The organism is Proteus sp. G3927, from assembly GCF_963894685.1.
GTDB lineage: Bacteria > Pseudomonadota > Gammaproteobacteria > Enterobacterales > Enterobacteriaceae > Proteus > Proteus mirabilis.
In genome coordinates this window covers 1-57671 of record NZ_CAWQGX010000005.1, presented here as the reverse complement: position 1 = coordinate 57671, position 57671 = coordinate 1, and the positions used below count along the sequence as shown (strand labels likewise).

Annotated in this window: 54 protein-coding genes, 1 tRNA gene and 7 pseudogenes (1 of these 62 running past the window's edge); 35 read left to right on the top strand and 27 right to left on the bottom strand. The window is 38.1% G+C overall.

Annotated elements, in window-relative coordinates; translation table 11 throughout:
* From infB to AACV00_RS01135, 7 genes are all read left to right on the top strand, one after another.
* Positions 1-2303 carry the 3' portion of a translation initiation factor IF-2 gene (gene infB, locus AACV00_RS01165; protein WP_004246237.1) on the top strand. Its footprint begins 448 nt before the window's first position, so the window shows 2303 of its 2751 coding nt (coding positions 449-2751); its start codon lies off the left edge, out of view; its stop codon occupies positions 2301-2303.
* A 307-nt stretch (positions 2304-2610) separates the two neighbouring features.
* Entirely contained in the window at positions 2611-3012 is a 402-nt protein-coding gene (rbfA, locus tag AACV00_RS01160; protein WP_004246236.1) for a 30S ribosome-binding factor RbfA, read from the top strand.
* Complete coding sequence (gene truB, locus AACV00_RS01155) at positions 3012-3968, top strand: tRNA pseudouridine(55) synthase TruB (protein ID WP_004249602.1); 957 nt, start codon at positions 3012-3014, stop codon at positions 3966-3968. The genes rbfA and truB overlap by 1 nt, the downstream gene beginning before the upstream one ends.
* A gap of 122 nt (positions 3969-4090) precedes the next feature.
* Positions 4091-4360 carry a 30S ribosomal protein S15 gene (gene rpsO, locus AACV00_RS01150; RefSeq protein WP_004249601.1) on the top strand — a complete coding sequence of 90 codons (270 nt, stop codon included), beginning with the start codon at positions 4091-4093 and terminating at the stop codon, positions 4358-4360.
* A 269-nt stretch (positions 4361-4629) separates the two neighbouring features.
* On the top strand, positions 4630-6759 hold the full coding sequence (gene pnp / locus AACV00_RS01145; RefSeq protein WP_004246234.1) for a polyribonucleotide nucleotidyltransferase: 2130 nt from the start codon (positions 4630-4632) through the stop codon (positions 6757-6759).
* Positions 6760-6873: 114 nt separating this feature from the next.
* A complete protein-coding gene (nlpI, locus tag AACV00_RS01140) occupies positions 6874-7761 on the top strand; it encodes a lipoprotein NlpI (protein WP_004249600.1) in 888 nt (295 codons plus the stop codon).
* Between the two features lie 171 nt (positions 7762-7932).
* Positions 7933-9768, top strand: coding sequence for a DEAD/DEAH family ATP-dependent RNA helicase (locus AACV00_RS01135; protein WP_004246232.1), 1836 nt, complete (start codon positions 7933-7935; stop codon positions 9766-9768).
* Positions 9769-9950: 182 nt separating this feature from the next.
* Here the strand turns inward: AACV00_RS01135 and AACV00_RS01130 are convergent, their stop codons facing one another.
* Positions 9951-10601, bottom strand: coding sequence for a helix-turn-helix transcriptional regulator (locus AACV00_RS01130; RefSeq protein WP_004246231.1), 651 nt, complete (start codon positions 10599-10601; stop codon positions 9951-9953).
* Positions 10602-10787: 186 nt separating this feature from the next.
* On the opposite strand from AACV00_RS01130, the gene AACV00_RS01125 reads away from it, so the two are divergent.
* Genes AACV00_RS01125 through AACV00_RS01115 form a run of 3 tightly spaced genes read left to right on the top strand, consistent with a single transcriptional unit; the run spans position 10788 to position 13423 of the window.
* Entirely contained in the window at positions 10788-11750 is a 963-nt protein-coding gene (locus AACV00_RS01125) for a sugar phosphate isomerase/epimerase family protein (RefSeq protein ID WP_004249599.1), read from the top strand.
* Between the two features lie 36 nt (positions 11751-11786).
* Positions 11787-12164 (top strand): RidA family protein, encoded by a 378-nt coding sequence (locus tag AACV00_RS01120; RefSeq protein WP_004246229.1) that lies wholly within the window; start codon positions 11787-11789, stop codon positions 12162-12164.
* Positions 12165-12175: 11 nt separating this feature from the next.
* A complete protein-coding gene (locus AACV00_RS01115) occupies positions 12176-13423 on the top strand; it encodes an MFS transporter (RefSeq protein WP_004249598.1) in 1248 nt (415 codons plus the stop codon).
* Between the two features lie 56 nt (positions 13424-13479).
* Here AACV00_RS01115 and AACV00_RS01110 read toward each other — a convergent pair whose 3' ends face one another.
* Entirely contained in the window at positions 13480-13686 is a 207-nt protein-coding gene (locus tag AACV00_RS01110; RefSeq protein WP_036919638.1) for a hypothetical protein, read from the bottom strand.
* A 195-nt stretch (positions 13687-13881) separates the two neighbouring features.
* Here AACV00_RS01110 and AACV00_RS01105 point away from each other — a divergent pair, with 195 nt between their 5' ends.
* The gene (locus tag AACV00_RS01105) at positions 13882-14127 is read left to right on the top strand and encodes a hypothetical protein (protein ID WP_004246226.1); all 246 of its coding nucleotides are present in this window, start codon (positions 13882-13884) and stop codon (positions 14125-14127) included.
* Between the two features lie 180 nt (positions 14128-14307).
* On the opposite strand, the gene AACV00_RS01100 is transcribed toward AACV00_RS01105, so the two are convergent.
* Genes AACV00_RS01100 through AACV00_RS01090 form a run of 3 tightly spaced genes read right to left on the bottom strand, consistent with a single transcriptional unit; the run spans position 14308 to position 17127 of the window.
* Positions 14308-14682, bottom strand: a complete 375-nt coding sequence (locus AACV00_RS01100; protein WP_004246224.1) for a YjaA family stress response protein — start codon at positions 14680-14682, stop codon at positions 14308-14310.
* A 22-nt stretch (positions 14683-14704) separates the two neighbouring features.
* A complete protein-coding gene (gene btsR / locus AACV00_RS01095; protein WP_004246223.1) occupies positions 14705-15421 on the bottom strand; it encodes a two-component system response regulator BtsR in 717 nt (238 codons plus the stop codon).
* A gap of 2 nt (positions 15422-15423) precedes the next feature.
* On the bottom strand, positions 15424-17127 hold the full coding sequence (locus AACV00_RS01090; RefSeq protein ID WP_155289700.1) for a sensor histidine kinase: 1704 nt from the start codon (positions 17125-17127) through the stop codon (positions 15424-15426).
* A 235-nt stretch (positions 17128-17362) separates the two neighbouring features.
* Between AACV00_RS01090 and AACV00_RS01085 the strand changes: the two genes are divergently transcribed.
* From AACV00_RS01085 to AACV00_RS01045, 9 genes are all read left to right on the top strand, one after another.
* The gene (locus tag AACV00_RS01085) at positions 17363-18334 is read left to right on the top strand and encodes an HlyD family secretion protein (protein ID WP_004246221.1); all 972 of its coding nucleotides are present in this window, start codon (positions 17363-17365) and stop codon (positions 18332-18334) included.
* Positions 18335-18343: 9 nt separating this feature from the next.
* Positions 18344-19489 (top strand): ABC transporter permease, encoded by a 1146-nt coding sequence (locus tag AACV00_RS01080; RefSeq protein ID WP_004246220.1) that lies wholly within the window; start codon positions 18344-18346, stop codon positions 19487-19489.
* Complete coding sequence (locus AACV00_RS01075; protein ID WP_012368735.1) at positions 19489-20652, top strand: ABC transporter permease; 1164 nt, start codon at positions 19489-19491, stop codon at positions 20650-20652. The genes AACV00_RS01080 and AACV00_RS01075 overlap by 1 nt, the downstream gene beginning before the upstream one ends.
* Positions 20653-21232: 580 nt before the next feature.
* Positions 21233-21799: a type 1 fimbrial major subunit FimA gene (gene fimA / locus AACV00_RS01070; RefSeq protein WP_004246218.1), complete on the top strand. Its 567-nt coding sequence runs from the start codon at positions 21233-21235 to the stop codon at positions 21797-21799.
* 100 nt (positions 21800-21899) lie between these two features.
* The gene (locus AACV00_RS01065; protein ID WP_161680007.1) at positions 21900-22598 is read left to right on the top strand and encodes a fimbria/pilus periplasmic chaperone; all 699 of its coding nucleotides are present in this window, start codon (positions 21900-21902) and stop codon (positions 22596-22598) included.
* Positions 22599-22635: 37 nt separating this feature from the next.
* Positions 22636-25257, top strand: coding sequence for a fimbria/pilus outer membrane usher protein (locus AACV00_RS01060; protein ID WP_161680005.1), 2622 nt, complete (start codon positions 22636-22638; stop codon positions 25255-25257).
* A 3-nt stretch (positions 25258-25260) separates the two neighbouring features.
* The gene (locus tag AACV00_RS01055; protein ID WP_004246215.1) at positions 25261-25803 is read left to right on the top strand and encodes a fimbrial protein; all 543 of its coding nucleotides are present in this window, start codon (positions 25261-25263) and stop codon (positions 25801-25803) included.
* A gap of 15 nt (positions 25804-25818) precedes the next feature.
* The gene (locus AACV00_RS01050; protein WP_004249593.1) at positions 25819-26331 is read left to right on the top strand and encodes a fimbrial protein; all 513 of its coding nucleotides are present in this window, start codon (positions 25819-25821) and stop codon (positions 26329-26331) included.
* 32 nt (positions 26332-26363) lie between these two features.
* Complete coding sequence (locus AACV00_RS01045) at positions 26364-27296, top strand: fimbrial protein (RefSeq protein WP_004252977.1); 933 nt, start codon at positions 26364-26366, stop codon at positions 27294-27296.
* A 69-nt stretch (positions 27297-27365) separates the two neighbouring features.
* On the opposite strand, the gene AACV00_RS01040 is transcribed toward AACV00_RS01045, so the two are convergent.
* Together AACV00_RS01040 and ubiU are read right to left on the bottom strand one after the other, a co-directional pair.
* A complete protein-coding gene (locus tag AACV00_RS01040; protein WP_004249589.1) occupies positions 27366-28244 on the bottom strand; it encodes a U32 family peptidase in 879 nt (292 codons plus the stop codon).
* 14 nt (positions 28245-28258) lie between these two features.
* Positions 28259-29254 carry a ubiquinone anaerobic biosynthesis protein UbiU gene (ubiU, locus tag AACV00_RS01035; protein WP_004246211.1) on the bottom strand — a complete coding sequence of 332 codons (996 nt, stop codon included), beginning with the start codon at positions 29252-29254 and terminating at the stop codon, positions 28259-28261.
* 215 nt (positions 29255-29469) lie between these two features.
* Between ubiU and ubiT the strand changes: the two genes are divergently transcribed.
* Both ubiT and AACV00_RS01025 read left to right on the top strand, forming a co-directional pair.
* Positions 29470-30003 (top strand): ubiquinone anaerobic biosynthesis accessory factor UbiT, encoded by a 534-nt coding sequence (gene ubiT, locus AACV00_RS01030; RefSeq protein ID WP_004249588.1) that lies wholly within the window; start codon positions 29470-29472, stop codon positions 30001-30003.
* Positions 29997-30500: a GNAT family N-acetyltransferase gene (locus AACV00_RS01025; RefSeq protein ID WP_004246209.1), complete on the top strand. Its 504-nt coding sequence runs from the start codon at positions 29997-29999 to the stop codon at positions 30498-30500. Before ubiT ends, AACV00_RS01025 begins: the two co-directional genes overlap by 7 nt.
* A gap of 16 nt (positions 30501-30516) precedes the next feature.
* Here the strand turns inward: AACV00_RS01025 and AACV00_RS01020 are convergent, their stop codons facing one another.
* Positions 30517-30798: a GIY-YIG nuclease family protein gene (locus tag AACV00_RS01020; RefSeq protein WP_004246208.1), complete on the bottom strand. Its 282-nt coding sequence runs from the start codon at positions 30796-30798 to the stop codon at positions 30517-30519.
* Between the two features lie 286 nt (positions 30799-31084).
* Between AACV00_RS01020 and AACV00_RS01015 the strand changes: the two genes are divergently transcribed.
* Together AACV00_RS01015 and AACV00_RS01010 are read left to right on the top strand one after the other, a co-directional pair.
* Positions 31085-31336: a YdgH/BhsA/McbA-like domain containing protein gene (locus tag AACV00_RS01015; RefSeq protein ID WP_004246207.1), complete on the top strand. Its 252-nt coding sequence runs from the start codon at positions 31085-31087 to the stop codon at positions 31334-31336.
* 115 nt (positions 31337-31451) lie between these two features.
* The gene (locus AACV00_RS01010) at positions 31452-31892 is read left to right on the top strand and encodes a YhbP family protein (RefSeq protein ID WP_004246206.1); all 441 of its coding nucleotides are present in this window, start codon (positions 31452-31454) and stop codon (positions 31890-31892) included.
* 8 nt (positions 31893-31900) lie between these two features.
* Here the strand turns inward: AACV00_RS01010 and AACV00_RS01005 are convergent, their stop codons facing one another.
* From AACV00_RS01005 to argF, 9 genes are all read right to left on the bottom strand, one after another.
* Complete coding sequence (locus AACV00_RS01005; RefSeq protein WP_036900642.1) at positions 31901-32263, bottom strand: hypothetical protein; 363 nt, start codon at positions 32261-32263, stop codon at positions 31901-31903.
* A gap of 181 nt (positions 32264-32444) precedes the next feature.
* Positions 32445-32654: a hypothetical protein gene (locus tag AACV00_RS01000; RefSeq protein ID WP_004249586.1), complete on the bottom strand. Its 210-nt coding sequence runs from the start codon at positions 32652-32654 to the stop codon at positions 32445-32447.
* 26 nt (positions 32655-32680) lie between these two features.
* Positions 32681-33145, bottom strand: coding sequence for an anaerobic ribonucleoside-triphosphate reductase-activating protein (nrdG, locus tag AACV00_RS00995; RefSeq protein ID WP_004252969.1), 465 nt, complete (start codon positions 33143-33145; stop codon positions 32681-32683).
* Between the two features lie 4 nt (positions 33146-33149).
* Positions 33150-35288 (bottom strand): anaerobic ribonucleoside-triphosphate reductase, encoded by a 2139-nt coding sequence (gene nrdD, locus AACV00_RS00990; RefSeq protein WP_161680003.1) that lies wholly within the window; start codon positions 35286-35288, stop codon positions 33150-33152.
* 345 nt (positions 35289-35633) lie between these two features.
* A complete protein-coding gene (locus tag AACV00_RS00985; RefSeq protein ID WP_004246200.1) occupies positions 35634-36020 on the bottom strand; it encodes a RidA family protein in 387 nt (128 codons plus the stop codon).
* A 337-nt stretch (positions 36021-36357) separates the two neighbouring features.
* Positions 36358-36816 (bottom strand): aspartate carbamoyltransferase regulatory subunit, encoded by a 459-nt coding sequence (gene pyrI, locus AACV00_RS00980; RefSeq protein WP_004246198.1) that lies wholly within the window; start codon positions 36814-36816, stop codon positions 36358-36360.
* Positions 36817-36829: 13 nt separating this feature from the next.
* A complete protein-coding gene (gene pyrB / locus AACV00_RS00975) occupies positions 36830-37765 on the bottom strand; it encodes an aspartate carbamoyltransferase (RefSeq protein ID WP_004246197.1) in 936 nt (311 codons plus the stop codon).
* On the bottom strand, positions 37758-37937 hold the full coding sequence (locus AACV00_RS00970; protein WP_004252960.1) for a hypothetical protein: 180 nt from the start codon (positions 37935-37937) through the stop codon (positions 37758-37760). Before AACV00_RS00970 ends, pyrB begins: the two co-directional genes overlap by 8 nt.
* Before the next feature lie 179 nt (positions 37938-38116).
* Complete coding sequence (argF, locus tag AACV00_RS00965) at positions 38117-39121, bottom strand: ornithine carbamoyltransferase (RefSeq protein WP_161680001.1); 1005 nt, start codon at positions 39119-39121, stop codon at positions 38117-38119.
* A 181-nt stretch (positions 39122-39302) separates the two neighbouring features.
* Between argF and rraB the strand changes: the two genes are divergently transcribed.
* The gene (gene rraB, locus AACV00_RS00960) at positions 39303-39734 is read left to right on the top strand and encodes a ribonuclease E inhibitor RraB (RefSeq protein ID WP_049210037.1); all 432 of its coding nucleotides are present in this window, start codon (positions 39303-39305) and stop codon (positions 39732-39734) included.
* 93 nt (positions 39735-39827) lie between these two features.
* Here rraB and AACV00_RS00955 read toward each other — a convergent pair whose 3' ends face one another.
* From AACV00_RS00955 to pepA, 6 genes are all read right to left on the bottom strand, one after another.
* Entirely contained in the window at positions 39828-40697 is an 870-nt protein-coding gene (locus AACV00_RS00955; RefSeq protein WP_012368745.1) for a pirin family protein, read from the bottom strand.
* 308 nt (positions 40698-41005) lie between these two features.
* Entirely contained in the window at positions 41006-41173 is a 168-nt protein-coding gene (locus tag AACV00_RS00950; RefSeq protein WP_004246189.1) for a YhfL family protein, read from the bottom strand.
* Between the two features lie 414 nt (positions 41174-41587).
* The gene (locus tag AACV00_RS00945; protein ID WP_004249583.1) at positions 41588-42097 is read right to left on the bottom strand and encodes a GNAT family N-acetyltransferase; all 510 of its coding nucleotides are present in this window, start codon (positions 42095-42097) and stop codon (positions 41588-41590) included.
* A 399-nt stretch (positions 42098-42496) separates the two neighbouring features.
* Entirely contained in the window at positions 42497-45385 is a 2889-nt protein-coding gene (locus AACV00_RS00940; RefSeq protein WP_060555825.1) for a valine--tRNA ligase, read from the bottom strand.
* A 13-nt stretch (positions 45386-45398) separates the two neighbouring features.
* Entirely contained in the window at positions 45399-45848 is a 450-nt protein-coding gene (locus tag AACV00_RS00935; RefSeq protein WP_004246185.1) for a DNA polymerase III subunit chi, read from the bottom strand.
* 80 nt (positions 45849-45928) lie between these two features.
* Positions 45929-47437, bottom strand: a complete 1509-nt coding sequence (gene pepA, locus AACV00_RS00930) for a leucyl aminopeptidase (protein WP_004246183.1) — start codon at positions 47435-47437, stop codon at positions 45929-45931.
* 286 nt (positions 47438-47723) lie between these two features.
* On the opposite strand from pepA, the gene lptF reads away from it, so the two are divergent.
* Both lptF and lptG read left to right on the top strand, forming a co-directional pair.
* Positions 47724-48821 carry an LPS export ABC transporter permease LptF gene (gene lptF / locus AACV00_RS00925; protein ID WP_004249580.1) on the top strand — a complete coding sequence of 366 codons (1098 nt, stop codon included), beginning with the start codon at positions 47724-47726 and terminating at the stop codon, positions 48819-48821.
* Positions 48821-49900: an LPS export ABC transporter permease LptG gene (lptG, locus tag AACV00_RS00920; RefSeq protein WP_161679999.1), complete on the top strand. Its 1080-nt coding sequence runs from the start codon at positions 48821-48823 to the stop codon at positions 49898-49900. The genes lptF and lptG overlap by 1 nt, the downstream gene beginning before the upstream one ends.
* An 88-nt stretch (positions 49901-49988) precedes the next feature.
* On the opposite strand, the gene ampH is transcribed toward lptG, so the two are convergent.
* The gene (gene ampH / locus AACV00_RS00915) at positions 49989-51206 is read right to left on the bottom strand and encodes a D-alanyl-D-alanine-carboxypeptidase/endopeptidase AmpH (protein ID WP_185969115.1); all 1218 of its coding nucleotides are present in this window, start codon (positions 51204-51206) and stop codon (positions 49989-49991) included.
* 1471 nt (positions 51207-52677) lie between these two features.
* Here ampH and AACV00_RS00910 point away from each other — a divergent pair.
* The 5 genes and pseudogenes from AACV00_RS00910 to AACV00_RS00890 all read left to right on the top strand — a co-directional run bounded on the left by AACV00_RS00910 (position 52678) and on the right by AACV00_RS00890 (position 55417).
* Positions 52678-52762, top strand: a tRNA-Leu gene (locus AACV00_RS00910).
* Positions 52763-52950: 188 nt separating this feature from the next.
* Positions 52951-53349: pseudogene (locus AACV00_RS00905) on the top strand (Arm DNA-binding domain-containing protein); the annotation flags it as partial.
* A gap of 122 nt (positions 53350-53471) precedes the next feature.
* Positions 53472-53684 (top strand): annotated as a pseudogene (locus AACV00_RS00900) (antirestriction protein); the annotation flags it as partial.
* 123 nt (positions 53685-53807) lie between these two features.
* Positions 53808-54173, top strand: a pseudogene (locus tag AACV00_RS00895) (hypothetical protein).
* Positions 54174-54361: 188 nt separating this feature from the next.
* The gene (locus tag AACV00_RS00890) at positions 54362-55417 is read left to right on the top strand and encodes a DUF6516 family protein (protein WP_161679997.1); all 1056 of its coding nucleotides are present in this window, start codon (positions 54362-54364) and stop codon (positions 55415-55417) included.
* 80 nt (positions 55418-55497) lie between these two features.
* Here AACV00_RS00890 and AACV00_RS00885 read toward each other — a convergent pair whose 3' ends face one another.
* On the bottom strand, positions 55498-55749 hold the full coding sequence (locus AACV00_RS00885) for a hypothetical protein (RefSeq protein ID WP_036919653.1): 252 nt from the start codon (positions 55747-55749) through the stop codon (positions 55498-55500).
* 330 nt (positions 55750-56079) lie between these two features.
* Here AACV00_RS00885 and AACV00_RS00880 point away from each other — a divergent pair.
* Positions 56080-56286, top strand: a pseudogene (locus AACV00_RS00880) (integrase); the annotation flags it as partial.
* Between the two features lie 100 nt (positions 56287-56386).
* A pseudogene (locus AACV00_RS17615) lies at positions 56387-56500 on the top strand (IS3 family transposase); the annotation flags it as partial.
* Positions 56501-56777: 277 nt separating this feature from the next.
* Here the strand turns inward: AACV00_RS17615 and AACV00_RS00875 are convergent.
* Together AACV00_RS00875 and AACV00_RS00870 are read right to left on the bottom strand one after the other, a co-directional pair.
* Positions 56778-57076 (bottom strand): annotated as a pseudogene (locus tag AACV00_RS00875) (HNH endonuclease); the annotation flags it as partial.
* A 39-nt stretch (positions 57077-57115) separates the two neighbouring features.
* A pseudogene (locus AACV00_RS00870) lies at positions 57116-57362 on the bottom strand (transposase).
* Between the two features lie 22 nt (positions 57363-57384).
* On the opposite strand from AACV00_RS00870, the gene AACV00_RS00865 reads away from it, so the two are divergent.
* A partial coding sequence (locus tag AACV00_RS00865) for a helix-turn-helix domain-containing protein (RefSeq protein WP_004251005.1) occupies positions 57385-57671 on the top strand: 287 nt, incomplete at its 3' end.

Sequence of the window (57671 nt, the reverse complement as noted above, 5' to 3'; positions counted from 1 at the left end):
AAAAGGCTGAAGAAAAGGCAAAACGTGAAGCTGAAGAAGCAAAACGTGAAGCAGCGGAATTAGCTAAGCGCGAAGCAGCGGAAAAAGACAAAGTGAAACAAAACGAGAAACCAAAAGCTGATAAGGCTGATCAGGAAAAAGCACGTCGCATAGCCGAACAGGCTGAACTGAAACGTAAAACAGAAGAAGCTCAGCGTCGTAAAGCTGAAGAAGAAGCTCGCATTGCAGCAGAAAAAGCGCGTCGCTTAGCGGAAGAAAATGCTGAAAAATGGACTTCAGATACGTCATCTGAAACAGAAGGCACTGACTATCATGTGACGACATCTCGCTATGCGCGTGATGCAGAAGATGAAAGTGATGCTGAGGTTGAAGGTGGCCGTGGCCGTGGTCGTGCAGCAAAAGCCCCTCGTCCAAAGAAAAATAACCGTCACTCTGAAAAAGCAGATCGTGAAGAAGCTCGCGCTGCTGGCCGTTCTAACAAGAAAGGCAAAGGACGTAAAAATAGCACATTACAGCAAGGCTTCAATAAGCCAGCAGCTGCCGTAAACCGTGATGTTGTCATTGGTGAGACTATTTCAGTTGCTGATTTAGCAAACAAAATGGCAGTGAAAGGTTCTGAAGTCATTAAAACAATGATGAAAATGGGTGCAATGGCAACCATCAATCAAGTTTTAGACCAAGAAACGGCACAACTGGTTGCGGAAGAAATGGGTCACAAAGTTATCTTACGTCGTGAAAACGAGTTAGAAGAACAAGTGATGAACGACCGTGATACTAGCGATGAAATGGCTGTATCTCGTGCGCCTGTTGTGACTATTATGGGTCACGTTGACCATGGTAAAACCTCTTTACTCGACTACATTCGCTCAACGAAAGTGGCTTCAGGTGAAGCAGGTGGTATTACTCAGCATATCGGTGCTTATCACGTTAAAACCGACAAAGGTGAAATTACCTTCCTAGATACTCCAGGTCACGCCGCATTTACTTCAATGCGTGCCCGTGGTGCTCAGGTAACGGATATCGTTGTTCTGGTTGTTGCTGCTGATGATGGTGTGATGCCACAAACTATCGAAGCTATCCAACACGCCAAAGCAGCAAATGTGCCTGTTGTTGTTGCCGTGAACAAAATTGATAAACCAGAAGCTGATCCTGATCGTGTTAAAACTGAGCTGTCTCAATATGGCATTCTGCCAGAAGATTGGGGTGGTGAGACTCAGTTTATCCATGTGTCAGCAAAACAAGGTTTAGGTATTGACGAGTTGCTGGATGCTATCTTATTACAAGCGGAAGTTCTTGAACTGAAAGCAGTAAAAGAGGGTATGGCAAGCGGTGTTGTTATCGAATCTTACCTCGATAAAGGCCGTGGTCCTGTTGCGACTATCCTTGTTCGTGAAGGTACTTTGAATAAAGGTGATATCGTTCTGTGTGGCTTTGAATACGGTCGTATTCGTGCAATGCGTAACGAATTAGGTAAAGAAGTACAATCTGCCGGCCCATCAATGCCTGTTGAGATTTTAGGTCTGTCTAATGTACCTTCTGCGGGTGATGAAGCAACCGTTGTTCGTGATGAGAAAAAAGCGCGTGAAGTTGCCTTATATCGTCAAGGTAAATTCCGTGAAGTGAAACTGGCTCGTCAACAGAAATCTAAACTGGAAAACATGTTTGCTAACATGGAAGAAGGTAAAGTTTCTGAACTGAACATCGTACTGAAAACGGATGTTCAAGGAACTTGTGAAGCCATCACTGATGCATTAGTTAAACTTTCTACAGATGAAGTTAAACTGAAAATTATCGGTTCTGGCGTGGGTGGTATCACTGAAACAGATGCGACTTTAGCGGCTGCTTCTGATGCTATCATTCTTGGTTTCAACGTTCGTGCTGATGCTTCTGCTCGTCGTATTATCGAACAAGAAAGTGTTGATTTACGTTACTACTCCGTTATCTATAGCTTGATTGATGAAATTAAATCAGCAATGAGCGGTATGTTAGAGCCTGAATACAAACAAGAAATCATGGGTCTTGCTGAGGTTCGTGATGTGTTTAAATCACCTAAATTCGGCGCTATCGCGGGTTGTATGGTGGTTGAAGGTAATATCAAACGTAACAATCCTATTCGCGTATTACGTGATAACGTGGTTATTTACGAAGGTGAGCTTGAATCACTGCGTCGCTTTAAAGATGACGTCAACGAAGTCCGTAATGGTATGGAATGTGGTATCGGTGTGAAAAACTACAACGATGTCCGTGTTGGCGATATGATTGAAGTGTTCCAAGTTATCGAAATTAAACGTTCTATCGATTAATCGAGTACGTCTGATTTAAAAAGGAAGGGAGCTTAATGGCTCCCTTCTTATTCCTCTCTTTATGCTATTCCCCCTTTATTCTTTTCTGTATTTTTCAATATAAGCGAAATAGATTGGCTTTCAGTAATTTATGTCATTAAAAGAACAGGGTAAGATAACGCTAAAGAGCAGATTTATTGCTAAAGAGAAAAAAAGCGTAAAGCGGTTGTGAAACGTGACTTTATGTATACTCTTTAGATATCATCGATTTTAAAATTGGATCAATAATGACAATAGAGTGATAACGACATTGTCAGGGAGAGATAAAATGGCAAGAGATTTTAGCCGTGCTCAGCGTGTTTCTCAGGAAATGCAAAAAGAAATCGCCATCATTTTACAGCGCGAAGTAAAAGATCCACGTATTGGAATGGCCACCGTATCCGGTGTTGAAATTTCACGTGATCTGGCTTACGCCAAAGTATTTGTCACCTTTTTAAACCTATCAGCAGGTGAAGAAAGCGATGAAGAAATGGTAGAAAATGGCTTAAAAGCCCTTAACGAAGCAGCAGGCTTTATTCGCTCTTTATTAGGTAAAGCGATGCGCTTACGTGTTGTTCCTGAGCTAACATTTGCTTATGACAATTCATTAGTTGAAGGTATGCGTATGTCTAACCTTGTGTCAAATGTTGTCAAAGATGATGAAAAACGCCGTCATAAAGAGGAAGAGTAATGGGGCGTCGTCGTAAAGGGCGTGAGATTAACGGCGTATTATTGCTTGATAAGCCTCAAGATATTTCATCGAATGACGCTTTGCAAAAAGTACGCCGCATGTTTAATGCAAGTAAAGCGGGGCATACCGGCGCTTTAGATCCTTTAGCGACAGGTATGCTTCCTATCTGTTTAGGTGAAGCGACAAAGTTTTCACAGTTTTTATTGGATTCAGATAAACGCTATCGAGTGATTGCCAAATTAGGTGAAAGAACAGATACCTCTGATGCTCATGGACAAGTGATCCAGCAACGACCTGTACAGTTTAACCAGCAAGCGCTCGATGCTGCGTTAGAGAGTTTTCGTGGTGAAACATTGCAAATTCCTTCAATGTATTCAGCCCTTAAGCATCAAGGTAAACCACTTTATGAATATGCAAGACAAGGTATTGAAGTTGAGCGAGAAGCAAGACCCATTATCGTGTATGAATTGCAATTTATTCGCTGGGAAGACGATGAGTTAGAACTAGAAATTCATTGTTCTAAAGGTACCTATATTCGCACTATCATTGATGATCTGGGTGAGAAATTAAACTGTGGTGCCCATGTGATTTTCTTACGTCGTTTAGAAGTCGCAGATTATCCGAAAGAGCGTATGGTGACGCTTGAGCAATTGCGCGCAATCATTGATGATGCTCAGCAACAAGATGAGTCACCATTTCCTGCGTTAGATGCCTTATTATTGCCTATGGATACTGCGGTTGCACATTTCCCTGTGGTGCATTTAACCGCCATTATGGCGGGTTACTTAAAACTGGGGCAACCGGTTCGGGTAAATCACACCTTGGATGAAGGGGAATGGGTCAGAGTCACCGAAGGCGATGAGAAAAAATTTATTGGCCTTGCGATCATCAAAGATGGTCTAGTTGCACCGAAAAGATTAGTCGTGGATTATCACGCACTCAATAACCCTGAATAGCAATTCTTGCGCTAAGTGTGTTTGAAGCGTAGAATAATGCGGCTATCTGTTTAGGTGGCTGAGTTGGATAGCTGAATTAGAGATTGGCTATCTGAAAATTTTACTTTTATTGGAGTTTTATTATGTCTCTAAGTACTGAAGCGAAAGCAAAGATCGTTGCTGAATTCGGTCGTGATGCTAACGATACTGGCTCAAGCGAAGTTCAGATCGCACTGCTGACTGCAGAAATCAACCACCTGCAAGGTCACTTTTCAGAGCACAAAAAAGATCACCACAGCCGTCGTGGTCTGCTGCGTAAAGTTTCCAGCCGTCGTAATCTGCTGGACTACCTGAAACGTAAAGATGTAGCTCGTTATACTACACTGATTGAACGTTTAGGTCTGCGTCGCTAATCAAGTGAGTTTCAGTGAAAAGGGGCCCGTAGGCCCCTTTTCTACTAGAAAGTGCTATTTTTAAGAAAGTGCTATTTCAAAAATGAGTCGTTATGTTTTAATGTGGTGATGGTTATTTAGTCTCTCTAGTTGCGACAATTCGCGCGGCTAATGAAAGTGTTTAAACGTGGTTAAGTTAAATATTTCCATTAGTCGCGAGGGGACGTAGCGGAGAAAAGATTATTCATCGTCGCTAAATATCATGCGACAATAAGATAAAGGATATTATTTTGCTGAATCCTACAGTTCGTAAATTTCAATACGGTCAACATACCGTTACGTTAGAAACGGGCATGATGGCTCGCCAAGCAACGGCTGCTGTAATGGTTGACATGGACGGCACTGCTGTTTTTGTTACCGTTGTTGCTAAGAAAAAAGTGAAAGAAGGACAAGACTTCTTCCCACTCACCGTTAACTATCAAGAGCGTTCATACGCAGCTGGCCGTATTCCAGGAAGTTTCTTCCGTCGTGAAGGTCGTCCTGGCGAAGGTGAAACTTTAATCGCGCGTCTTATCGACCGCCCTTTACGCCCACTATTCCCAGAAGGGTTCTTAAACGAAATCCAAGTAGTTGCGACTGTGGTTTCTGTTAATCCACAAGTTAACCCAGATATCGTTGCTATGATTGGTGCTTCTGCAGCACTGTCATTATCAGGTGTACCTTTCAATGGTCCTATCGGTGGTGCTCGTGTTGGCTTTATTGATGGTCAATATGTACTGAACCCAACCGTTGATGAACTGAAAATTAGTAAATTAGACTTAGTGGTTGCAGGTACTGCGGGTGCGGTACTGATGGTTGAATCAGAAGCTGATTTATTATCAGAAGAACAAATGTTAGGTGCAGTGGTATTTGGTCATGAACAACAACAAGTTGTGATTGAAAATATCAATGCATTAGTTGCCGAAGTCGGTAAAGAAAAATGGGATTGGGCACCAGAGCCTATTAACCAATCTTTACATGATCGTATTGCTCAATTAGCACAAACTCGTATTGGTGATGCGTATCGTATTACTGAAAAACAAGAGCGTTATGAGCAAATCGATGCTATTCGTGATGAAGTGATCAGCACATTATTAGCAGAAGATGAGTCTTTAGACGAAGGCGAAATCATTGAAATTTTCTCTGGTTTAGAGAAGAAAATTGTTCGTGCTCGTGTATTAGCGGGTGAACCTCGTATCGATGGTCGTGAAAAAGACATGGTACGTGCTTTAGATATTCGTACAGGTTTATTACCACGTACACATGGCTCTGCGCTATTTACTCGTGGCGAAACTCAAGCATTAGTAACAGCTACTTTAGGTACTGCACGTGATGCACAAACCATTGATGACATCATGGGTGAGCATACCGATACCTTCTTACTGCACTACAACTTCCCTCCATATTCTGTCGGTGAAACAGGTATGATGGGTTCGCCAAAACGTCGTGAGATTGGTCATGGTCGTTTAGCAAAACGTGGTGTATTAGCCGTTATGCCAACGATTGAAGAATTCCCATACACAGTACGTGTAGTGTCTGAAATTACAGAATCCAATGGTTCATCTTCAATGGCATCTGTTTGTGGTGCTTCTTTAGCACTGATGGATGCTGGTGTACCAATTAAAGAATCTGTTGCTGGTATTGCAATGGGTCTGGTAAAAGAAGGTGAAAACTTCGTTGTTCTTTCTGATATTTTAGGTGATGAAGACCATTTAGGTGATATGGACTTTAAAGTTGCGGGTAGCCGTAACGGAGTCAGTGCATTACAAATGGATATCAAAATCGAAGGTATCACTCGTGAAATTATGCAAGTTGCGTTAAATCAAGCGAAAAGCGCACGTCTGCATATTTTAGGGGTAATGGAAAGTGCAATTAGCCAGCCTCGTGCAGAAATTTCTGAGTTTGCACCACGTATTCACACTATCAAAATCAATGCTGATAAGATCAAAGATGTTATCGGTAAGGGTGGTTCAGTTATCCGTGCATTAACGGAAGAAACGGGTACCACTATCGAAATCGAAGATGATGGTACAGTGAAAATTGCAGCTACTAGTGGCGAACAAGCAAAACAAGCTATCGCTCGTATCGAAGAGATCACGGCAGAAGTCGAAGTTGGCCGTATCTATAACGGTAAAGTAACACGTATCGTTGATTTCGGTGCATTTGTTGCTATCGGCGGTGGTAAAGAAGGTCTGGTGCATATTTCTCAAATCGCAGACAAACGCGTTGAGAAAGTAAGTGATTACCTGACTATGGGTCAAGAAGTTCCAGTGAAAGTACTGGAAATTGACCGCCAAGGCCGTATCCGCTTAAGCATGAAAGAGGCTCAAGCAACCCAGCAGGAAGCAGCTGAAACTTCTTCTGAAGATCCTGCAAATTAATGATATTCTACTACCGATATCTAGACATAGGTATCGGTAGAGACTTATTATGATTGACAAGTAGGACGTCATAAAACGCTTTTTGTTGAAAGAGTCTGACTTTGGGAGTGAGAAATGAAAACATTTCTGCGCGGTTGTTCTATTGCTGTTTTCATCTTTATTTCCGGGTGCAGCACTAGTCCAGAATGGCGTAAGAATGCTATTTTTGCTACTCCACTACAGCCTTCTTTACAACAAGAAGTGATATTGGCTCGTATAGAACAAATTCTGGCGAGCCGTTCATTAACCGAAGATGAATATGCACAGCTTTTATATGAGCGTGGTGTGCTGTATGATAGTCTCGGTTTAAGAGCATTGGCGCGCAATGATTTTTCAATGGCGCTGTCAATGAGACCAGATATGCTAGAGATTTTTAATTTTCTAGGTATCTATTTTACGCAAGCAGCGAATTATGATGCTGCTTATGAAGCGTTTGATTCTGTTTTAGAGCTTGATCCAACTTACAATAATGCGCGTTTTAATCGTGGTATCGCTTTATACTATGGTGGCCGATTGAAATTGGCGCAGGATGATCTGCAGGCGTTTTATCAGGTCGATCCAAATGATCCCATTCGTTCGCTTTGGTTATATCTTGTTGAAAAAGAGATAGACTCTGATTCTGCTAAAAAACAGCTGAAACAGCGATACCTACAGGCGAATAAAACGGGACAATGGGGATGGAATATAGTTGAGTTTTATTTAGGTGACATTAGTGAAAAAACATTAATGGAAAGGCTAAATGAGACGTCAACCGATAACACTTCGCTCGCTGAGCATCTTAGTGAAACTAACTTCTATTTAGGTAAATATTACCTAAGTCTGGGGGACATGGATAGCGCTGAAGCGTTATTCAAGCTGACGGTTGCCAACAACGCACATAACTTTGTTGAGCACCGCTACGCATTGTTGGAATTAGCACTGTTAGGCCAACAAGAAGACCTAGCGGAATCGGACCAGCAATAGCTGACGAACATTTCTTTGATCAGTTTGAAAGCCATCATCTGCATAGGATGAGGGCTTGTTTGTTCGTTTAATAATATAATTTGAGCCAGTTCACATTTTAGATGATAAAGACCGACAAACCATGCGGTATGTTATGTCAACTGGCCGCCATAATGAATGAGGCACAGTGACATGACTACTGAAACCGATATGACTTTTGCTGATCTAGGTTTATCAGCACCTATTTTGACTGCACTGAATGATTTAGGCTACGAGAAGCCTTCTCCAATTCAGCAACAATGTATTCCTTTCCTTTTAGATGGCAATGATGTTCTAGGTATGGCACAAACCGGTAGTGGTAAAACCGCTGCGTTTAGCTTACCGTTATTACACAATCTAGATGAATCATTAAAAGCACCACAAATTTTAGTGTTAGCACCAACCCGTGAACTTGCGGTTCAGGTTGCCGAAGCCATTGAAGATTTTTCTAAACATTTACCAAAAGTGAATGTCGTTGCTCTGTATGGCGGCCAACGCTATGACGTTCAACTACGTGCATTACGCCAAGGGCCACAAGTTGTTGTGGGTACACCGGGTCGTTTATTAGATCACTTAAACCGTGGCACCTTAGATTTATCTAAACTAAAAGGTTTAGTATTAGATGAAGCTGATGAAATGTTACGTATGGGCTTTATTGAAGATGTTGAAAATATCTTAAGTAAGATCCCAGCAGAACACCAGACTGCATTATTTTCTGCGACGATGCCAGAAGCTATCCGTCGTATTACACGTCGCTTTATGAATGATCCAAAAGAAGTACGTATTCAAAGCAGTGTAACTACACGCCCAGATATTAGCCAAAGCTATTGGATGACTTATGGTGCACGTAAAAATGAAGCATTAATCCGTTTCTTAGAAGCAGAAGATTTCGATGCAGCTATTATTTTCGTTCGTACAAAAAATGCGACCTTAGAAGTAGCAGAAACCTTAGAGCGTAATGGCTATAACAGTGCGGCATTGAATGGTGACATGAATCAGTCTCTGCGTGAGCAAACATTAGAGCGTCTGAAAAACGGCCGTTTAGATATCCTTATTGCAACGGATGTTGCTGCGCGTGGTCTGGATGTTGACCGTATCAGCTTGGTTGTCAACTATGATATCCCTATGGATTCAGAGTCTTATGTACACCGTATTGGCCGTACTGGCCGTGCAGGTCGTGCGGGTCGTGCAATTCTATTTGTTGATAATCGTGAGCGCCGTTTACTGCGCAATATCGAGCGCACGATGAAGATGTCTATTCCTGAAGTTGAGTTACCAAACGCAGAGCTGATTAGTCAGCGTCGTCAGGAAAAATTTGCTCAGCAAATCGCTCAACAGTTAGAAACAAGTAACCTTGATCAATATCGTGCATTGTTACCAAAATTAGCGCCACAAGGTGAAGAAGCGTTAGATATGGAAACATTGGCGGCGGTATTACTGAAAATGGCTCAAGGTGAGCGTGCACTTATTCTGCCACCTGATCCAGTACGTCGTCCTCGTCGTGAATTTAACGATCGTGATGATCGCCGTAACGATCGCGAACGTTCTCCACGTCGTGAGCGCCGTGATGCGGGTGAAATGGATCTTTATCGTATTGAAGTGGGTCGTGATGATGGGGTTGAAGTTCGTCATATTGTTGGTGCTATTGCCAACGAAGGCGATATCAGTAGCCGTTATATTGGTAATATCAAATTATATGGCTCTCACTCAACCATTGAGTTACCAAAAGGGATGCCAGGCGATTTATTAAGCCACTTCACTCGTACTCGTATTATGAATAAACCATTGAATATGCAGTTAGTGGGTGATGCACAACCTTACCGTGAGCGCCGTAATAGCAGCCGTCGTGATGGTCAGCCACAAGGTGGTCGTCGCTTTAGTAAAGGCGATCAACCACCACGCCGTGGTAATGGCGAGCGTGGTAACTTCCGTGGTCGCGGTAATAACGAAAATGCACCACGTCGCCGTAGTAGTACTCATAATCAATAAGAAACTTAAAGTTTATTCAATTTTAAGCTGAATTGATAAAAACCAGTCCATACAATGGACTGGTTTTTTTATAGTATGCTGAGCATGGTGTTTGGCGCCTTATATGCAGCCGTAAGTAGGGCGCTGTTAGAGGACGACAGGAGTGATCCCATCTCCTACTAGACAATAAGTAAATCTTATTATTATTTCTTGCTTAAATTTCTTAAATGCTTATAAATTGTTGCTGAGCTTATGCCTAATTCGGCGGATACTATTTTATGTGTTGCTGAAAATTCAAAAAGTCCACTTTCATTTAATTCTTTAATTATCTCTAAATTCTTGTATTTACTTGGAATATTTTTATTTCCGTAAACTCTCTTTTTAATTGGTTCTAGATGATTCTGTACAAGATTATTCACATCTTGTGAAAAATTTTCATGTTTTAAATTATTTGTATCAGTAAAACTATCTATTAATGCATTTAATGGCATATCGAGAGCAAAGTTCATACAAATCATACCAATAGGTGTACCTGCATTATTTACAATTAAAGTAGATGATGATTTAAATGGCCGAACACTTTTTGTATTGAAATAAACCTCCCACATTTGATCTGTTCGATTAAATTTTGAGAGTTTTTCTAAAGCAATATTTGTTACGGGGGCACCTAATCCACGACCAGTAACATGTCCATTAACTATGTGGATAACGGAATGGCGTAAATCCTCAAAACTATGTAGCACTATTTCACAATAATCACCGAGAAATTGCCCCAAATTATCGAGAAAAGGAATATAAGAGCGGAGTAGATGCCGATCTTCTTCAGTAATCTTTTGGTTTGTAGGAAGGTCCATAAGAAATTTTACCCATAATTACAGTTAAATAATTCTAACGTTAAAAGTTGTCGAAATCCATATTTAGTATACTCGGACAATACTGAGTAAAATATTTTTATACTAAGTTAAGTTTTATGATCCTAAGCACATACTTTATTTTCTTAATATGGCTAAATACGGGTATAGGAATTCGAGGAAGAAATTATGAAACTAGGTATTGAAACAGAGTCCTATCACCTATTTTTTCAGCAGGGTGTAATGGATGTTTTTGATTTTATAAATAAAGCAACTGAATTAGGGCTGGATGGGGTCGAATTAAATATCATTCCTGATGAAGGATTACACCCAGAATTTGGTGTGTTAACAAGTGATAGCCCTGAATATTTAGCAAAAGTACGTCAGGCAATTGAAGATAAAAATCTTTATTGTGAATTAGATACACGTTTTACAACACCAAAGGCATTAACAAAAGCAATTGATATCGCTCGAGGAATTGGTGCTGATGTGATACGTACTTATATGTTTCGTCGAGGACAATACAATCCGAAACAATACCCTAAAATTATTCAAGATATTAAGTCTATTGTTCCATTATTAAAAAAATATCGTATACGTCTTGCAATAGAAAATCATGAAGATGAAACGGCTGATGAAATCTTAAATATTGTAAAAGATATTGATTCTATTTGGGTTGGTGCACATTGTGATATTGGTAATGGCATGATGGCGTGGGAAGATCCTATAGTAACAGTGAGCAAATTAGCACCTTATACATATAGCACTCATTTTAAAGATCATATTGTTACACATGATGATGAAACACTGGTAATTACAGGAATGCCTCTTGGTGAAGGGAGTATTGATATCGATGAATGTTTTCGTTTATTAGTTGAACATTCGCCTGTAACACGTATTAACTTAGAAAACTGTTTTCCCTATACATCTCATTTTGCTAGAGATAAAGGAACGGGGGGAGTATTTGAATTAAGTGGAAGCTTTGAAGTTAAATCACCACCTTTTGATACGCAATTAATTAACCCCTTGGAATATTATTATCCAGCTAAAATTTCTCCTGTTGCATTAAAAACATTAATGGACGCACAAGAGCGTTGTGTACAAGTTTCTGTTAATAAATTAAAAGAACTAAGAAAAAAATATTGTTATTAATATATAAAAATAGTTATCAAATATTGGAGTGATCTCATGATTATTAATACTACATCAGCACCAGAAGCTATTGGTCCTTATTCACAAGCAATTAAAGTTGAAAATCATATTTATATTTCAGGTTGTTGCCCATTCAATACTCATGATGGTTCTGTTATGGGAAATGATATTGAAACACAAACATTAAAAGCTATGAATAATTTAAAAGCTATTATAGAAGCTGCCGGTGCATCAATGGATGATATTGTTAAAACGACTTGTTTTATTAAAGATATAAAAGATTTTCCTATTTTTAATAATATTTATTCTTCTTTTTTTACATCAGGAAAATACCCAGCTCGTTCATGTGTGGAAGTTTCTCGTCTACCTAAAGATGTTTTAATTGAAATAGAAGCTATCGCTTATAAAAAATAGGAAATATGATCATGAATAAATGGGGAAAATTATGTTTTCTTATTTTGGGTGGTGGGACTATATTCAAACTATCCAGCATGAAAGATGTATTTTATGTGCCAATGCAACAAGATTGGGGATTATCTAACACCCAAATTGGTTTTGGCTTTACTATTTATGCCATTATTCAAACAATCGGATTATTTTCATCATTGTATATTGCCGATCGCTTCTCTAAGAAAATTTTATTACCAGCGGGCTTAATTGGGGTAGGTTTATGTGGTGCTTATTTAAGCACATTGCCTCCTTTTACGGGTTATTTAATTGCATTTGGTGCAATGGCATTTTTCGGCGAGGTTGTTTATTGGCCTGTTTTACTAAAATCGGTACGTTTATTAGGAAATAAAGAAGAACAAGGACGTATGTTTGGTTTTCTAGAAGCTGGGCGAGGGGTTGTTGATGTTCTAGTAGCTTCGGGAGCTCTTTATATATTTGTTTTATTTGGTGAAGGTAAAGCAGGTATGCAAGCAGGATTAATTTATTATACGCTTGCTACAATAATAGTAGGTATAATTACATATTTTATTGTGGATAATGACGATAAGAAGGAAACCTCCTCAGCAAGTGAAGCTAATCGCCAAGTTTTGGAAGGGATTAAAAATGTCGTAAAATGTCCTAACTTATGGTTAGCATCAATGAGTATCTTCTTTGTTTATTCTGCTTACTGTGGGTTAACTTATTTTATTCCTTTTTTAAAAGATATTTACGCACTACCAATAGCCCTTATCGGTGCCTATGGCATTATTAATCAATATGCACTAAAAATGATAGGTGGTCCATTAGGCGGATTTTTAGCTGACAAAGTTGCAAAATCGCCAACAATATATCTGAAATGGACATTTTTATTATCTGCGATTGCAATGGCTATTTTCATTATGTTGCCTCATGACTCAATGAATGTCTATTTAGGTATGACTGCAACATTAGGTTTCGGTGCAATCATTTTCTCGCAAAGAGCTATTTTCTTTGCACCAATGGATGAAATTGGAACACCAAGACAATATGCGGGTTCAGCGATGGCGTTTGGATGTATTATTGGTTATATGCCTTCCATGTTTGCTTATGCTCTCTATGGGTCATTATTAGATAATTTTGAGGGCATTCAAGGATATAACTATGTATTTAGTATTATGGTCACTTTTAGTTTGCTTGGTTTTATTTGTGCAACCATATTAGCTAAGCGTATTAAAATGATAAATAACACTTTAAATATAGCTTAAAAATAGACACCGCTTAATTGTGATCTAGCAAACACTGCTTCATCGATTGGCATTAGCTAAATACGGCTATACCTAGTACAAGGAATGCACTTTAAGCGTTCTTCTGGTGGCGATAATAAATCAATATTTTGTTTATTGCCTTGGCGTAAACGACTTAATGTTTTGGCTAAACGCTCTTGCTCTAATGGATTAAGCAAATTGTTCAGGTAAATGGTGAGCGAGGGCGGTAATAACGAAAATGTACCACGTCGCCGTAGTAGCACTCATAATCAATAAGAATATAATTCACTCAGTATTCAATTGAGTTGATGATATAAATTGAAAAACCAGTCAACAAAAATTGGCTGGTTTTTTCTATATAAAGTAGAAATAAATAATTACTCAATTGGGTACATTTTATTGGCATATTCCAAGAGTGCATTAATTTCTATATTGATGGTAAGGGATTAGACAAATGGTTGGGGTTTGATCGGCAAACGGATTGGCGGTTTTTAGATTTTGATTTTGATATTTTTATTGTTGATAAAGATAACTTTCCTAATTACAATCGTAATAAAATAATTTACAGTAAAGCCGAACAATATTTAGGTATTAAACCTGTTTATAGTCAATTAGAGAATAATCGATTAGTGCTTTATCGTTGCCATTGTGGTAGTGATTATTGTTCTGTGATTTCTTGTACTTTAGATATTACAGAACATTAGGTGAAATGGAATAATATTGCATATAAGGATGGATTAGATAGAGAGGAGGCTTTAGATTTGGATAAGCATGGAATAACACCTATTAAACAATTTATATTTTCTAGAAAACAATATCAGCAGGTTTTTAATAAGTATTTAGACACTTATTTGTAAATGGTTAAATACTGATTTTATATAGAGTTATGATTTATTGATTAATTCAATTACCTCTGCATCCATAAGTGGTGTGAGTTTTGCACTAATAACGATTTTTTTGTATTTGTTATTCAACCCACCGGCAATGACTTCATTGAATAATCGAATTTCTACTTGGGATAATCCATCTTCGGTACGTTCTAAAGGATGAATTACCACATTTCTTTTTCGACAAAAAAAGGATAATGGGTTAATACCTATTTGAGTAAGTGCTGTTCGTATCGCTTCAATAGCAGGGTAAAAATCACCAATTAACATTCGGCTATGAGTAAAATGACGTTCTACAGAAAATTCTTTTTTGGTGTGAAGATCACGAACTTCGATGCGATTAATATAAACTTTAATATAAATGGGTTCCATCTAGCTCATTCCTTTTTACTAATTAAATTAAGCCAATCGCTTCTTTTAAGGGTTTAAGGTAACGTCGACTGACCGGAATTTGTTTATTATTATGTAAAATAAGTTCTGCTTGTCCATTATCACCAAATACAATTTCATTGACATAATCCATATTCACTAAATATTGACGATGGCAACGTACCAGCGGAGTGCGTGTTTCTAAAGTACGTAATGTAAGCTCAGTAAAACCTTCTTGCCCTTGATTATTGGTGACATAGACACCGCTTAATCGTGATGTAGCAAACACGGCTTCATCGATTGGCATTAGCCAAATACGGCTATGCCCAGTACAAGGAATGCACTTTAAGCGTTCTTCTGGTGGTGATAATAAATCAATATTTTGTTTATTGCCTTGGCGTAAACGACTTAATGTTTTGGCTAAACGCTCTTGCTCTAATGGTTTGAGCAAATAATCAAAAGCATGCTCTTCGAATGCTTGAATAGCATATTCTTCAAATGCGGTTAAAAAGACAATATAAGGGCGATGTTCAGGATCAAGCATTGAGACCATTTCTAAGCCAGTAATACGTGGCATTTGAATATCAAGAAAAACCACATCAGGTTTTTTACGATGTATTTCCCCTATCGCCTCAATAGCATTACTGCATTCACCAATAATATGAATATCTTTTTCTTCTTCGAGTAAACAACGTAAATTTTCACGAGCAAGCGGCTCATCATCAACGATTAATATATTCATTGTTATGCTGCGTTATCCATATTTTTTTCTAAGGGTAAACAGATTTTTATTTTGGTATAGTTATCAGGCTGACACTCCACAAGTACACCATATAGATCACCATAGCGTAATTTAATCCGCTTATCGACAAGTCTCATTCCTAAACCGAGCTGATGTGATGCGCCTTGCGAATGATAAAGCCCTGCATTATCACTAATTTCGATCACTATTAAGTGGTCTTCTTGATGCGCTCTAATTGTAATCTTTCCGATGCCTAATAACTGTGATGTTCCATGTTTAATTGCATTCTCAACCATAGGCTGAAGCGAAAATGCAGGAAGGCGCGCAGTGGCTAAATGTTCAGGTATCTGAATATCTATCTGTAAACTATCTTGAAAGCGCGCTTTTTCAATTTGTAAATAAGCCGTGACGTGTTCAATTTCATCACTGAGTGTCACTATCGCTTCGGGTCTTTTTAAATTCTTACGAAAAAAAGCTGACAGAAATTGCACTAACTGTTTTGCTTGATCACTATCACGACGAATAACGGCTTGTAATGTATTTAATGCATTAAATAAAAAGTGGGGATTGACTTGTGCGTGTAGTAATTTAATTTCTGATTCTAATAGTGATTGTTTATTTCTTTCGTATTGCCCGGCAAGAATTTGTGCTGATAATAGACTGGCGATCCCTTCTCCTAAGGTTCTATTAATGGAGCTAAATAAGCGATTCTTTGCTTCATAGAGCTTTATGGTGCCAATAACGCGATTATTTTCTCCTCGTAAAGGAATAACCAGTGTCGAGCCTAATTTACAATGTGGAGAAAGGGTACATCGATAAGGTGTCTCATTACCGTCCGCATACACGACTTCGTTATTATTAATGGCTTGTTTAGATTGTTCTGAGGAAATCGGTGTACCCGGCAAATGATGATCAGCGCCAATACCAATAAAAGCGAGTAGTTTATCTCTATCCGTAATGGCGACAGCACTGACTTTTAATTCTTGGTAGATAACTTTTGCAACACGAGTACTATTATCTTGGTTAAAGCCTTTACGTAAAATACCTTCAGTGCAAACCGCAATTTTTAATGCTTGAGCGGAGAAAGCACTGGTATATTTTTCAAAAATGGCACGTCTATCTTGTAATATCCTAATAAACATCGCAGCACCTATTGTATTTGCTACAATCATAGGAGCGGCAATATTTTTTACTAAAGAAAGTGCTTCATCAAAAGGACGAGCGAGTAATAAAATAATACTCATCTGTATTATTTCGGCAAAAAAGGTGACGGTAGCCGCTGTCCAAGGATTAAATATGCGGTGCATTTGTCCATGTTTTACATAATAACGATGAACTAATCCACCAATTAATCCTTCTGCGATAGTGGATACCATACAACTTAACGCTGTCATTCCGCCGAGGGAATAGCGGTGTAAGCCACCCGTGAAGCCAACGAGAAAGCCTACATACGGGCCACCTAATAATCCGCCTAATACGGAGCCAATAGCACGGGTATTAGCAATAGAGTCATTAATATGCAATCCAAAATAGGTGCCCATAATGCAGAAAATGGAGAAAATCACATAGCACATTAATTTATGTGGAAGTTTGATAGTCACTTGTAAAAGAGGCGTAAATAGCGGCGTTTTGCTGAGAAACCACGCAATAATGAGATAAACGCACATTTGCTGTAATAACAGCAAAATTAAATCAAATTCGTACATAAGTTGTGTGTACCACTTTCTGTGTTTATTTAATAAATTAAAAAAACGTAGATAAAATGAGGCTATTCATGGAGTAATAAAATTTGGTATAAGAATAACTTAATCGCACTATCAAAGAAAATCTTCCTCTGAGTCAGTGATCTAGCGCACAAAATTCTTAAAGAAATAGCCAGTTATTGTGTAAGATAACGCTATCAGTGAGTGTTCTACTTCACTATTAAGGTCTAATCGTTATATGAAAAAAAGAGCCATCTATCTTATTTTATTAATGCTAATACTTATTGCATTAGCCGTTCTTTTCCGCGCGCATAATCAATATTTATTACTGCAAGGTGAAGTGGATGCACCTGAAGTTATTGTGGCCTCTAAAGCCAAAGGACGTGTTATAGAGCGTCATATTGAGCGGGGTGATGATGTTAAAGCGGGGCAATTGATGATCACCTTAGATAGCCCAGAACTCAATGCTCAAGTGGCTGCACTGGAAGCGGCAAAAGCCCAAGCTCAAGCTCAATTAGATCTCTCTATTCACGGTACAAGAGAAGAAAGCATTCGCAATTTACAAGCGATCTTATCTCAGGCGCAAGCACAAGCCACCAATGCAACGAAAGATTACCAACGTCTTAGTGCGGTCGCCAATAAAGGTTATGTCTCTGCCAATGAGCTTGATAGTGCTCGTAGTCGTCGAGATGTTGCCGTGCAGCAAGCCAAAGCCGCTCAAGCTGAATTAGATGAAGCGAAAAACGGTGATCGTATTGAATTACGTGAGAAATACCGAGCCGCACTACAACAAGCAGAGCAGCAATTAATTGAGCTGAAAGTTCAGCAACAAGATTTACAGGTAAAAGCTCCGGTTGACGGCGAAGTGGGGCCTATTCCTGCGGAAGTGGGTGAGCTTTTTAATGCCAATAGCCCATTAGCTACGTTAATTCGTCTCCCTGAAGCCTATTTTGTATATAACTTGCGTGAAGATATTTTAGCCGATATCCGCAAAGGCGATCGCATCACCATCACTGTTCCTGCGTTAGGCAATAAAGAAGTGGAAGCAGAAGTTCGCTATATTGCTCCTATGGGAGATTACGCAACGAAAAGAGCGACGCGTGCAACAGGAGATTTCGACTTAAAAACCTTTGAAGTTCGACTGTATCCAACGGCACAAATTGAAGGACTACGTCCTGGTATGAGCGCATTATGGCGTTGGGATAAGTAAGGGCGAATAATGAGAGTAAAGGCAGCTTGGCGTGGTTTTAATAGCGCATTCTCACGAGAAACCCATATGGCAGTGCGAAGCCCAGTGTTCCACTGGCTAAGCTGGCTGTTTCCATTAATGTTATTCACATTAATTAGTGCTAACTTTTCAGAAGGTACTTTGCTGAACTTGCCAGTTTCCGTTATCAATAATGATAATAGTCCACTATCAAAAACGTTGATCCGAGATTTAAATGCAGGCTCTCATGCAAAATTAAGTGCGCTAGATACAAATCCGCGAACCGCCTTAGAGCAGTTAGGAAGTGCAAAAGATTACGCTATTTTAATGATCCCCCGCCATTTTGAAAAAGATGTATTAGCAGGTAAACAGCCGACAACCCGAATGTATTACAATGGGTTGTATTATGCTGCGGGTAGCTATGCTATACAGGATTTTAGCGGGTTAATTGCCGAGCTTAATGCTCAATATCGCACTGTTTTAGCGCAAGAGATGAATAAGCCAGTGCCGCCTTTAGCCAAAGTAACACTCTCTTATGACAGCCTGTTTAATGCTAGTGGTAGTTATATCTACTATCAACAATTTGCTGCAACCATTCATATGCTGCAACTCTTTGTTGTCACCTGCACGATTTACTCCTTATCACGGGGTAATATGCTATTAAACCTCAAACCTTTCACTTTTGCCCTAATAGGTAAATTAGCACCTTATACGCTGTTTTTCTTAACATTATTAATGGTTGAATTAGCGGCGTTGGTGCATTTTTCAGGGGCAAAAGTCAATGGTAATCCGCTTTATATGATATTGGTGGGGTTCTTTTATATCATCGCGGCACAAAGTATTGGGTTGCTGTTGTTTACATTTACCAATAGTGCGATAACCGCATACAGTATGATAGGTATGCTAGTGAGTATCGCCTTAGCTTTTTCAGGGATGGCAGTGCCTGAACTGTCGATGATATTACCTGCTCGAATCATTTCTAATCTAGAGCCATTAACGCACGCCTTAAATGCTATGTTTGATATCTTCTTAAGAGAAGTTTCGTTACAAGGTATTCTTTATGTGTGCACACTTTTGTTGATTTATCCTTTTGCGATTGCGCTTTTAGTTCGCAAACGCATCTTTAAAAGATTGGAATTACAGGTAGGTGTCGTATGATGCAGATGTATTTCCAAACATTTAAGCGTGTTTTATTAGGCATGTTAGAAAAACCGATGTGGATGTTATTATTGGTTTCTCTTTGCATTATGAGTTTAGTCTACGCTAAACCTGTATTGTGGGATCTGCCTGTGGCGGTGATCAATCAAGATCATAGTCCCGCCAGTTATGCCCTTATCCGCTCATTAGATGCTACACCTAAATTAAGCTTAAAGGGATATGATAATTTAGATGAAGCTCGTCATGACATGATCATGCGTGAACTGTTTGCCATTATTATCATTCCAACAGATTTTGAAAAAAAACTGCTTAATGGAAAAAATGTTACCGTTCCTGTGTATGGGGATGCGACCAACCGCCTTGCTAGTGGACAAATTCAGCAAGAATTAATGCAGGCGTATCAGCAATTATTAGATAACTATAACGGCCGTATCTTACAAAATGCGGGTTTTAGTGCGACACAGTCAAAAATATTATTAAAACCGATCCAAAGTGAAACTATCGCCATGTATAACCCTGGGGTCAGTTTTGCCGCCATTATTTTCCCAGGCTTGTTAGTGATGTTATTGCAACACTCATTATTAATTGCTTGTGTACGAGTGAGTATCGCCGTCAGAGGAACGCCAAAAGGGAAGCCTCCGTTAGCGGTATATTTAGGCGCGCTATCTGCACTTATACCGATTTGGCTCTTTTTATCTTCGGTGTTCTTTGCACTATGGCCGTGGGTATTAGGCTATCGTCAAGAAGCACCACTTTATCAAATTTGGATGTTGACCTTCCCATTCTTATTAGCGGTATTAGGATTAGGTAAGTTGATCACCGAATGCTTGCGCAGTGTTGAGATGATTTACTTAACATTGGCATTTGTGACGACACCAGTATTCTATATTTCGGGAACTATTTGGCCATTACAAGCTATGCCGGATTGGGTATTGGCAATATCCTCTGCATTACCTTCTACATGGGCTGTAAATGCTATGGCCGGAATTAACCAGATGGGATTATCATTCCAAAGCATCCTAGGGGATATCGTGATGATGCTGGTTTTAGGCGTGATATATACCATTTTGGGGGTGTTAGTGGGTATGTTGCGCAATGGTGAGTTAAGGAAAATTACTCATCAATTTAAGCATTGGGCGAGACATTACCACCGTTCAAAGTAAATAATATCTGTAATATGCTAGGTAAATAGGACGGGATTACTGAAAAGTTATCCCGTCTTTTTTATTTTAGTGTAAATTTTCTATAATAGTCTATTAATAAAAAAATTTTGTTTAAATTATTTTACTTTTATGCAATCTCTATCTAAAGATATTATCTTAATAATAATAATGTTTTTAATAAGCTTAAATAATTAATGTTATTGCTATAATAATTGATGTGAACTATTTTAAGTGCTTTTCCTTATCTTAATATATAAAAAATAAATTAATTACTTTTTATATAAACATAAAAAACAAATAATTATATAAAAACTAGTAATGACACTTAATTAAAATAAACCAATCTTATTGTAATAAATTTAATTTAGAAGGGCTAAATAAAATAATCAAAATAAAACATTCAATTAAAGTAAGAATAAAAATTTTAAAAAATTAATTGTTAAATTTTAATTAAGTATTATTATATTGATGTCAATTTAATTTCTTAGTAACTTTTATCTTATTATCTAAATAAGATAAAAGTCTATGAAAAATCGTAATTAAATGTGTTTATTATTTTCTAGGAATTAAGGTAATTTATATGAAACTTAATTATTTGAAACTTTTTGTGATCTCTGCATTATCTGTAGGTTCTGTTTTTGCTGTTTCAGCTGAAGATCCTGTAGGAAATGGACCTGTAACCGTGAATGGTGGCGAAATATTTTTTAAAGGTGAATTAGTAAATGCAGCATGTGCTGTTGACTCTTCATCTGATGGCCAAATAGTTAAATTAGGTCAAGTGAGAACTGCAAAATTAGCGAAAGCTGGTGATTTTAGCGAAAATACTAATTTTACTATCCAATTAAATGATTGTGACTCTAAAGTAGCTAGTACTGCAAAAGTTGCTTTTACAGGGGTTTCTGCTGCAGGACAAGATGACGTATTAGCAGTATCTTCTTCTTCTGCTGGTGGTGCTAAAAATGTCGGTATTCAAATTTTAGATAGTAAGAGTGCACCAATGTCTTTTGATGGCGCTGGATTCGGTAATGCAACTAAATTACATGATGGAAAAAATATTATTCCATTCCAAGCAAGATATTATGCTTTAGGTGCAACTGAACCTGGTATCGCAAACGCGAATGCAACCTTTGCTGTCCAATACGAATAATATATAGCCTTATACTATTTTTTAGTATAAGGCTTTTTTACTTTTTTGTGGGTTATTTTAATAAGACATACACCAAGATTAGCTATAGTGGATTATAAAAATGAATAGTATTCTAACTTTTTCTAAAATAAAGCTTCTTTTTTTAATGCTCTTAACTCTATGTGTCATTAACCAAGCATATGCTGCTGTATCATTAGGGGCAACTAGAGTCATTTATTTTGCAGGTGAAAAGCAAGTAAAATTACCAGTAATTAATAATGATGAAAAACGTTATTTAATACAGTCTTGGATAGAAAATAGCAAAGGAAAGAAAGATAACTCTTTTGTTATTACGCCTCCTCTATTTTCTATGCAGGGTAAAAAAGAGAATACTTTAAGAATTATAGATGCAACTAACAATAAATTACCGAAAGATAGAGAAACTTTATTTTGGTTGAGTGTAAAATCTATCCCCGCTGTAGAAAAATCACTTGCTAATGAGAATATGTTACAACTTGCGATTATTAGTAAAATAAAATTCTTTTATAGACCAAAAGATCTCACCATATCTCCAGATGAAAATTATAAAAAACTACAATTTAAACGTAATAATGACACACTTATTATAAAAAATCCGACACCTTATTTTATTACGATGACTGAATTAGAACTTGGTGGTAAAAAATTAGAGAACACTATGGTTCCACCTTTTGAAGATAAGTCTATCTCTATTCCAACATCAGCTTATGGGAAACTCTCGTTTCAAACTATTAATGATTATGGTGCCATCACACCAAAAACAATCGTCGACGTTAGATAATCATTATTTAATATTGTAGAATTGAAAGAGTGATATTATGTCATTTTCAACAGGTATAAATAGCTTAAGCGGCATAAAAATAAATAACGTAAAATTATTTATTTTTATACTTGCGCTACTATTTTCAGTTGACTCAAAGTCTGAGGAGGAGTTTTATTATAACCCCTATTTCTTATCAGATAACCCGGAGTCTGTCGCTGATCTATCTTCTTTTGAGAAAGGATTAGAAGTACCTGAAGGTAATTATCTGGTTGATATTTACTTAAATGACATATTCTTAAAAACCCAATATATCAATTTTATTGAGAATAAAGGGCAGCTATCACCATGTATCACAAAAGCAGAGCTAAAAAGTTGGAATGTTAATTTAAATCTCATAACGGATGAACAAAATAAAGATAAAAATAATGTTGAACAGAAAAATGAGCTCGATGAACATTGTCAGTCACTTACTTCATTAATTGCTCAAGCCACAGCAAATTTTGATGTTGGTTCACAAAAGCTCAATCTCACTATACCTCAAGTATATTTAGTCAATCAGTCTCGAGGCTTTATTCCACCAGAGTTATGGGATGATGGTATTGTGGCTGGATTTATTACCTATATTTTAAATGGGAGTAAAACTCGCAACGATGGTAGCCCAGATACTCATTTTACTCATCTCAATTTACAAAGTGGGATCAATCTTGGGCCATGGCGTCTTCGTGATAACTCTATTTATTCTTATGATTCTATTAATAAATCAAGTTGGAAACATCTGAATACTTATATAGAACGTGGTATTAATAAATTATATTCTCGTCTTATTATTGGTGATAGCTACACACAAAGTGAAGTTTTCGACAGCATCAACTTTAGAGGCTTTCAACTGTCATCTGATGAAGTTATGTTACCGGATAGCCAAAGAGGTTTTGCTCCGATTATTCGAGGTGTCGCCCGGACTAATGCCGAGGTTACTATACAGCAAAATGGTTATGTGATTTACCGTAACTCTTTTCCACCGGGTCCTTTTGTTATTGATGATCTCTATTCAACAAGTAACAGTGGCGATTTAGAGGTAACCATTACCGAGTCTGATGGTTCAACACAAACCTTTACTGTGCCATATTCATCAGTCCCTTTATTACAAAGGGAAGGACATACCAAATATTCAGTGACTGTAGGTAGTTACCGTTCGGGTAATGATGAGCAGGAGCGGCCTTATTTTCTACAAGGATCAGTGATCCACGGCTTACCTGCGGGTTGGACCATTTATGGAGGAACCCAGTTATCCAAAAATTACCAAGCGGCAAGTATTGGGGTAGGTAAAAATATTGGGCGTTTTGGGGCTTTATCATTTGATATTACCGAAGCGAGATCAATACTACCCGATGACTCTACACACCGTGGGCAATCGATACGTATTCTTTATAATAAATCTATCAATGAATTAGGCACAAGGGTGCAACTTGCCGGTTATAAATATGCGACGAGTGGTTTTTATACTTTAGCAGAGACTACTTATAAAAAAATGAGAGGAAATTATATACAAACGGAGGATGGTGTTGTTGAAGTTAGTGGATTGCCACAAAGTTACTACGATCTTATTTATAATAAAAGGCAAAGGATACAACTCAATATTACTCAAAAAATAGGTGATCAATCTACGTTATATATTATTGGTACTAATCAGCGTTATTGGAATTCTAAAAAACAAGATAATCAATTACAGATAGGCCTTAATACTATTATTAAAGGTATTAATTTAGGCCTAAATTATAGCTTATCTAAAACATCATGGAATGATAGTAAAGATCAGATGTTAGCATTTAATACTAGTATTCCTTTTAGTAACTTTATGCGTTCTGATAATGATTCTATATGGCAAAATGCGAGTTTAAGTACTAACTCCTCGCATAACATGAAGAAACGTTTTAACAATACTATCGGATTAAACGGTTCATTATTGGAAGATAAAAACTTAAGTTACAATATTCAAACAGGTTATTCTCATGAAGAAGAATCGGACTCAACAGGATATGCCTCATTAAGTTATAACGGTTCTTATATGAATAGCAATATAGGTTATAACTATACCGATACATCACATCAAATAAATTATGGTATGAGTGGCAGTATTTTAGCTCACTCAGGTGGTATAACACTTAGTCAGCCTATATATCAAACAGCGGTGTTAGTTAAAGTACCTGAAGTTAAAAATATAAAATTAGAAAACAATAGTGGCATCACGACAGACAGTAATGGTTATGCGGTTTTACCTTATGTTTCTGAATATAAAGAAAACCGTATTGCATTGGATACCAATTCATTCTCTAACAATATTGAAATAGATAATGCGGTGAAAAGCGTAGTTCCTACTCGTGGGGCCATTAGTGCGATCACATTTGAGCCTAGTGTTGGGATAAAAGCAATTACGACATTAACCCATAAAGGGAAACCAGTACCTTTCGGGGCTATCGTTGATTCAGGTAATAATACTGGGATTGTGGCAGATGAAGGAAAAGTTTATTTAACAGGGTTATCACCTTCAGGGCAATTAAAAGTTAATTGGGGTAGTAAGAAAGAGCAACAATGCTTAGTAAATTACACATTACCACCACAAGATCCAGATAAACTTTATGTTGAATATAGTGCAGAGTGCCACCCTATTAAGGAATAAATAATGACTAATAATATTAAGGGTATTTTGACAACACTATGGTTATTTTTCTTATCATTATCACCTAATGTTGCATATTCTGCCGATAGCATTATTCAAATAACAGGTTATATGAGAGATAACACCTGTGCAGTTGCACCAGAATCACAATACCAAACTATTGATTTATTAAATAATGAAGTTAAGCGGTTATATAAAGTGGGAGAAACAACACCCTTTATTCCTTTTCATATAATACTGGAGCCTTGTGGAGAATCAGTGATTGCTGTGAAATTCTATTTTAATGGTATTTCAGATAGAAATAATCCTTCATTATTAGCGTTAGATCCGATAGCAACATCTGCTTCTGGTGTTGGAATACAAATATTAGATAGTGAAAGGTCACCCATTCCTATTAATCCAAGTAGTGACCAACTTAAATGGATCCCCTTAGTTGCAGGAAAAAGTAACACCGTTTTTTTCTATAGTCGATTAATGGCATCTGATATGCCTGTCTTAGCTGGAAAAATTAAAGCCAGTGCCACTTTTACACTCGAGTACCAATAGAGATAAAGAGAATCAATGATGAAATATAAATGGCGAGGAGTAAAAAACGTAATATTTGCTATTTTATGCTGCAATACTTCATTCGCTATGGCTGCAGATGCAACAATTACTGTTAATGGAAGTGTAATAGCAAGGCCTTGTGAAACAATCACAAAAACAGCCAATGTGGACATGGGCGACCTATATACATTCGATTTTATGATCCCAGGCTCTACCTCTAAATGGTATCCCGTTGATTTGGAATTAAGAAATTGTCCTATTGGTACAACTTCTATTGAAGCGACATTCACCGGTCTTGATGATAGTACTGGATACTATAGAAATCAGGGCTCAGCTAAAAATCTTCATTTAGAATTACAAGATACTGCAGGTAATAAATTAAGAAACGGTTCGAAAAAAGTGGTTGAAGTTGGTGAGTATTCGTTTGCTGCAATTTTTCCTTTACGAGTAAGAGCCATCTCTGTAAATGGTAGACCTACACAGGGATCAGTACAGGCAATAATTAATGTTACCTATGTATTTATGTAATTGTTATTTAATTAAATTATAGAAAAAACATTATGATAAGCTATAAAAAAACAATGCGTTTTTTATTGTATTTAAGCTTCGGTTTATTTTCAAACCCAGTACTATCATTTACTTGTAAAGTCGCTTCAACGGGACAAATTGTCGGTGATGGTGCTGCTAATATACGCGTTAATTTAACGCCTCGAGTTGAAGTAAACCAGAATTTGGTAGTGGATTTATCTCAACAAATTCTTTGTAAAAATGATTCTTATGGTGGACCTAGAGATCCAATAGACGTTGACCATGTTAATTTAGTTAGTGGAACGACTTTTGGAGGCGCGCTGAATAATTTTGACGGCTCTTTATTATGGTATAACAGTTATTATCCTATTCCTCTTTATTACGATACAAAAGTTATTAATATTAAAGACAGAAATTTTATCCCACTAAATCTTAGATTGTATTTGAAAAGTATTGGTGCTGCGGGAGGGAAGCAAATAAATAAGGGGGATTTAATTGCAAAAATAGAAATGTACAAAATTGCAGATTGGGATGGTGGGCACCCTCGTTTTTTTACATGGAATATTTACGCATTAAATGATGTTATTATGCCTACTGGGGGCTGTGATCTTTCTAGTAGAAATGTCACGATTAATCTTCCTGAATATCCGGGTAATGCGCAACCTATTCCTTTATCTATTTTTTGTCCTAGACAACAAAATATTTCTTACTATTTAACAGGATCAACGTCTGATGTGAATAATACGGTCTTTACCAATATATCATCTAACTCTCCTGCTAAAGGGGTTGGAATTAAAATATCAAATAATAATGGTGTTATTCCTGCTAATACACCGGTCAAATTAGGCAATGTGACGAATAATAGTGTGAGTTTAAGGCTATCTGCTTCGTATGGTGAAACGGGAGAAAGAGTAAGAGCGGGTAATGTAAAATCCGTTATCGGTGTGACCTTTGTTTATGAGTAGATGTTTATTAAAATAAAGTGGAATAATAATTTTATTTTCCACCTTATTTAGATTTCAAAAAATATCTACTTATTCAACTAATTCTAAACCAGCCAGTTTACGCCAATAACCATTACAATCATGATGATGGATGGTGTTAATAGGGTGTGCGCCTTGTTCATTTTGGCGAAATTGTTTTAAGGTAGTAAAAACTTCATCAGACTGCGGTGAAAGACGGACGATATCGACTAAACCTGCCATTGAAGTTAAATCATTACCTAAATTGTAACAGTAGCCACTTTGCGTTTGAATACCATTTAAAACAAACACTTGTTGGTTTTCTTGTGATAATACCTGACGGCCTTGTGGGTATTTTTGACAGCAGGTTTCACAATCATCTTTAGCACGATTTTCCGAGCGAGCAGTAAAACAACGCGCTGAATAAGCCAAAGGAAGATGACCATAAGCGAATACTTCTACTTCAAATTTATCTCTAATCGCTAATTCTTCACATTGAATTAAAAGATTATTTAACCACTCACGAGACAGCTCAACCGGCATACACCAACGTATCATGCCTTGTTTCTGTAATAAACGTAGTGCATAAGCGTTATAGCAGTTTAATCCATGGCCTGCTACAAAAGGTAAATGACGCTCATAAAGCATATTGATCACACCAAAATCATGAGCCTCAACTAAAAATTCACCGTTATCCACCAGCTTTGCTATCTCTTTTAGTTCAGAAGGCGCTTGTAGTAGTGCTAAGGTAGAAAGGATCACTTGTTTACCACTTTTAGCCACTTCTTTGGCCAGATTAATCCAATCTTGTGGTTTAGTCTCACGGCGCTTACTACAGACTGTTTCGCCTAAGTAGATAATATCAGCATCGCTCTGTTTTGCTTGCTGATAAAATGTCTCAAGTGTTTCTTTTTGCCAATAATAAAGTACAGAGCCTAATGCGTATTTCATATTAATATCCCTTATTATTGCCATTTCCGGTGGTAAGCACCTAATGTTGTTTGTGTTCCTTCAGATATTTTTCCTAATGCACTCATCCAACGCGGTTGGGTTTTAAAACCTTGAGGATCTTTTTTACATTGGTCAATAGCTGCACGCCATACTCTTGCAACTTCAGTAACATACGCGGGGCTACGTTGGCGACCTTCAATTTTGACAGAGGCAATATTCATAGCCATAAGTTCAGGTAGTAGCGCTAGCGTATTTAAGCTGGTTGGCTCTTCTAAGGCGTGATAGCAGTGTTTATCAACAAAATAACGTCCTTTACATAAAGTAGGATACCCTGCATTTTCATCAGGAGCATAACGGTCTATTAAGACATCATTGAGGCGAGATTCCATACCTTGTGGTGTTTGCTGCCAACGGACAAAACGAGCTGGGGAACAGGCTCCGACAGTATTAGGCGATTCACCAGTTAGATAAGAGGAAAGATAACAGCGTCCTTCAGCCATGATGCACAAACTACCAAAGGCAAAGACTTCTAAAGGAACAGGACTACTTTGAGCCAATTGTTTGACTTGATGAATAGAAAGAACGCGTGGTAGTACAATACGTGCAACATCAAAATTGCGTTGATAAAATGCGATTGCCTGAGTATTAGTGGCCGACGCCTGTACCGATACATGACGCTCTATCTGTGGATAGCGTTCAGCTGCGTATTCTAGCATAGCAATATCGGCCAAAATTAATGCATCGGCACCTAAATGAGCCGCCATATCAATGGCTTTTTGCCAACGTTCAAATCCATCAGGATGAGCAAAAGTATTAATGGCAATATGCAGTTTTCGCTGGTGGCGATGTACGTAATTGACGGCTTCTTGCAATTTCTTTTCTGTGAAGTTTAAGCCAGCAAAATGGCGAGCATTGGTGTCATCTTTTAAGCCGATATAAACGGCATCTGCACCATTATCAACAGCGGCTTTTAATGCGGGTAAGTTACCTGCTGGGCACAACAATTCCATCTTCACTTCCCTTTAGAGATTAAAAATGATCAGAAATTGTAATAAGCAGGATAAAAAAAGGTTTTGATTTAGGGCAGAGAATATTGAGTTTTACTTAAGTAAAATTAAATAACTCAAAATATGAACAACCGATTAACGGAATATTGATGTAGGATCGCAGAATCGCTATCTATATCTGGCACAATACCCGCAATTAAATGTTAAGGAGTCCGAAAGTGTTTAATAAAATTCGCACCCGCCTAGTTAAAGATGGCCCTCGTTTCTTGCGTTACCCTTTGCAAATCACGCCATTTGCTTTGCAACGTGATATTTTAGAACAGTTTTTAAGTTGGCAATTCCGCGAAGCATTAGCTGAGGGGGATTTACACTTCTTGGAAGATAAATGGCTAAAGGTAGAAATTAAAGATTTACATTTGCAGTGGTTTATCAGTGTTTGTGATGATAAATTAATCGTAAGCCGTTCTGAAAAAGAAGATGTAAGTTTTAGTGGTAATGCTAACGATCTTATTTTAATTGCCGCGCGTAAAGAAGATCCGGACACCTTGTTTTTTCAACGACGCTTACAAATTGAGGGCGATACAGAACTTGGGTTATATGTTAAGAACCTAATGGATGCAATTGAGTTAGACTCTATGCCATCTGTATTGCGTTTTGGTTTACTACAATTGGCTGATTTTGTGAAAAGTGGCCTTCAAGATGAAGTTGAAGACACCGCACACAGCCATGAACTGAGCTCAACTTCATGCTAATACGTGTTGAAATTCCTGTTGATATTCCTGCTATTGATGATCTTTTACGCCAATCATTTCCAACAGGCGCAGAAGCCGATTTAGTTGGTCACTTACGTGAAGAGGGATTATTAACCTTAGGTATGGTGGCAATCAATGACGAAGGCCGGATTGTTGGTTATATCGGTTTTACACCTGTAGATATTGAGGGAAAAGATTGCCAATGGGTAGGACTTGCGCCATTAGCTGTGGCGCCACAATACCGTGGTCAGGGCATCGGTCGTCAATTGATTAATGAAGGGCTTGATAGCCTTAATGAGTTTGGTTATGGCGCTGTTGTGGTATTAGGTGAGCCAACTTATTATCAAAAATCAGGTTTTATACCGGCAAAATCACAAGGCTTGCATTGCAAATGGCCGAATACAGAAGAAGCATTTCAATTTTATGCTTTAGATAATGGCAATGTTGATGATATTCACGGCTTAGTGAACTTTTCGCCGTTATTTGATGAGGTTTGATAATCGCATCTTTTCATTATGCTAAATACTGTGCAACGTCTGAAGGCTGATCAATGATCAGCTTTTCTTTTTGTATTTTTTTTAACTGTTTTAAACGATATTCAAGTTGAGACGCTTGTTGCCTATCGCCAACTTGGCAATAAAACTCCAATGATAATGGGCCTTTCCCTCTTAGTGCTTTCGCGCCAGTTCCATTTTGATGCTGATTAAATCGTCGCTCAACATCCGTTGTTATTCCGGTATAAAGAGAGCCAAGACGATTTCTGACAATATAGATTGACCATTGAGTATCAGCCATCTTTTTTCCTTTTTGTGCTACTTATGATTTTAATAAACAAAATTTCTTAATTTCTAACGGTAGTTATTAACAAACCACTAAGTTTCAAATCTTGTAATTATATCAACACGTTGTGAAAAATTTATGACGTAAAAAACGTTTTTCTAAAAAAATACATTCAATTATTTTGAAAAAGAACAGCAATAATTGCTAATTTTAAAGTTAAATTAAAATGCATAATATGATCCACATCACAGAGACACACTCCGCGATAGATAACAAATTTAGAATTTAATTGGAGTTCATCATGAAAAAATCTACATTAATCGCTGCAACATTAGCTTTAAGTGCTATTTCATTCGGTTCAATCGCTGCTGACAGCGTAGCAACTAGCCATACCTCTACTGGTGAGTATATCACAATTACAGGTAACGATACTTTAGATGGCTTAACAACTAAAATTGCACAAATCGCAAAAGATGAAGGCGCAACTGGTTATAAAGTTATCGGTGCTACAGGTGACGATTATCTGACTGTAAATGCGGAAATTTATCGTTAATTTATAATTATTCTCGATAAGTTACCTGCACAAAGAGACACGCGGTAAGACGCTTGTTTTGGTGATATAATTATCACCTAAACAGCGTCTCTTTTAGTTTCTATGTAGGTAAATTATGTCTACGCCAGACTCGATCAAAATAATTAAACAATATATAGCCAGTCACCATGTGTTTACCTTATGTACAACTCGTGCATTAGGGGATATTTGGTGCGCGAATTGTTTCTATTGGTTCGATGAAAGCAACATGCGACTTGTTTTTCTCTCAGAAAAACATACACGACACGCACAAATGATGCAGGAAAATTTATTTGTTGCGGGCAGTATTAGTACTCAAGAGGTTTCTGTCGCCAATCTGCAAGGCGTTCAATTCACCGGTACAGTGTCTTTATTAACCGCTAATGACGACATCAGAGCAAGAAAACAGTATTGCTTACGTTTCCCTGTGGCGCTAGCCGCCATCCATGTGCCTTTATGGCAATTACAATTGCAAGAAATTAAAATGGTGAATAATCAGCTCGGCTTTGGTACTAAGCTCTTTTGGCAACGTCACTAAGTTACTGCTTATTGCCAAAAGTAGTAATTTTTTTGTTCCCAACCTTTTAAAGACATACATGAGGTATAGAATGTTTTTCTATCTTCTTGATTAATATCTGCTACATAGCTTTCTGTCATCGGAACACGTTCTGTATAGGTCTTTTTATCCCCACAACGCTCTTTGTCGTCTTTACGGCAGGTTTTTTCTACATCACGATAAACGGTGTGTTGTAGTACCTCTTTACGAATAGGGTAACGTGTATTCGCATCCAAATCACAAATTAACTTTGCTTCTTGTAATGTGTAATCGGGTACCCCTTTTGGCTCCCATTTACTACTACACCCAGTTATTAAAACGATTGAAATTAAAGGTAAAAAAATAAATTTCATATTAAATATTGTCATAAAAAGAAGAATTAAGAATACTAATCATAAAACAAAACTAATCACTTTGACTATTGTTTTTGAAAATGATTCGCATTTGATAACGGAAGTGACTAAATAGGAGCGCTTTATAATAGTGAAGTGATCCCCAGTAGTAAGGTGATTTATCACTGGGGATCATGAGATATTACTCAAATAATGAAAGATTTTTTTCTATCTCTGCATCTATTTCAGTATGTTGGAGATGTTTAACATCAAGTTTCTTTTTCAATTCACTGCCTAGCTTCACGAGTTGATCTCGATTGGCTTTCGATTGCTTTTTACCCCATTTTTTTAAATGGTAGTTCAGTTCATGATCTTCAGAAAAGCTTACATATTTATTATCACTTAAAGGCATATATCCTCCAGTTAATTCAATGTGTATTACTTCAATTTATGGATCACCTGATTACTACTACCGCGCCACAGTAATGCGGGATCATAAAGTTTTTGTACGAATTTGCCGTCAATCAGTACGTTAATATAGCTAACGACTTCTTGTTGCTCTGGGGTTAAGTCAGCCAATAAATAGCCTGTCCAAACCCAAATATCTTTCTCAGGGCATTGCGTTTTAACACGTTTTACCAATTTTAATATAGCAGAAAGATTTTGAGGGTGCAGGGGATCACCACCGGAAAGTGATAGTCCTTGTCGTTTAATACGAGTGTCTTGTAAATCAGCAATGATCTGATCTTCCACTTCTTGGGTAAACGGCTTGCCAGATGTTAGTGACCAAGTTGATTTATTATAGCAACCACGACATTGGTGTACGCACCCTGCAACAAACAGGGTGCAACGTGTTCCTGGGCCATTGACAACATCAACAGGGTAATATTGATGGTAATTCACAGTATTAACCTAACTGACCATTAGCCAGATGTTTAACTCGACGTTTAACTTCTTCTTGTTTACCGGCATTAAATGGACGCGAATCAGGACTGCCTAAATAGCCACATACACGGCGTATCACCGAGACTCTTGCAGGGTTGTGATTACCGCATCGAGGGCAGGTAAAACCTTTACTGGTACAAGAAAATTCGCCGGTATAACCACAGTCATAACATTCATCAATAGGGGTGTTTGTGCCGTAGTAAGGGACACGGGTGTAGCTATAATCCCAAACGTCTTCTAATGCTTTTAGGTTATGTTGTAAGTTTGGATATTCGCCATAGCATATGAAACCACCATTGGCTAATGGCGGGTAAGGGGCTTCAAAATCCAACTTATCATATGGATTCACTTTTTTCTCTACATCTAAGTGGAAACTGTTGGTGTAATAACCTTTATCAGTCACCCCCGGCATAATACCGAATTCTGCTGCATCTAAACGGCAAAAACGGTCACATAAGTTTTCACTAGGTGTACTGTAAAGACTAAAACCATAGCCTGTTTCTGCTTTCCATTGATCTGTCGCTTCACGTAAACGCTGAATAATTGCTATTGCTTTAGCTCTCAATGTTTCATCATCAAAGACGTGTTTTTGCGTACCAAATAAGGCATTAATCGTTTCATGAACACCGATATAACCTAATGAAATGGAGGCCCGGCCATGTTTAAAAATTTCAGCAACACTGTCATCCGCTTTTAAACGTACGCCACAAGCACCTTCCATATAAAGAATAGGGGCAACACGTGCTTTGACGTTTTCTAAACGAGCAATTCGGGTCATTAAGGCTTTTTTAGCCAATTCAAGACGTTTATCAAGCAGCGACCAGAATGCGGCTTCATCTCCTTTGGCCTCAATGGCAATGCGTGGTAAGTTTAAACTGATCACCCCTAGGTTATTGCGCCCTTCGTGGAGCATCTCGCCATTTTCTTCATAGACGCCTAAGAAGCTACGACAACCCATTGGGGTTTTAAACGAGCCGGTTACTTTTACCACTTGATCGTAATTTAAAATATCAGGGTACATCCGCTTGCTTGCACATTCTAAAGCAAGTTGTTTGATGTCGTAGTTAGGATCACCAAATTTATGGTTTAAGCCATCTTTAATAGCAAAAACTAGTTTGGGGAAAACCGCCGTTTTGCGGTTTTTACCTAAACCCGCCATGCGATTTTCAAGGATTGAGCGTTGAATTAAACGTGCTTCTTTTGATGTGCCTAGGCCAAAGCCAAAGGTCACAAAAGGCGTTTGACCATTAGCCGTATGTAGAGTGTTAACTTCATATTCTAAAGATTGAAAAGCGTCATAACACTCTTTTTCTGTACGTGCGTTGGCGTAAGCTTCTTTATCCGCTATTTGCCATTCTTGCGCCACTTTATAGTGTTTGTCGTAACTGGCTTTGACAAAAGGTGCAAGGACTTCATCAATACGGTTGATTGTCGTGCCACCATAAATATGACTAGCGACTTGAGCAATGATCTGTGCAGTCACCGCAGTGGCTGTTGAAATGGATTTTGGCTGTTCTATTTCTGCATTACCCATCTTGAAACCGTTGGTTAACATACCATTGAGATCAATCAGCATGCAGTTAAACATAGGGAAAAAGGGTGAGTAATCGAGATCATGATAATGAATTTCACCGCGCTCATGAGCGAGTACCACATCTCTTGGCAGGATATGTAATTTTGCGTAATGTTTAGCCACAATTCCCGCAAGTAAATCGCGTTGGGTTGGGATAACTTTACTGTCTTTATTCGCATTCTCGTGCAAGATAGAGACATCACTCTGTTCGATAAGACCGCGGATTTCCTGAGTTAATCGTCCTCGTTGCTCACGAGCAACATCTCGGTCATGACGGTATTCAATATAAGCTCTGGCAATATCTTTGTGCTCGCCAGCCATCAGCTGATTTTCAACGGCGTCTTGGATCTCACGGATATCGACATTCGAACGTCCTGCGAGAGATTGTGAAACAGATTGAGCGACAAACTCACAATAATCATCATCAGTGATCTGACAAGCTTCGGCTGCTCTTTTGATAGCATCGCTGATGCGGGTTTGGTCAAAAGAGACTTTACATCCGTCTCGTTTTATCACTATGGTTTTCACAATCTGGCTCCTTAACTATTTATCCACAGGCTCTAATCCCATAAAAACAGGTGATGGCGTAGCATTGAGACTAATTGTGGATAAGGTGTGTATAATTACTATATGTTGTATCTGTGTATTTATTAAAGCACAATATATAGTAATTGGAAGCGAAATAATCTTGAGTAAAACTGATCTAAATCAAGGTATTTTTGCTACATCAGGCTTGGAGAGGGCTTGGCTGAATTGTAAATCTGAGATAAAAATGGCAGTAATAAATGATTGCTCATTTATTGAGAATATAAAAAAAGCAAAGTGCTCATAAAGAGTACTTTGCTTCTTTGATATGACAGGTAGAAAAATAAATTAGCGGATCGCGATAACTTCGATTTCTACTTTGGCATCTTTCGGTAAACGAGCAACTTCAACACAAGAGCGTGCTGGGAATGCTGCATTATGCTCTTTAAAGAAAGCTTCATAAGCTGCATTAATAGTACCGAAATCATTTAAATCTTTTACGAAAACAGTCGTTTTAATGATATTAGCAACGGTTAGACCTGCTTTTTCAATAATTGCTTTGACGTTTTCTAAAGATTGACGTGCTTGCTCTGCCGCATTGTCAGACACAAACTCACCCGTAGCAGGATCAACAGGTAATTGGCCTGATGTGATCACTAAATTACCTAAATCAACACCTTGTACATAAGGGCCGATTGCTGCAGGGGCTTTTTCGGTATTAATTTCGTAAGACATGTAGAACTCCTGTTTTTATAAGATTCATGCTAACGCTTGATTAGCTCAGCGCTATTATAGCCAGCGCAGAAGACGAGCAATATGATAGATATCAGGCTTTATCATAAAGTCTATAGGTATAAAAAGAAAATAATCCTAACGCTTTCTCGCCTTTTTATACGATATTTAGCCCATCTAAATCCTCCATTTATAGCAATTTTTTTTCTAAGATAGTGCTTATTAGCTATTTCTATTTTTTCATAAAAAGGGATCAACGCGATTGAGAGGGGATTATTCTATTTTTAGGGTAGGTGTTTACTATCTGCCCTATCAAGCAGGGCAGATAGCCAATAAGAAATCAACGAATAACGGCGTGGCGCTCAAATTCTTTTTCGCAATATTTGCAGGTTAATACCACGTCAGACGCGAATTTTTTCACGCGAAAGCTACTTTGTACCGGCTCATTATGGCTAATACAGTTGCTATTAGGGCAGGGTACAACATCTTCGAGTAATTCAGGTAAACTTAGTGCCATTTTATTGACGACTTGGTAGTCATCAATAATATTAACCGTCGCTTGAGGGGCATACATTGCTAAGCGATTTGCCTGCTCTGCGGTTAAAAAGACATTTTCAATTTTGATTAAATCTTTTTTACCTAGGTTTTCAGAAGGAAGATTAAAACCTACCGTTATTCTTTCGTCTGTTTCGGTTAAACGAAATAGAGATAGGATCTTAAAGCCCACCTGCGCCGGAATATGATCAATAACAGTCCCACGTTTGATAGCTTCAACTTTTAGTTTGTGATCATGAGTCATGGTGTGCTCCTTATTAAAGAACTAAGTTTTTATTTAGAACTAAGGCAAGTAGTGCCTGACGCGCGTAAATACCATTACCTGCTTGTTGGAAATAGTAAGCATAAGGGGTGTTATCAACATCGGTGGTAATTTCATCGATACGTGGCAGGGGGTGTAATATCTTAAGATTATCTTTTACATTCACCAGATCAGCACTGGTTAAGATAAACTGGGCTTTGACATTGGCATATTCAGAAGGATCAAGGCGCTCTTTTTGTACCCGAGTCATATACAGGATATCTAGCTCTGACATCACTTCATCTACAGTTTCATGCTGACTATATTCAACACCATGCTCTTCGAGTAAATGCAAGATATGCTCTGGCATGGCCAGCACTTTTGGGGCAATAAAATAGAGGTGATTTCCTGTAAATTTTGCTAATGCTTGGGCTAGTGAGTGTACTGTGCGGCCATATTTTAAATCACCTACCATCGCGATATTGAGGTTATCTAATCGGCCTTGTGTTTCTTTAATGGTAAACAAGTCTAGTAACGTTTGGCTAGGGTGTTGGTTGGCACCGTCCCCAGCATTAATAACGGGGATATCCCCAGCAAATTCAGAGGCCAAACGTGCCGCACCTTCTTGAGGATGACGAATAACAATGGCATCAGCATAAGTACGTAGTACAGAAATAGTATCAGCTAAGGTTTCCCCTTTTTTACCTAAAGAGGTGTTACTACCATCTGCAAAGCCAACCACAGACGCCCCTAAACGGTGGATTGCTGTTTCAAAAGATAAGCGAGTGCGGGTGGAGGCTTCAAAAAAACAACTGGCAATCACTTTGTCTTTTAACAATTGGCTATTGGGGTGCTGTTTTAATTTGTCAGCAACATGGAGAACAGACTCCAGATCGTCTCGGTTCAGATCATTGATGGAGATAATATGCTTATGATAGAGCGGATTAGTCATTAGAGTTCTCCTTTGATGATACGATAAATGGTGCGATATGTGTTTTTCTACAGACCAAAAAAAACCCCTCAATGAGAGGGGTTTTAAAAAATAGCTTTTTGGAAAAAAGAGAGCGCTTACGACCGGTTAGGGTACGTAATGTGACAACAAATTGGCATTGGCGCTGTTTCATCTTTCCTCCTGACAAATTGTGGCGCATTATACGCATCTTAATCTTACACGCAAGCGTTTGCTTTTAATTTTTTGCAAAAAAGTTTTTTTAATTTAAAAATCAATTAGCTTAAAGAAAAGGCAAAAAAGCACCCTTTGTTTAATCATTAAAAAACGGTGCTTTTGCATGAATATGTATTTTTAAAAAGGATTTGCTAAGGTTGCCACCATAACCGCTTTAATCGTGTGTAGACGATTTTCTGCTTCATCAAATACAATACTGTGTTTTGATTCAAAAACCTCGTTAGTGACTTCAAAACCACCATATAAGCCAAATTCTTCTGCTAATGCTTGCCCCATTGTTGTCTCTTCATCATGAAAAGCCGGTAAACAATGCAGGAATTTAACGTCTGGATTACCCGTTAGTTTGATTACATCCATATTAACCTGATAAGGTTTGAGTAACGTAATACGCTCTTTCCAAACTTCTTTTGGCTCTCCCATAGATACCCACACATCCGTGTAGAGAAAATCGGCGTTTTTAACGCCTTCTGCGACATTTTCAGTTAAGGTAATTTTCCCCCCATTTTGCTGAGCGATATTTTGGCATTCAGCGACTAATTCTGCTTGTGGCCAACACGCTTTTGGTGCGACTAGGCGTAAATCCATTCCTGTTAAGGCAGCCGCTTCGAGTAGGGTATTGCCCATATTGTTACGAGCATCACCAAGATAAGCAAAAATGGTTTCTGATAATGGTTTTGTTTGATGTTCAGTAATAGTGAGCAAATCCGCTAATAATTGTGTGGGGTGAAACTCATCGGTTAATCCATTCCAAACCGGTACATCAGTATATTTTGCCAGCATTTCTACTGTTTTTTGGCCATAACCACGATATTGAATACCATCATACATACGTCCTAACACGCGAGCGGTATCTTTTATCGATTCTTTATGACCGATTTGGCTTCCTCCGCCGAGATAGGTCACATTCGCACCTTGATCAAAGGCGGCCACTTCAAAGGCACAACGGGTACGGGTGGAATCTTTTTCAAAAATCAACGCAATATTTTTTCCTGTGAGATACTGCTGTTCATGGCCTGATTTTTTTGCTTGTTTAAGTTCTAGTGATAAAGCCAGTAATTGTTGTATTTCTGCTGATGAGAAGTCGAGTAAACGTAAAAATGATCTTTGGTAGAAAGGGTTCATAGATAAGCATCCTATAATTGAATTTATATTCAATTTAATACAATAAATATTCATCATCAACCCTTAAACGTCACTTTTGAATGAAAAACTCTGCGATATGAGCCTTATTTAACTATGGAGTGTTTATTCCCCCTGTGGGAGAATAACCAAGATATCTTTCAGACTATTGCGGAGCGGAATTATGGCGGACAGCAAAGAGCTAGCAGAACAACGTGAAGAAACACGTCTTATTATTGAAGAATTACTCGAAGATGGCAGTGATCCCGATGCACTGTACGCAATTGAACACCACATTTCATGTGAAAATTTTGAAACGTTAGAAAAAGCGGCTGTTGAAGTTTTTAAATTAGGTTATGAAGTCACCGAGCCTGAAGAAATTGAAATTGAATCAGGTGAGATCTTAGTCTGCTTTGATGCGGTTAGTGAAAGTGGTCTAAATGCTGAACTGATTGATGCGCAAGTAGAACAGTTAATGAATTTAGCGGAAAAAATGGGTGTCTATTACGACGGCTGGGGAACTTATTTTGAAGATCCCGACGCTGAGTACGATGACGAAGATGGCGAAAATGAAGATGACGAAGCGGAGTCTGATAATTCATCACGCCTGCACTAATTGGCGCTATATGTTGTCCCAATGTACCAGTCTTTAGGTGCAAAAAAGAACACCCGCCACAAATTCTTTTTGTGACGGGTATTTTTTAAATGGCTAATCCATCATACCAAACTTACCATTGTCATAGTCATCAAAAGCTTGTAATAACTCTTGTTGTGTATTCATGACAAAAGGCCCTTGTCCTACTACTGGCTCATTAATGGGCTCACCCGTTAATATTAATACGATAGCGTCTCCCATGGATCCTAATGTTAGGGTATCACCGTGGGTATCTAATATTGCGATTTCATGTTGACGTACAATATCACTGTTATTGAGATGTATCGCACCTTTAACGACAAATAGCATCGCATTATGTCCCTCAGGGATAGCATAGTGTGAAGTACCCGCATGATTTAAGCGCACATCCCACAGGTTTACAGGGGAATAGGTCATAGCAATACCAGATGTATTTGCATAGTCACCGGCAATGACTCGGACATAGCCCTGTGCATTAGGTAATTGCACATGAGGAATATCTTGCGCTTTTAGTGCTTGATAACGGGGTTGTGCCATTTTATACGCGCTTGGCAAATTAACCCACAGTTGTACGACTTCAAGCATACCTCCCTCTTTCGTCATTTTTTCAGAGTGATATTCTTTATGTAAAATACCTGAAGCGGCTGTCATCCACTGCACATCACCTTCAGCAATTGTACCGGCATGACCGGTAGAATCATGGTGAGATACTTCGCCTTGATAAGCTATAGTGACCGTTTCGAATCCACGGTGGGGATGAGTCCCAACACCACGCGCATTAGTAACAGGCTTAAATAATGTAGGCTCAGCATAATCCATTAATAAGAATGGGCTATATTGCTCTGCATTCTCTTTATAAGAGAATACTGTGCTCATAGAAAAGCCATTACCAACCCAATGTGGATTAGGTGCTGAATAAATTTGTTTTACCTGTCTCATTGTCATGATGTTTCTCCTGATTAAGGAAAGAAACCGCAATAACCCAGACACAGAAGGAGGTAATACAAGTTATCGCGATTTCTTAATGAGTACGATCATAAATTGTTCGCTCTATAAACAAAATAGGGGGAATTTGTTGATGGTATTCAAAAAAAATGAATGATCTTTTTAAGGTAAAAAAGTCAGGGATGATAAGTAGAAAAGCCTAACAGTAAAAATGATTTTAAAATTATTATTAATTATTTTCCAAAATAAAAACCACATTCTGCTTTATAAAAATAACTCAGAATGTAGTTTATTCATAAAACTATATATTATTTATTAGTATCGCCGCAACCGCCGATAATTTTAGAGATAGATACTGCTGGGTGTAATAAATAGTCGTAGTTACAATCTTTTTCTTTGTTGTAAACACTACCAGTACAACCAGTCATTACGGTAACAAAAGAAGCAATAAGTGCAATTTTGACAAAGTTTTTCATAAGAAATTCCTTTTTAATTTTAGAATGTTAAAAGCCACAGCATGACTTTCTGTGCATAAAGATATTAAATTATCTATAAATAGCAATATAAAAAAATAGGAATTTTAAAATAGAACAGAAACTAAAAAATATTTTATTTAAGATGTGAAATATGATTATCTAGAGTAAAATGAGAAATAAATTAAACTTGTGTTTTTTTATTAAATTTAAGATAAATATTTAATGTGAAATAGATTGCTAATAATTTAAATATAGATTAATCATTAAAAATAGCCGTAAAATATCGCTCTTTTATACCATTAAGATAAATTCATTTTATATTGATAAGTGCTATTGTGAGATAACAAAAAACCCGCATTAAATATGCGGGCGTTTATATCTATACAGCATGTAGATACATGGTTATGAGAAATATCAAAGTGATTTCAGCATACGAATTTCACAGTCGCTGTGGCCTGTATTACCTAATGCTTTATCAATAAACTCAAAGCCTAATTTTTCATATAGACCAATTGCTGCTTTTAAAATATCAGTAGTTTCTAAGTAGCAGCGACTAAAGCCTTGTTGCTTACCAAACTCAAGAGATTGCTGAACAATTTTTTTCGCAATTCCTTTTCCTCGTAACTTAGAAGAGAGATACATTTTCTGTAATTCACAAGTCTCCCCATCGCCACCCGCAAGAGGTGCGACACCACCACCACCAACAATTTCGCCATCCATTTCTACCACCCAGTAAGCGCTGCGAGGTTGATGATAAACTTCGAATAAGGTATCTAAAATCGGATCAGCTACTGCAAATCCTTTATCCGCTGTTAAGCCATGCTCGGCGGAAACTTCACGAATAACGCGTGCAATGCCGGCGTTATCTCTTTTTTCAATGGCTCTGATAATAATATTTTGTGTTGCATTAGGGTTTGCAGTCATAGTTGCACTCATCGTTTTACTTATTAGTAGAATATTTTTTGATAATGTATTGAGAGAGCACCGGAAAGGAACTTCTTCATTGAAAGTAGCACTGAGGGCCACTGAAAACATCTTAATTGATTAAATAGGATTGTAAACTGTTATGCCTGTTTATTTATATGATTAGGGTATTTGTTGGTAGAGATATATTTCAAATATCTATTTCATTAGAGAGAGAATAATAGAGAAAAGGCACTATAGAACACTATTTCACTGCAAAACGAGTCACAATATAGTGAAAAAATGTTTTATTTTTAGGTTTAGTGATCAACCTATATCTTAAGTAGTAACGATATTAGGTGTTAAAAATAAACTAAAACCCGCAATCAATGCGGGTTTTAGTATTAATGGTGCAATAACTTATAACGCAGCAATAGAGACTTTTTGGGCAATCAGCTTCTCTTTAGCATTTAAACAAGATGCTAAACGCTCACGCTCTTTGGCGACAACAGCCTCAGGTGCGCGATTAACAAAGCCTTCGTTTGATAATTTGCTGTCTAATGTAGTGATATCTTTCTCTACTTTTTCAAGCTCTTTATCTAAACGGGCAAGCTCTGCATCTTTATCAATAAAGCCGGCCATTGGGATCAACAGCTCTGCACCGCTCACTAGTTTAGTTACCGATAATGGTGCTTCTTCACCTTCCGCTAATGGGCGAATATCCGCTAAGCGACCCATTGCTTTTAAGAAACCAATGTTATCACTGACACGACGTTTAGCCGTTTCATCCGCACCACGTAAAATAACATCCAGTGGTTTACCTGGCGCAATATTCATTTCTGCACGGATATTACGAACTGCGACGATAACCTCTTTGATCCATTCCAGATCGTTAAGTGCTTGCTCGTCGACTAATGACGCATCAAATTCAGGGAAAGCTTGGAGCATGATGGTTTCGCCTTCAATGCCTTTCACCTCTTTAACGCGTTGCCAGATAGTTTCTGTAATAAATGGAATAATTGGATGAGCAAGACGTAACAGGCCCTCTAATACTTCAATCAAGGTATGACGAGCAGCACGTTTTTGAGCATCATTACCTTTATGAACCGCCGGTTTTGATAACTCAAGATACCAGTCACAGAATTGGTTCCAAGTGAATTCGTATAAAATACCGGCAGCAATATCAAAGCGATAATTATCTAACGCTTCACGATAGGCTTTTATGGTGTTATTGAATTCAGCTAAGATCCAGCGATCAGCCAATGAGAATGTCATCTCACCACCTTGATAGCCACAGTCTTGATCTTCTGTATTCATCAGTACAAAACGACTGGCATTCCATAATTTGTTACAGAAATTACGGTAACCTGACAGACGTTTCATATCCCAGTTAATATCACGCCCTGTAGAAGCTAATGCCGCTAAAGTAAAGCGCAGAGCATCAGTACCATGTGCTTCAATACCTTCTGGGAACTCTTTTTTGGTGCGTTTAGCAATACGCTCAGCCATTTGTGGCTGCATCATATTACCAGTGCGTTTTTCTAACAGTTTATCTAATGTGATACCGTCAATCATATCTAAAGGATCAAGTACGTTACCTTTAGATTTTGACATTTTCTGACCTTCTTCATCACGGATAAGGCCTGTCATATAAACGGTTTTAAATGGAACCTGTGGTTTACCTTCATCATCTTTAATAAAGTGCATGGTCATCATGATCATGCGGGCAATCCAGAAGAAGATAATATCGAAACCGCTCACTAATACATTCGTTGGATGGAATGTTTTCAGTGCTTCGGTGTTTTCTGGCCAGCCTAAGGTTGAGAATGTCCACAGTGCAGAAGAGAACCACGTATCGAGTACGTCTTCATCTTGGCGTAATGCTACATCGGCAGCAATGTTATTTTCACGACGCACTTCTTCTTCGTCACGACCGACATAAACATTACCTTCGTTATCATACCAAGCCGGGATACGATGACCCCACCACAGTTGACGAGAAATACACCAATCTTGAATATCATTCATCCAAGAGAAGTACATGTTTTCGTACTGTTTAGGTACAAATTGAATATCACCATTTTTAACCGCTTCTACCGCAGGTTTCGCTAAAGGTGCCGCACGGACATACCATTGGTCAGTTAATAAAGGTTCAATAACCACACCACCACGATCACCGTAAGGTACCGTTAAATCGTGAGGTTTGATCTCTTCTAATAATCCTAAACGTTCAAATTCAGCAACAATAGCTTTACGTGCTGCAAAACGTTCCATACCTTGGTAGGCTTTCGGGATCTCTGTGCTATATACATCAGATTCAACACCGTTAGTGTCTAATACTTCTGCGCTAACACGAATATTGCCATCAAAATCCATGATATTAATCATTGGTAGTTGATGGCGACGACCTACTTCATAGTCATTAAAGTCATGGGCAGGGGTGATTTTTACACAACCGGTGCCTTTTTCCATATCCGCGTGTTCATCCGCTAAAATAGGAATACGACGGTTCATTAAAGGTAGAATAACCTCTTTACCAATCAGATCTTTATAACGTGGATCTTCTGGGTTAACCGCAACGCCAGTATCACCTAACAGTGTTTCAGGACGAGTCGTGGCAACAATCAGATAATCTTTACCCTCTGCCGTTTTAACGCCATCAGCTAATGGATAACGCAGATGCCACATTGAGCCTTTTACTTCGCGGTTTTCAACTTCGAGATCGGAAATGGCAGTGTGTAATTTAGGATCCCAGTTAACAAGACGTTTGCCACGATAGATAAGATCTTCTTTGTGTAAACGAACGAAGGCTTCTTTTACTGCTTTAGATAAACCTTCATCCATGGTAAAGCGTTCGCGATCCCAATCTACGGAGTTACCTAAACGGCGCATTTGGTTGGAGATATTACCGCCGGATTCTGCTTTCCACTCCCAAATTTTATCGATGAAAGCATCACGGCCATAATCATGGCGATTTTTACCTTCTTCAGCAGCAATCTTACGCTCAACAACCATCTGTGTTGCGATACCTGCATGGTCAGTACCCGCTTGCCACAAGGTATTTTTACCCTGCATACGTTGATAGCGGATCATGGTGTCCATGATGGTTTGTTGGAAAGCATGACCCATGTGCAGGCTACCTGTCACATTAGGTGGTGGGATCACAATACAAAAGCTTTCTTTGGATGTATCACCATTGGCTTTAAAGTAGCCATTTTTTTCCCAATGTTGATACAGAGGTTGTTCAATCTCTGTCGGATTATAAGTTGTATCGAGCGATGGCTCTTTCGGTGCGGATTTATTTTCCATATTCTTTACGTATTCAATAGGTTGGCGGCGTAGCCATTGTCAAAGTAAAGCCGACGCTACGATAAATTTTATATCGTTCTCGCGCCAACTGTTTTAATTGTTCATCGATAGGTACGAAGTCTATCACTTCATGGAAAGCTGTGGCAAAGTCTGCAAATTGTGACTGCAAATTAATCAGGAGATCACGCGGGGCATTGCCCCGTTTGCCCGGCCAACATAATTCAACAGGCGCACCATAACGAGGCCCTTCACCTGCTAGGTTATGGGGCACAAATTGATGTGGCTCTCTTGCCCATAGTGCTTCATCCAACAATTCAGCTTGTGGCTGTGAATCACAGACGAGCAAAACCCGTTTGCCTAAACGCCAATGTTCTGCGGCAAGTTGACAAGCAAGCCATTCATGGGCTTGTAAATCTTGATGTATTGATGGATGTTCCATTAAATAAAACGTGGCGTTTTTCATGATATCCCGATAATAGAAGGGTATTGCATTGCAATACCCTTCTATGAGTCTGCTCTATTTACCTTAATAATTATGCGGTATTACTCGTCGCTATTCAAACCTGCGCGGTTTAATAAGAACTGCGACAGTAAAGATACTGGGCGACCCGTAGCACCTTTCGCTTTACCAGAGCGCCATGCCGTACCTGCGATATCTAAATGTGCCCAGTTATATTTGCTTGCAAAGCGCGCTAAGAAACAACCTGCGGTAATGGCTCCCCCTAAACGTCCACCCGTATTGGCAAGATCGGCAAAATTAGATTCAATTTGCTCATAGAACTCTTCGCCTAAAGGTAAACGCCATGCGCGATCGCCCGCTTGCTCTGAAGCATTCATTAATTCATGGGCTAATGGGTTATGGTTAGACATTAATCCACTATAATGATGACCTAATGCCACCATACAAGCCCCTGTTAATGTGGCGATATCAATCACTAACTCAGGCTCAAAGCGCTCAACGTAGGTTAATGTATCACACAGCACTAAGCGACCTTCAGCATCCGTATTTAATACCTCAACAGTCTGGCCTGACATAGTAGTAAGAATATCACCAGGACGATAGGCTTTACCACCCGGCATATTTTCACAGCCAGCCAATACACCGATGACATTAATAGGTAGTTGTAACTCAGCAACGACGCGCATCACACCATATACTGTTGCTGCACCACACATGTCGTATTTCATTTCATCCATGCCATCAGCAGGTTTAATTGAAATACCACCAGAATCAAAGGTGAGCCCTTTACCAACCAATACAATTGGACGGGATTCAGGATCTTGATTACCTTTATATTCAATAATCGACATTAAAGATTCATTTTGTGAACCTTGACCGACCGCTAAATAGGCATTCATATTTAGCTCTTTCATCTGCTCTTCACCAATGACTCGGGTAGAGACATTCGCGGATGAGTCAGCGAGTTGGCGAGCTTGAGAGGCTAAGTATGCCGCATTACAGATATTAGGTGGCATATTAGCTAAATCTTTACAGGCTTTGATCCCTGATGCAATAGCTAAGCCGTGGGCAATAGCACGTTCACCGCTTGGTAATTCACGTCGAGTAGGGACATTAAAGACCATTTTACGTAATGGACGACGTAATTCGGTTTTATTACTTTTCAGTTGATCAAAGGTATAGAGGCAGTCTTTTGCAGTCTCAACCGCTTGACGTACTTTCCAGTAATTATTACGGCCTTTAACATGTAGCTCAGTCAGAAAACAAACTGCTTCCATTGACCCTGTTTCATTGAGCGTGTTAATTGTTTTCTGAATAATTTGTTTGTACTGACGTTCATCCAATTCACGCTCTTTACCACAACCAATCAGCAAAACGCGCTCAGAGAGAACATTTGGCACATGGTGCAGCAGCAATGACTGGCCGACTTTACCTTCCAGTTCACCACGGCGTAATAAGGCGCTGATGTAACCATCGCTGATTTTATCAAGTTGCTCCGCTATCGGAGATAAACGACGAGGCTCAAACACCCCCACGATAATACAAGCGCTGCGTTGTTTCTCTGGGCTGCCGCTTTTTACATTAAACTCCATGCGTTCTCCTGAATATTAAAGACAAAAACGGAAAGTATCGTTTAGAATAGTGATCCGCATTAATCTACCCCATAGAAAGTTTACTTTTTATGTTAAGCTAAATGCATTAATTGAACACAACTAATTTAGCTAACTTATAAGCTTGTTCTGATTGGGAACCTGTTTATAGCATGTTTTGATATCATTTGGGCTGCAAGAATGTCTAACTGAGATGCACAAATGATAGATATACAACGAAGTTAGCGATTTTCCTGCAAAAAGACAAGTTTTCACAGGCATAACTAGCGTGATTATAATTCGATATTTAGCTCGGGAAACCCTTAAAAGTCAGATAGCCATCTTATTTATCTTGATGCTTATCTTCTTTAGCCAAAAGCTGGTTGAAATTTTAGGGGCTGCTGTAGAAGGTAATATTCCTACAAACCTTGTGGTTTCTCTGCTGTGGCTGGGGATCCCCGAGATGGCACAGCTTATTCTACCATTAAGCCTTTTTCTTGGTCTTCTGATGACTTACAGCAAACTTTATGTTGAAAGTGAGATAACCGTCATGAATGCCTGTGGAATAGGTAAAAAAGCATTAGTGCAAGCAGCACTATTGTTGTCATTACTTACTAGCGTCTTGGCGGCAGGGAATGTGGTGTGGTTGATACCATGGTCGTCTGTACATCAAGAGCAAGTGCTGGAAGATGCAAAAGCCAATCCAAGCTTAGCGGCATTAATGGAAGGGCAATTTAAAATGTCCAGTGACCGTAATATGGTGCTTTATCTCGGTAGCGTAAAGGGCAACCAATTCCAAGATGTTTTCTTGGCTCAATTGCGTCCAACACAAAACCAACGCCCATCTGTTGTGGTGGCGGATAAAGGGTATACCAAAGAGCTACCAAACGGTAACCAAGTCGTGGTACTTAGCGAGGGTACGCGGTATGAAGGTACGGCGGTACTACGCGATTTTCGTATTACTGATTTTACCGATTACCAAGCGGTGATAGGCCATCGAGAGTCTACTATTAGCCGTAATCGCGTCGAACAAAAAACCATGAATGAGTTGTGGCACTCAACAGAGCCTGAGTCTATCGCCGAATTTCATTGGCGTTTAACCTTAATTTTCTCTGTGGTGATCATGGCGTTAATGGTTGTGCCGTTAAGTGAAGTCAACCCACGTCAAGGGCGAGTATTAAGTATGTTGCCGGCGATGTTACTTTATTTGGTGTTTTTCCTATTACAAAGCTCCTTGCGTTCAAGCGGTGAAAAAGGAAAAGTTGACCCACTTATTGCTATGTGGACAGTGAATGGGATTTATTTTGCTTTAGCGCTGTTATTGAATGCGTGGGATACCTTACCAATGCGCAAACTACGTGCTCGCTTTAAGAAAGGAGTTGCCTGATGTTTGGTGTATTAGATAAATATATCGGGCGTACGATTTTGCAATCGATTTTGATGACGCTATTTTTACTGGTATCACTGTCTGGCATTATCAAATTCGTCGATCAGCTGCGCAAAGTAGGGCAAGGTGATTTTACGACCTTAGATGCGGGGATTTATGCGGTTTTAAATATCCTCAAAGATGTGCAAATCTTCTTTCCGATGGCGGCCTTATTAGGGGCTTTATTAGGGCTAGGGGCATTAGCGACACGTAGTGAGCTGGTGGTGATGCAGGCATCGGGTTTTACTCGTTTGCAAATTGCCGGCTCCGTGATGAAAACCGCGATCCCATTAGTACTGTTAACGGTATTAATTGGCGAGTGGGGGGCACCGCAAGGTGAACAATATGCACGTAATTACCGTGCAGAAAAGATCATGGGTAACTCTTTAGTGTCCACTAACCGTGGAATGTGGGCTAAAGATGGTAATCAATTTATCTATATTAACCGTATTAAAAGCCAAAATGAGATGCAAGGCATTACGCTGTATAATTTCGATAATAATCGAAAACTTGAAACTGTGCGTTATGCATCCAGTGCCACTTATGATCCAGATAAAAAAGTGTGGTTACTGAAACAAGTTGAGCAATCTGATCTTACTTCGCCACAAAAAATCACGGGTAAAAAACAGGTATCTTTAGAGTGGCAGACTCGCCTAACACCTGAAAAACTGAGTGTTGTGGCATTAGATCCAGATGCCTTATCCATAAGTGGCTTATATCAATATGTAAAATACCTCAAACAGAGTGGGCAAGAATCAGCCAACTATGAGCTGAACTTCTGGAAAAAAATCTTTGCGCCTATTTCTGTTGCGGTGATGATGCTAATGGCGCTGTCATTTATTTTTGGCCCATTACGTACTGTACCTATGGGGCTGCGTGTGGTAACAGGAATAGCCTTTGGTTTTCTGTTCTATATTGTGAATGAAGTTTCAGGCCGATTAAGTTTGGTATATGGCATTCCTGCCGTAGTGGCCGCCTTAGTTCCTGGTATGCTCTTTTTAATATTAAGTTTATGGTTATTAATGAGGCGTAATCGCTAAGTAGTATTAACGATTAACAATGCTTAAAGAAAAAGCGCCTTCAACAATCAAGGCGCTTTTTTATCGGTCTATAAGTTGATTATTTCGTTTAAAAACTTTGTGCTAAAGCACGCACAAGGGCATTTGTACCTCGAGTCACTTCACTAAACTTGGTGCCATTAGCTTTACGGGTGATGACAACAAAAACACCGATATTTAATTCAGGAATGGTTGCCATATAGGTATTAAAACCACCGCCACCGCCGGTTTTTTGGTAAATAGCAGGCACACCATTGGCAGGCGCCATATAAACCCATCCTAAGCCAATGCCATCCGCTCGCCCTGCAACATCCATCCCTTCAATAGAAGATAGTCGTTGGCGCGGAAAATAAATAGACTGCTCTTTACTGGCCGTCGCTTTTCTCATCGTATTATTTGAGTTTAAAAAGCCTTGCATCCAACGTTGCATATCTGCAGGCGTAGAATAAACACCCCCACTTCCGGCGGCGGCGATAGTCTCAGAACAAGGGCTGGGTCTATAACCAATTAATAATCGCTGACATTGTGTGCTATTTGGCGTTAACGTGGTATCACGCATTCCCGCAGGTTGTGTCACATACTGTTTTAATAGTTGAGGATAGTTTTTACCAGAGGCTTTCACTAATGCATCTGCTAATAAATCATAAGCCAGATTAGAATAAGAGGCAGATTGTCCCGCCGGTGTTGTTAAAGAGGCTTTTTTTAGCCAGTTCCAGCGATCGCCATGGGTTGGCCAAATAAAAACCGGTCTACCCCATTTTCCGCCGGGTTGTTCACGAGGAAAACCACTGGTATGGGTAGCTAAATGATAAAGACGAATAGGAGATTGATTGTTCACTAATGGAATATCGACACCATAATAACTATATTTTTGCAGAGGATCAGTAACCAACAACTTGCCATCATCTTGTAATTTTAACATCACTTCACTCGTCATTAATTTAGTAATAGAAGCAATACGTATTAATGAGTTCATTGACGGGGTTTGACGGCTATTGGGGCTTGTAGTACCAAAAGCACGATTAAGAGATTGCGTATTGTTAATCATGACAATCACCATCCCTTGAGGGTTACTCTTTTGATAAATCTGCTGAGCATACTTATCAAAAATCTCCCGACTATTATTCGCCTTTGGTGATAAGGTGGTTGGCCATTGTGACAATTCAGGCACATTATGTTGATTAAACTTAGCGGGTAACGTTGGCGTTACCGTTGCTCGTTGACTACAGGCATTGAGCGTAAGTAGTGCAACAGGAATGAGGAGATATTTTAGGAGATGTTTTTTCATTTTATGATCAACATAACGAGTAAGGTGAAAGAAAAGAGAACAAAATAAATCAGCCATAACATAAATGGATGATTGTTTTATCGCGTTACTTTTTGTTTTTATTTATCATTTTTAGTACAGCACCTAAAACAAGCCCAATAAAAATACCGGCCATGATCCAGCTAACAATACCCATACCATCCCCTTTATAGCAGATTTAAACCAAATTTTGATTATATTATCAGAAATAAGAATGTCTATCAGAGCAATAGTGGGTTAATGAAAAGTTGATGTAAAATAGGCTGAAGGACTTCTACAAAGAGATTTTTTGTGAAGGACATCATAAAAATCTTATTATTGGTTATTTTTTGTACATAAAAAGGGTGAAAAAAACAGGAAAGTATTACAAAGGTGTTACAATCCCCCCTAAATTTTGCCTATTTTTACTTTATTATTAGCTTTTCTTTATTATTCGGTTAACAGTTGTTTATCAAGTAAATGTTAATTAATGAATTTATATTCTTTAAATTAATTGGTTTCTGGTTTTATATTCTAAATCTATATTTAAATTATCCATTTTCAAGTTTTTTGTAAAGATACTCACTCTACGTGTTATACTTTGCAATACTTTAATTGTTGTGAAACATACAAAGAAAACTTAATATAATCTCATCAAACCGACAGCTAAACACTAAATGCGAGTAAAGACGTATTAACAAAATTAACAAGGGAAAATAGTCAAAGAGAAATAAAACATAACAAGATGAAAGGAAAGCGAATAAATAAAAAGAGAGTAAAACGTCGCCGTAATAAAATAATAATGAATGAATCATCAGTATAAATAAATCTATTTTAATAGAGGGCTTTTTATTTAAAGATAAGACTTTTATTTAACTAAGTATTATTATCTTAAAAAATAAAAATAGTTTAAATAACAGTAAGTAAATCAATAGATAGGCAAATAAAGCTATTTATTAACTATATAGTAAAGAAATAGTTAGAGGCTATCTATTTTAAATAACAATATATATTAAATATAACACTCTATTTAAAATAAAAATTCTTCCTTACACCAGGGAAGAAAAGGGCAGTGACATTAAAAAAATAACGATAGTCATAAAAATAAAATTAAGCCCTTAAATTGCAGTACCGTCGGATCAAAACACTAACCCAGTTTTGATCCTTTTTTTATATCTCGTTATATATAATTTAATATATCGATTTTATCTACTGCTCAGTTATAACGATGACAACAGAAGATAATCCATTATGCACAAATAAATGAAGTCAGTGTGCTAAGAGACTTAGGGATTGAGACTTGTTAAATTCAATGTTGCTTATCGATAGATGAATGTTACAAGTTTGCCCCATTCATAGAAGAACGATAAGATAAATGCACTTTTTTTCGCCAATCAAACTGAAAACCAACAATAATTGTTGCGAGGGTTCCTCACGCAAGTATAATGAGCCTGTTTTCCAAACACACTTCAGTGCCGGAGTGGCGGAATTGGTAGACGCAGTTGATTCAAAATCAACCGCCTTCGGGTGTGCCGGTTCGAGTCCGGCCTTCGGCACCATAAGAACATCAATGGACGTCAACGGACGTCTTTTTTTGCGTCTTAAATCCAATGTTTACAAGGCTTTTCCCCACTTTTCAGTCTTCCCAAGTATACTAAGGTCAACCCACATCAAGTACCTGCTGTTGGTATATGTGTTGGTATCTCTCGATTCGATAATAGTTTGTACCAACGCAAGGTGATAAATCATGGCTCTTACTGATGCTAAAGTCAGGGCTGCCAAGCCTCTGGATAAATCGTATAAATTGACCGATGGTGATGGTATGCACTTGATGGTACATATCAACGGCTCAAAATATTGGCGTTTACAGTATCGCTTTGGCGGTAAGCAAAAAATGTTAGCGCTGGGTGTTTACCCTGATATTTCACTCGCAGAAGCCAGAGAGAAAAGAGATGCCGCTAGAAAGTTAATTGCTAACGGATTTGATCCAAGCGAAAAACGCAAAGAAGTGAAAGAAGAGCAACAAAAAGAATTTAATACATTCGAGAAGGTTGCACGTGATTGGCATGCAACCAATAAGAAGTGGTCTGAAGGGCATAGCCATCGAGTATTAAAAAGTTTTGAAGACAATATCTTTGCGGCTATTCCACAATGGTTAAAAATAGAATCCGTTATCTTTCACACCCTCGACCAATTATGTCCTGACTATCACGGGGTTTTTGGTCGTTTTGTACTTTATCAAATCAAGGAGCTTACCTTTACCCTGATTTATCGGAAGAGCACATGCTTTTAATCAACTCTCATAATAGGCATGAATCGCAGGTTTCTCCTCAAGTGATGGGTATTGTCGTGTGTTTATTGGTTTCTAGTGTGTGGTCATTTAAAACAGAAAGAGAGGTGATGTGCGAACGTTTTTATCAACTACAGGATTTTGCTTCACAGCACCCTGAAGCAGAGGCTATCTTCTACCTAATTGATTAATCTATTTTACGCATTTTACGCTTTCCTCGCTCCTATATTCACCCCATTGTTCTTATCTCTGTCTGCATTATTTCACTGTATTTAACGTATTTATCTAACTAATAAATTATTTAAGGATTGATGATGAGTCGATTAGCCTCACGCTTTGGGCGTGCCAACAGTATTCGTCGTGACCGGCCATTAACGATGGAAGAATTATTTTGTACCGTACCCAGTGTTTTCTCTGAAGAAAAACATGAGTCGAGAAGTGACCGTTATACCTATATCCCTACCATTACAGCCTCGTCGTTGGGAGGATAAGAAAGATGCTCTGTGGACTGTGTACCAACGTTTGCAGGAGAATTTAATCAAAGGAGGATTATCAGGTAGAAATGCAAAAGGTAAGCAAGCGCGGACGCGCTCAGTGAAAATGGTATTAATGGCGATATCAAATTGAATAAGGCACTGTGGGTTATGACAGAAGAGATGTATGAGCATTTTAGTAAATAAGAATTCATATATAAAAATAGGAGTCAGTCTATTCAAATACATTTTATGTTAATTGATACTAGAAGATATTTTATCAAGGCAATATTGTGATTATTTGGTGAGGAATTAGGAATGAAATTATTGAATGCTTGATAAGCTATTTTATAATTTGATTATTGTGAAATTAAATAAAAATAAGGAAGAGTATAGTGAAACTAACAGATGTAATAACTGATTGTATTAATCTTAAGTTAAGTGGTTCGGCTGTAGATAGTATGATTCAGTGTTTGGGAGGAAATGTACTACAGGAAAGAAAACCTGTTTTAACCATAGAAATGCTTAATAAAGAAGAATTACTTTGGATGATGCGCGATGCAAATGATGTTCATGTTTATATTAGTGCTGATGTTTTACATATAAATGCCTTGTATAAGCCAACAACTCATTTTCCAGCAGCTAGAATTTATTTTATGAAATCAAGTGACCTTTTTTTGTTTGCTCGAATAGGTAGCTATCTTGAAAATAATGGAGTTAAACTGAATCCTATAGATGATACTAATTTTTCAAAATTAATCGATGATGTTGGATATATGCAGCGTTATAAAGTGTGGTTGAATAAAAGAAATATGGATTCAAATTTGTTTAATGGTTTACTTGGTGGGAGGTTGAAGAATACGTCTGTAAATCAAGGGGTTTGGCTATCTTCCAATGGGAAATGTTTAGTTTGTGGTGTAGAAACAGATCGAGTAGCAACCAGTACAATTTATGGAGACTCAGAAATTATGATTGGTATGCAACTATGTCTGGAACATGAGGTAGCATCTCAGGATAAATCAACACTACTGAATTATCTCTCAGAACATTTGGGAGGTAGAGTCATATTTTCAAAAACATCCCCATTAACTATTGAAGAATGTCTCGAGCAGACTTGTGATGTTCTTAAAACAAGTCTTGAATGTTCGATTATTAAAGTTGATGGAAATACTGTAACCGCCCGTAGACATTCTGGAATTACTATAGTAATTAGACAACATTCTTTATCAAATTATGCCTATAATATTTTAAGTGCTGAAGGAAAGGCGCTATCTAGGGTTGATTCAGCTGATCATCATGATATTTTTTATGGGCCTGATCATGTTCATTATGATTTACGCAAATCGAAAAAAAATATTGTTGAAACTAGTTTTACATATGGTGATGTTGGTTTAGACATAAAGCTTCTTTTAAAATTAGTACAGGAAGCTGAAAAAAATTGTAAGATATGATGTATAGCATCTCCTAAAATAGCGTTGTATCAATTTATAATTTGCTAAAACTGATAATAAGAATGTTCTATTTATCATAACTATGAGTCTAACTCCCATGGCAAATCTCTTCTGCCATTCACTGCTTTAAGAGTACCATCATTTCTTAACTGCTGGGCTGCCCAACGAATATCATATTGCCATGTATATAAAATATTGCCGGAAGCCTTCAACTTAGATTCATAGTGCTCCCAAACATATTTTGAGACTTCACGAGGCCAAGCTTTACCGCCTTTTTCTTGTAGGCATTCAATTATCCATTCTTTCATTATTTCTCTTGTTACTGTTACCATAATATTACCTACTAAATGAGTGAGTAACTATATAGTCTAAATAATAAATGTTCTATAGTTAAATAGATAGATAAACTACATGTTTCTATGAGATACAGCTAATCTAATGATAGATTTAAACCGATGAGAATATATTTAAGTATATAAAATTTTTTCTATTAATTTATTTTAAACAAAAACAATGCATTGCATATTAAAAGCGAGTCCGGCCTTCACACCATAAGAACATCAATGGACGTTAACAGACGTCTTTTTTGTATCTGAAATCTTAAGTTTACAAGGCTTTTCCCCATTTTTCAGTCTTCCCAAGTATACTAAGGTCAAACCTACGTCCCTTTAAGCCGACAAACCATTGATATCTTAAAACAGATCTATCAATTCTGTGGTAATCATTCGCTAGTCTTTATCGATAATGACAATCCGAGAGAAAACACGGTAAACAATGCATTACGTGTAATGGGCTATGATACTAAGACAGAAGTCTGTGAACATGGTTTTAGAACAATGGCCTGTAGTTCGTTGATTGAGTCAGGCTTGTAGTCGAAAGATACAGTAGAAAGGCAAATGCGTCATTGCCCACTCCCCAAAAATGACACAGCTATAATTAAATTTTAGCCCCAAAATTTCAGAGACCATAATGAAAAAAGTTCGTTTTGCTAAAATTCAAATTGTGAATATCTTAAAGCTTGCTGATTCAGGTATGACAGTTGATGATATTTGTTACCAAAATAGGATCAGCAATGGCATATACTAAAATTGAAAATAAAACTATGGCGCTATGTAATTCATTGAGGTTAACCATTAAAATTGCTTGAAGAGAAAATAATAATCTTAAAAATATTTGTAGAAGTCAGCCTCTAATACCATGCAATAAAAGAGTCTTTTGTAAAAAAGGTTGATATGGTCATTAGATTTTATATATCACAGTTTGTATTGTAATAACCGAGCCAAGATACAGTCTCTTTCTTGATAAGAGACTTATAAATATTGAGTGATATTGGTAAACACTTAACATCAACCCGCTAATTTTATAGCTTAAACACTTGCTCACGATGCCAATGGATAAATGTATCCTTCGGATGTTCTTTTGTGTTTTTAGGTAGGCCAATTACCTTATTTGAAAATTGCCAAAATAATTGCTCTACCATTTGATTACCATTCACACCGCTAGAAACTAATAATTTCATATTATCATCAATACTGATTACTGATTACTGATTACGCCCATATCAAAGGCAGAGTGGTGTAATGCACACAATGCCAACCCATTATTGATAGTACATGGGCCGTCGAATTGCTTCCATTTTATCCAAAGCACCGTAAAACCCCGTCCTTCAGGTCGGGGATATAAGGCGCGGTTTTTTAACTAACGAGGTGTTTCCTGTTGCTCAATGTACTGGCGGATAATAGATATTGGTGCGCCACCACAACTCCCCCATCCATTTCAACCAGTTCAACATCAAAATCAGCACAAACACTGGCAAAGTAGCCTCGCAATTTTTCAATGGCATCCTGATCAAATATTTTTCGCCGGTATTTTGTGACAAAGACCAAATGGGCATGCATCAGGAATACACATGCCTGCCAAGGCAAATATTAGTTTCATTTTTCATAGACCAAAGTATAATAGGTAATATGAAACGTCTACAAGCCTTTAAATTCCAGTTAAGACCCAATGGTCAGCAAGAGCGTGAGATGAGACGCTTTGCAGGGGCTTGTCGTTTTGTTTTCAATCGGGCATTAGCACGTCAGAATGAGAATTACGAAGCAGGGAATAAATACATTCCCTATACAAAAATGGCTTCATGGCTCATTGAGTGGAAATCTGACACAGAGACACAATGGTTGAAGGAAGCCCCATCACAACCGTTACAACAGTCACTTAAAGATTTGGAACGGGCTTACAAGAATTTTTTCCAGAA

Bases quoted from the DNA above. Each gene is read 5' to 3' on its own strand.
- rpsO (WP_004249601.1), top strand. From the start codon at position 4,091: ATGTCTCTAAGTACTGAAGCGAAAGCAAAGATCGTTGCTGAATTCGGT.
- AACV00_RS01065 (WP_161680007.1), top strand. From the start codon at position 21,900: ATGAATAGTATTCTAACTTTTTCTAAAATAAAGCTTCTTTTTTTAATG.
- argF (WP_161680001.1), bottom strand. From the start codon at position 39,121: ATGAACCCTTTCTACCAAAGATCATTTTTACGTTTACTCGACTTCTCA.
- AACV00_RS00970 (WP_004252960.1), bottom strand. From the start codon at position 37,937: ATGAAACAGCGCCAATGCCAATTTGTTGTCACATTACGTACCCTAACC.
- AACV00_RS01060 (WP_161680005.1), top strand. From the start codon at position 22,636: ATGTCATTTTCAACAGGTATAAATAGCTTAAGCGGCATAAAAATAAAT.
- AACV00_RS00885 (WP_036919653.1), bottom strand. From the start codon at position 55,749: ATGGTAACAGTAACAAGAGAAATAATGAAAGAATGGATAATTGAATGC.
- AACV00_RS01115 (WP_004249598.1), top strand. From the start codon at position 12,176: ATGAATAAATGGGGAAAATTATGTTTTCTTATTTTGGGTGGTGGGACT.
- truB (WP_004249602.1), top strand. From the start codon at position 3,012: ATGGGGCGTCGTCGTAAAGGGCGTGAGATTAACGGCGTATTATTGCTT.
- AACV00_RS01100 (WP_004246224.1), bottom strand. From the start codon at position 14,682: ATGGAACCCATTTATATTAAAGTTTATATTAATCGCATCGAAGTTCGT.
- fimA (WP_004246218.1), top strand. From the start codon at position 21,233: ATGAAACTTAATTATTTGAAACTTTTTGTGATCTCTGCATTATCTGTA.
- AACV00_RS01135 (WP_004246232.1), top strand. From the start codon at position 7,933: ATGACTACTGAAACCGATATGACTTTTGCTGATCTAGGTTTATCAGCA.
- AACV00_RS01125 (WP_004249599.1), top strand. From the start codon at position 10,788: ATGAAACTAGGTATTGAAACAGAGTCCTATCACCTATTTTTTCAGCAG.
- AACV00_RS00985 (WP_004246200.1), bottom strand. From the start codon at position 36,020: ATGTCTTACGAAATTAATACCGAAAAAGCCCCTGCAGCAATCGGCCCT.
- AACV00_RS01090 (WP_155289700.1), bottom strand. From the start codon at position 17,127: ATGTACGAATTTGATTTAATTTTGCTGTTATTACAGCAAATGTGCGTT.
- AACV00_RS01015 (WP_004246207.1), top strand. From the start codon at position 31,085: ATGAAAAAATCTACATTAATCGCTGCAACATTAGCTTTAAGTGCTATT.
- AACV00_RS01045 (WP_004252977.1), top strand. From the start codon at position 26,364: ATGATAAGCTATAAAAAAACAATGCGTTTTTTATTGTATTTAAGCTTC.
- ubiU (WP_004246211.1), bottom strand. From the start codon at position 29,254: ATGGAATTGTTGTGCCCAGCAGGTAACTTACCCGCATTAAAAGCCGCT.
- AACV00_RS01085 (WP_004246221.1), top strand. From the start codon at position 17,363: ATGAAAAAAAGAGCCATCTATCTTATTTTATTAATGCTAATACTTATT.
- rbfA (WP_004246236.1), top strand. From the start codon at position 2,611: ATGGCAAGAGATTTTAGCCGTGCTCAGCGTGTTTCTCAGGAAATGCAA.
- AACV00_RS01005 (WP_036900642.1), bottom strand. From the start codon at position 32,263: ATGAAATTTATTTTTTTACCTTTAATTTCAATCGTTTTAATAACTGGG.
- AACV00_RS01040 (WP_004249589.1), bottom strand. From the start codon at position 28,244: ATGAAATACGCATTAGGCTCTGTACTTTATTATTGGCAAAAAGAAACA.
- rraB (WP_049210037.1), top strand. From the start codon at position 39,303: ATGGCGGACAGCAAAGAGCTAGCAGAACAACGTGAAGAAACACGTCTT.
- btsR (WP_004246223.1), bottom strand. From the start codon at position 15,421: ATGAATATATTAATCGTTGATGATGAGCCGCTTGCTCGTGAAAATTTA.
- pepA (WP_004246183.1), bottom strand. From the start codon at position 47,437: ATGGAGTTTAATGTAAAAAGCGGCAGCCCAGAGAAACAACGCAGCGCT.
- AACV00_RS00935 (WP_004246185.1), bottom strand. From the start codon at position 45,848: ATGAAAAACGCCACGTTTTATTTAATGGAACATCCATCAATACATCAA.
- AACV00_RS00950 (WP_004246189.1), bottom strand. From the start codon at position 41,173: ATGAAAAACTTTGTCAAAATTGCACTTATTGCTTCTTTTGTTACCGTA.
- AACV00_RS01050 (WP_004249593.1), top strand. From the start codon at position 25,819: ATGATGAAATATAAATGGCGAGGAGTAAAAAACGTAATATTTGCTATT.
- pyrB (WP_004246197.1), bottom strand. From the start codon at position 37,765: ATGACTAATCCGCTCTATCATAAGCATATTATCTCCATCAATGATCTG.
- AACV00_RS00945 (WP_004249583.1), bottom strand. From the start codon at position 42,097: ATGACTGCAAACCCTAATGCAACACAAAATATTATTATCAGAGCCATT.
- AACV00_RS01120 (WP_004246229.1), top strand. From the start codon at position 11,787: ATGATTATTAATACTACATCAGCACCAGAAGCTATTGGTCCTTATTCA.
- AACV00_RS01080 (WP_004246220.1), top strand. From the start codon at position 18,344: ATGAGAGTAAAGGCAGCTTGGCGTGGTTTTAATAGCGCATTCTCACGA.
- AACV00_RS01020 (WP_004246208.1), bottom strand. From the start codon at position 30,798: ATGGCTGATACTCAATGGTCAATCTATATTGTCAGAAATCGTCTTGGC.
- pyrI (WP_004246198.1), bottom strand. From the start codon at position 36,816: ATGACTCATGATCACAAACTAAAAGTTGAAGCTATCAAACGTGGGACT.
- AACV00_RS01130 (WP_004246231.1), bottom strand. From the start codon at position 10,601: ATGGACCTTCCTACAAACCAAAAGATTACTGAAGAAGATCGGCATCTA.
- AACV00_RS00955 (WP_012368745.1), bottom strand. From the start codon at position 40,697: ATGACAATGAGACAGGTAAAACAAATTTATTCAGCACCTAATCCACAT.
- AACV00_RS01055 (WP_004246215.1), top strand. From the start codon at position 25,261: ATGACTAATAATATTAAGGGTATTTTGACAACACTATGGTTATTTTTC.
- AACV00_RS01075 (WP_012368735.1), top strand. From the start codon at position 19,489: ATGCAGATGTATTTCCAAACATTTAAGCGTGTTTTATTAGGCATGTTA.
- AACV00_RS00940 (WP_060555825.1), bottom strand. From the start codon at position 45,385: ATGGAAAATAAATCCGCACCGAAAGAGCCATCGCTCGATACAACTTAT.
- lptG (WP_161679999.1), top strand. From the start codon at position 48,821: ATGTTTGGTGTATTAGATAAATATATCGGGCGTACGATTTTGCAATCG.
- AACV00_RS01010 (WP_004246206.1), top strand. From the start codon at position 31,452: ATGTCTACGCCAGACTCGATCAAAATAATTAAACAATATATAGCCAGT.
- AACV00_RS01000 (WP_004249586.1), bottom strand. From the start codon at position 32,654: ATGCCTTTAAGTGATAATAAATATGTAAGCTTTTCTGAAGATCATGAA.
- ampH (WP_185969115.1), bottom strand. From the start codon at position 51,206: ATGAAAAAACATCTCCTAAAATATCTCCTCATTCCTGTTGCACTACTT.
- AACV00_RS01025 (WP_004246209.1), top strand. From the start codon at position 29,997: ATGCTAATACGTGTTGAAATTCCTGTTGATATTCCTGCTATTGATGAT.
- nlpI (WP_004249600.1), top strand. From the start codon at position 6,874: ATGAAAACATTTCTGCGCGGTTGTTCTATTGCTGTTTTCATCTTTATT.